Here is a 55,283-nt window from a genome sequence, read left to right as displayed (position 1 = left end):
ATCCGGACGTGACGCATGGCGCCCTGGTGGTCGCGACCGTCCGGGGCGGTGCGCCAGGCTCCGGCGTCACGTTCCGCGCCGGCGAGGGCGTCGGGACGGTCACCCGCGCCGGACTGCCCCTGCCGCCGGGCGAGCCCGCCATCAATCCGGTGCCGCGCCAGATGATCCGCGACAACCTCGATGAGGCGGCGCGCAGCGTCGGCGGGACCGTCGATATCGAGGTCGAGATTTCCATTCCGGGCGGAGAGGCGATCGCTCAGAAGACCCTCAATCCACGCCTGGGCATCCTGGGCGGGCTGTCGATCCTCGGCACGACCGGCGTGGTGGTGCCCTATTCGTGCTCCGCCTGGATCCACAGCATCTACCGGGGCATCGACGTGGCCCGCGCGGGCGGCGTCGATCACGTGGCGGGCGCGACCGGCTCGACTTCCGAGAAGGCCGTGCAGATCCTGCACGACCTGCCGGATCATGCCCTCATCGACATGGGCGACTTCGCCGGCGGGATGCTGAAATATCTGCGCCGCAATCCAGTCCCGCGCGTGACGATCGCGGGCGGCATCGCCAAGATGACGAAGCTGGGACAGGGATTGCTCGACCTGCACTCGCGCTCCGGCGCGGTCGATCTCGACTGGTTGGCCGAGCGCCTTGCCGAGGCCGGTGCCGAGCCGCACCTCGTGGAGACGGCGCGGAGCGCCAACACGGCGCTCGAAGTGCTGGACATGGCGAAGACCCACGGCCTTCCGCTCGGAGACATCGTGGCGCAGCATGCCTGGCGCACGGCCGCCAAGGCCCTGCGTGGGGCCGAGATCGCCCTTGAGATCGTGGTGTTCGACCGCAAAGGGCGGCTTGTGGGCCGCATGCCGTTCCACCCGGTTGCCTGACGCAGCGTAGCTCATCGGCTGCTCCCGCCCGGACGGAAGCGGCGGTCGTAACCGGTCGAGTAGAGGGCGCTCTCGCGGAAGGCCTTTGCGTCCAAAGTCCGCCCGACCAGGATCAGGGCGGTGCGTTCCAGCTTCTCGGCACGGACCATGGCGGCGATGGTGGACAGCGTCCCCTTGATCACCCGCTCATCGGGCCACGACGCGCGCCAGACTACCGCCGCAGGACAATCGCCCCCGTAGGACGGCAGCAGGTCCTCGACCACCTGCTCGATCACGTGGATCGACAGGTGAATGGCAAGCGTCGCCTTCGTCTGAGCGAAGGTGGCAAGTCGCTCCGTCTCCGGCATGGCGGAGGCGCGACCCGAGGTGCGGGTGAGGACGAGCGACTGGCCGACCTCCGGCACCGTCAGCTCACGCCCTAAAGCCGCGGCGGCGGCCGCGAAGGCGGGAACGCCGGGCGTGATCGTGTAGGGAATGCCCAGCGCATCGAGGCGCCGGAGCTGTTCCCCCATGGCACTCCAGATCGACAGGTCGCCCGAATGGAGCCGCGCCACGTCCTCGCCGTTTTCGTGAGCCCGCACGTATTCTGCCGTGATGGCATCGAGGTCGAGAGGAGCCGTATCGACCAGCCGCGCGCCGGGCGAGCACCAGGATAGGATCTCCGGCGGCACGATGGAGCCGGCATAGAGGCAGACGGGGCAGCGTTCGACAAGCGAGCGTCCACGCACGGTGATGAGATCGGCGGCACCGGGGCCTGCTCCGATGAAATGAACGGTCATGGAGCGGTCTCCAGGCGCGCGAGGGCGCAGGTGGCGGACGCGGAGGCGATGCGCGTCAGGACGAGTTCGGAGCGAGGTCCGGCGGCCGCGAGAGCTGCCGCTTCCGCAACGGAGCCGACGCCATGCGCGGCGATGGATCGGGCCGATTGCGTCCGCACCCGTTGTGCCGCTGCGGCAAGCGCGCTCTCCTCGACGGCAATCGCAAGAACCGCAAGCCTGCGGGCGGATTCCGCGAAGGCGGGCATGTCGGCGAGGGCCTTGATCGTCGCGAGTTTCGCAAGTGAATCCCGTGTAAGCGCGGCGCGCTCCAGTGCCTGTTCCACGAGCGCCACGATGTCCTCGGCGGCCGCGATGCGCCTGAATCCGATCCCTGCCACGATCATGGCTTCACCACCATCCATTGCATAACGGGCATCGCCGCCCGCCAGCCATGCATGCCGCCGACGGGTTCGAGGCGCGAGACCGCCAGGCGCCGCATCGTGCCGCCGTGCCGTGCGTAGAGATTGCCGAGCAGGGTCTCGGTTTCCAAGGTGACACCGTTGACCACGAGACGCCCGCCGGGTTTCAGCGCGGCCCAGGCGGCGTCGAACACGCCTGCCTCCGACGCGCCGCCGCCGATGAAGATCGCATCCGGCGCCGGCAGATCGACCAGTGCGTCCGGAGCTCGCCCGATGCGGATGTCGAGAGTCGCCGTACCGAGGTCGAGCGCATTGCGGCGCGCCCTCTCGGCTCGCTCCGGACGCTCCTCGATTCCGATGCAGCGATTGCGGGGATGGCGCAGGCACCATTCGATGCCGACGGACCCGGCGCCGAGACCAATATCCCACAAGAGCTCACCGGCTTTCGGCGCGAGCGCCGCAAGGGTCAGGGCGCGGATCTCCGCCTTGGTGAGCTGGCCGTCATTCTCGAAAAAGGCATCGGGTAGCCCGGGCGCGAGAGTGACGATGCGTGCATCCCTTTCTGCTAAGACCTCGATCGCGACCGTGTTGAGCGGACCGATCTCCAGGAGGCTGAAATCGGCAGCATTCGTGCGGCGGATGCGCTCGCGCGGGCCGCCCAGGGCCTCGCACACGGTGATCACCGAGGCGCCGAACCCGCGCGCCTTCAGCAATTCCGCGAGCTTGTCCGGCGTCGAGCCGTCCCAGGACAGGGCGAGAATGCGGCCGCCCGGCTGCAAATGGGGAATGATCCGCTCCAGCGCCCGTCCGTGCAGGCTCACGCAGTCGCATTCCGGCAGCGACCAGCCCAGGCGCGCGGCCGCGAGGCTGAAGGCGGAGGGTTGCGGAAAGCAGGCGATTTCCTCGGCCGGAATGAGCCGTGCAAGTTCCGCCCCGACGCCGTAGTGAAACGGGTCGCCGGTCGCAAGAACGCAGGTCGGCTCGCCGCGCCGGGCGAGGATCAGCGCATAGGCGTCCGCGAAGGGACTCGGCCACGGTTGCGCCTGGCCGGAGAGAGGCTCGGCGAGTTCGAGATGGCGCGTGCCGCCGATGACGAAGGCAGCCTGATCGAGGGCAGCCAGGGCCCTCGGGGAGAGGCCTGCGCGCCCATCCTCGCCGATGCCGATGATGGTGAGCCAGGGGCTGTTCGGCGCCATGCTCGACTCCTGCTCAGAATTCGGGGAAAAGGTGCGCATGCGCATCCTCATTCTGGGCGGCACCACGGAGGCCTCCGCGCTCGCCGCGCGGTTGGCCGGCCGATCCGATGTCAGCCCGCTCCTGTCCATGGCCGGCCGCACCAGCGATCCGCGCCCCATGCCGATCCCGACCCGCATCGGCGGCTTCGGCGGTGTGGCGGGGCTCGCCGCCTTCCTCCGCGAGGAGAGCATCGAAGCCGTGATCGATGCGACCCATCCATTCGCCGCCGTGATGTCCCGCAATGCGGCCGAGGCGTGCGCTCTGGCTAAGGTCCCTCTGCTCGCCCTTCGCCGTCCGGCCTGGACGCCGCAATCCGGCGACCACTGGATCGAAGTGCCCTCGATGGAGGCGGCCGTTCAGGCGCTCGGCAAGTCTCCGCGACGCGTCTTCCTCACAGTGGGGCGCCTCGAACTCGCCTCCTTCGCGGCTGCACCGCAGCACACTTATCTCGTAAGGACCATCGAGCCCATCGGCGATGCCCTCCCGGTGCCGAATGTCGTCGCCATTCAGGATCGCGCGCCGTTCCATGACGCTGCGGAACGTACGCTGATGCAGCGCGAGCGTGTCGACGTAGTCGTGACCAAGAATTCCGGCGGATCGGCGACTTATCCGAAGATCGCGGCGGCGCGGTCGCTCGGCCTTCCCGTCGTCGTCGTGGCGCGGCCCGACGAGCCGCAGGGCGTCGAGGAGGTCGCGAGTGTCGACGAAGCGCTCGAATGGCTGGAGAAACGTCACGGCCGCGCCCCGTAGAAGCGCGGCGTATAGACGTAAGGCGCCCCCTCTTCGGGCCGCTCGATCAGCCGGGTGTTGGACGCGCCGATGATCACGATGGTCGACATGTCGGCCATGGCGGCTTCCACCTCGGCGAGGGGCACGATCCGGATCCGCTCGTCGGGACGGCCGACCGCGCGGGCCAGGATGATCGGCGTGTCGGGTGCACGCGTCTCGGCGACGATCTCGAAGGCCGCGCCGAGCTGCCAGGGGCGGGCGGAGGAGATCGGGTTGTAGAGCGCCACGACGAAATCGGCCGCAACCGCCGCTCTCAGGCGCGACGCGACGACGTCCCACGGCTTCAGGTTGTCCGAGAGCGACAGGGCGCAGAAATCGCCGCCGAGCGGCGCGCCGACACGGGCCGCCGCCGCGAGCATCGCCGTGATGCCGGGCTCCACGCGGATGTCGAGGCCGCGCCAGGACGGATCGCCGTTCTCCACCGCCTCGAACACGGCCGCCGCCATGGCGAAGACGCCGGGATCGCCGCCGGAGACGACGGCGACGCGAGCGCCTTTTGCCGCGAGTTCGAGGGCGAAGCGGGCACGGTCGAGTTCGACGCGGTTGTCGGACGCATGCCGCCGCACGCCCGGCCGTTCCGGCACGCGGTCCACGTAAGGGCCGTAACCGACGATGTCGGTCGCCGAGGCGAGAACTGCGGAAGCGGCGGGTGTCAGGTAGCGCGGATCGCCCGGGCCCAGGCCCACGATGGTGAGGGCGCCCGTCATACGCGCCTCCCTTGCCCCGGAACGATGATGAGGGAGAAGTACGGCGCGTTCCAATCCTCGGGAAGATCGGGCAAGGGAACGATCCGTTCCTCCGCCATGGTGGCCCGTTCCACGTAGATGGCGCGCTCGAACAGTCCGGTGGATTTCAGCACCGTGCGGACTTTCGGCAGATGGCTTCCAAGCTTCATCACCACGGCGGCGTCGGTGCCGGAGAGGCGGCGGGCCAGCTCCGCCTCGGGCAGCGTGCCGGGCACGATCGTGAGCACGTCGTCGCCCCAGGTGATCGGCGCTCCGGCACGGGTCCAGGCTCCTGACATGGCCGTGACAGCTGGTACCACTTCAATCGGTATCCGATCTTTCAGACGCCACCAGAGATGCATGAAGGACCCGTAGAAGAAGGGGTCGCCTTCGCAGAGGACGCCGATTGTGCGGCCCGCCTCGACCTCGGCGAGGAGGCGGGCCGCCGCTTCCTCGTAGAAGGGGTTGAGGGCGGCGGCGTAGTCCGGATGATCGGCCGGGATCTCGATGGTCACCGGATAGGCCAGGGCGATCTCGCGCTCCGGATCCTGCCCCACGATGGCGTCAGCGATGGTCCGCGCATTGCCGCGCCGTCCGCGCTTGCAGAAATGAACGAGCCGGTCGGCCGTCTCCAGCAGCTTGCGGGCGCGGACGGTCATGTAGTCGGGATCGCCAGGGCCGAGGCCTAAACCGAAGAGGCGGATGGGTTCCTGTTGCGGCATCGGCTTACTCGACCGGGTTCGCGAGGGCATTGACCGCCGCGGCGGCCATGGCGCTGCCGCCGCGTCGGCCATGGACGACGACGTACGGCACGCGTCGGTCGCGGGCGAGGGCTTCCTTCGATTCCGCCGCGCCGATGAAACCGACCGGAATGCCGATGACGGCCGCAGGTTTCGGTGCGCCGGCATCCAGCATTTCGAGCAGGTGGAACAGGGCCGTCGGCGCGTTGCCGAACACCACGAGGGCACCCTCCATGCGCTCGCGCCACAGCTCCATGGCGGCCGCCGAACGGGTGTTGCCGAGCTCGGTCGCGAGGCCTGGGACGCGCGGATCGTCGAGGGTGCAGATCACCTCGTTGTTCGCCGGAAGCCGCGCCCGGGTGATGCCGTTCGCCACCATCTTGGCGTCGCACAGGATCGGCGCCCCGCGCTTCAGGGCCGCCTCCGCCGCATCGGCGAAGTCCGGCGAGAGTTCGACATCCTTCGGCAGGTCTGTCATGCCGCAGGCGTGGATCATCCGCACGACCACCCGCTCGGCCGTGCCGGAAAACCGCGACAAGTCGGCCTCGGAGCGGATGATCGCGAAGGAGCGGCGATAGATCTCCGCGCCCTCGCGGATATAGGCGCGGTCGCTCATCGGGAGCGCTCCAGGGCGGTGCGGCGCAGATCGGCGGGCTTCGTCGGCAATAAATTTTTCATAATATCGTCGAGGGATAGGGTCAGAGAGGGAATATCTCGGGTAGAGCCTTGGGGCACGACGTCATAGCGGCCATCGACGCGTCCCACCAGAGTCAGATCGGCCTTTCCCGGATAGGCGCAGCCCTTCGGACAGCCGGAGACATGAATGGATGCGCCTCGCGCCAGAAGGTCGCCGGAGGTTTCGGCGATCCTCAGGGCGTCTGACGGGGCAGGAGTCAGACCGCTCGCACAAGCGGGCCTGCCCGGGCAGGCGGTCAGCGACAGGCGGGGATCGTCGGCGGTGGTGATGAAGCCGGCACGGGCGGCTTCGGCAAGCAGGGGCGCGACATGCTCGTCCGCAACGCCTGGCAGCAGAAGGCCGCGGGTGAAGGACAGGCGGATCTCGCCGCCGCCGAAGCGCTCGCTCCATGCGGCGGCTTGGACTAGCTGCGCAGCATTGCAGCGGCCGAAGGGCAGGGCGAGCAGTACCGCCGCTCCGCGTCCCGTTTGAAACAGGCCCGCATGGGGCGCGGCGGGGCGCTTCCGGGGCGGTGCCGCCCGGGTGAGGGTTGCCGATGCGGCGAGTTCGTCGGCCAGGCCGGGCTCGAGATCGCGCAACCTGCGCGCGTCGGTTCTGCCCGAGCGGCGCATTTCGGCAAACCCCGCCAGGATGGAGCGAGCCGCCTCCGGCGCGCCGGTCAGGCCGGCGGTGCCGATCCAATCAAGGCCGTCAGGGGTAGAGCGCCCGAAAGCGACGGCAGCGCCGGTCGCCACGAGATGGAGATCGGCCCCGATAGCGTCGAGCGGCATCGAGCCGCCGCCATCGACGGCGATGAAGAATTTTGCCGGCAGCCCGTCCAGGTGCGCAGCCTGATCCTCGATGGCCCATGTCAGGGCAAGGGCGTCGCCATGGTCCAGGGGATCGAGGCCGGCGAGCGGCGACACGGCGGTGAGGCGGTTCGGGCCATCGCCCTCGGGCTCGGCCAAGCCTTCGCGTTCCAGGATCTCAAGCAGGGCGGGATAGGTCTCTTCGCTCACGCCGCGGATCTGGAGGTTGCCACGGGCGGTGATGTCGAGATGGCCGTTGCCGTGCTGGCGGGCGACTTCGGCGATGACGCGGGCCTGACCGGCGCTGATCCTGGCACTGAGCGGATGCAGGCGCACGAGGAGCCCGTCGCCGGTCGCCATGGGACGTCGAACGCCGGGACACCATCCGCGACGGCGTTCGCTGATCGGCTGCGCGTTCATTCGGCCGCCTCCTTGCGCCCATCGTCGAAAAAGGCTGCAACGGAATTGAGGCGGCTCGCCCACAGGCCGCGACGGCGCGCATCCGCGAGACGGTTGCGGATCGCCTGCGCGGCAGGCGGATTGGCGGCCTCGATCCGCGTCCAGGTCGACTCGTCGCCGATGAGGGCCGTGAAGACGAGATCGAGGGTTTCCGACGGAACTGCATCCGTGGTCGCCGCGAAGGCGAGGAGCGCATCGACGCCTTGCGCGACTTCGGCCGCGCCGCGCCAGCCGTGGCGCAACTGGCCGGCGATCCAGCGCGGGTTCGTCAGGCGTCCGCGCACGAGGCGATCCACGTCTTCCCTCAGCGTGCGGGCCTTCGGTTGCTGCGGACGGCTCGTGTCGAGGCTGTAGACGGCGGGCGAAGCGCCGAGCGTCCGGGCCGCCGCCGCGAAGCCACCGATGGCATCGGCGGCGGAATCTCCGTCCAGGATGTCGCGCTCGGCTACGTCGCTCACATGCACGAAGGCTTCGGCCTGCTCGACCCGCTGCGGGAAGCTTTGATCTGCCCGTGCTTCTCCACCGGATCCGAAGGCATGGGACGTGCCGTCCAGATAAGTGCGCCCGAGGTCATGCCGTGTCGCCCATTCGCCGTCGAGCGCCTGGGTGGATACGCCCGCCCCATAGGTGCCGGGCGCGGAGCCGAAGACGCGGGACATCGCCTCGCCGCGTCGTCGCGCGGCGGCGAGTTCGTTCCACTCGTCGTCCTCGTCGAGCGCTGCGACCGCGCGGGCGGCCTGATCAAGAAGCGCGATCTGGTCAGGAAAGGTGTCGCGGAAAGCGCCGGAGACACGCAGGGTCACGTCGGCGCGGGGCCGGTCCATGAGCGGCTGCGGCACGATCTCGAAGCCGGTCACGCGGGTCGAGGCATGGTCCCAGGTCGGGCGCACGCCCATAAGGGCCAGCGCATGGGCGATGTCCTCGCCGCCGGTGCGCAGGGTCGGGGACGCCCACAAATCCATCACGATCCGGCGCGGCCAGTCGCCTTCTTCCTGCAGGTGGCGGCGCACCACTTCGGCAGCCGCGCGGTGCCCGAGTTCCGTGGCCGCGCGCGTCGGGATCGCCCGTGGGTCGAGGGTCGCGAGGTTGCGGCCGGTGGGGAGAACGTTGGTCTGGCCGCGAGAGGGCGAGCCGGACGGGCCGGGCACGACGAAGCGGCCGTCGAGAGCTTTGAGCAAACCCTCGCGCTCGCCGGTGGAGCAGGTCTCGAAGCCATCGGGAGCATGGCCGAAGACGTGCAATCCGTCGCGGATCGTGACCTCGCCGAGATCGCAAAGATGCGCGTCGAGGCACGTCAGGGCCTCGTCCATCGCCATGCGGTCCTCGACGCCGCAGGCCGCCGCGAGGCCGCTCGTCCGGGCGCGGTCCAGAATCTCCCTCGCGACGAGTTCGGCCCGCCCCGGATGGAGCACCTGCGCGGAGGAGAATTCCTCGACAAGTTCGCGCAACGCGCCGGCCTCTCCGTGCAGGCCCGCCTCTGCCGTCTGCGGCGTGAGATGCCCGATCGTCACAGCGCCGATGCGGCGCTTGGCAGGCGCCGCCTCGCCCGGATCGTCGACGATGAACGGGTAGATCACCGGCACATCGCCGATGGCAAGGCGCGGCCAGCAGGCGTTAGAGAGCGCCACCGCCTTGCCGGGCAGCCATTCGGTGGTGCCGTGGGTGCCGAGATGAACGAGAGCGTGGATGCGCTCGATCGTTCTGAGGCCGCAATAGAAGGCCAGATAGCCGTGGCTCGGCGGGCATTCGGGGTCGTGATAGAAGCCTTTGCGGTCGAGACCGTGGCCCCGGTCCGGTTGCAGCGCGACGAGAGTATTTCCCGCACGAACCGCACGGAAGTGGAAGGCTCCATCGGCAAATATGGGATCGTTCTCAGGCTGTCCCCAGCGCTCATCGATGGCGATGCGTTGTTCCGCTGGCAGCGTATCGAGCCAAGCGCGGTAGCAGGACAACGGAATGTCGAACGAAGCTCCGGATTGCGTGAGAAGCGGCATCAGTTCGTCGGCCGTAAAACTCCGCCCGGCCGCGTAACCGGCTTGTTCGAGAAGATCGAGGATCGCGCAGGCGCTGGCTGGCGTATCGAGCCCGACGGCGAAACCAGCGCGCCCGCCCCGGGCGGGATAATCGGAGAGAACCAGCGCAAGCCGGCGCTCGCGGCGCGGTGTGCAGGCAAGGCGCACCCAGGCGGCCGCCGTGTCGGCAACGGCATCGATGCCGCCCATATCCGGCGCCTGGATCCGGCGTGAGAATGCGAGCGAGGGATCGACGGGTTCTTCCGATTTGAACGAGATGGGGCCGGCGGCAATGCGCCCGTCGAATTCGGGAAGCGCGATCTGCATGGCGAGATCGGCGGCGGAGAGCCCGCGCGGAGAGGCCTCCCAGGCCTCTTGGGGGCTGCCGACAGGGATCGCCTGCAGGATCGGGCAACCGGCCTGGTCGAGGACGAAACTTTCGTCGTCGCGGGACGAGAAGGCGGTCGTCGTGACGATGATGCCGGGACGTCGAGCCTGGATGGCGCGTCGAACGACGGCGACCGCTTCCGGGTCCTTCAGGCTCGATACGCCAAGGACGAGCGAGCCGATGCCGCGTTTCCTGAGAGCCGCCGCCAATGTTTCGATGGCCTGCGTGTCCCCCGAGAGAACGGCGGAGCGATAGACGAGGAGATACGCGAGGGGGCGGTCGCCGGGGAGGCGGGCGAGGAGGGATTCGGGAGTTGCAAAGTCAGAGTCGGATGCTTCATCCCGTGAACGCGACATTGCCACCGCTTCACCTCTCCCATGGGGAGAGGTCGGACCTTCAGGTCCGGGTGAGGGGGTACGCGCTTTCCGGAGGAACCTGTAACCCCTCACCCGCGCCTCCGGCGCGACCTCTTCCTCAGGGAGAGGTGAGTCCGCGCCCTTCTTGTCCTGAGGAGCAGACGTAATCTGCGTCCGCCTCACGTCATCACCGGCCTCGTACCGGTGATCCAGATGGATCGAAGCGCCGTGTTCTTCTGATCGGGATGGCCGGCACGACGCCGGCCATGACATGACAGGAAACGACTGATCGGGCGCATTCTCGGAGCGCGTGCATTGTTCGGAATCTCGCGTGAGCCACGCAAAGGCGCGGGGGACATTGCGCGGCGGCTCCGCGATGGTGCCCGTCTCGCCGATCTCGGCACCGATGCGGGCGAGAAGGCGGCGCATGTTGTCCATGCCGCCGGCCTGGAAATAGGCCTCCAGCTCGTCGCAGAGAGCCTGCGGCACGGTGGAATAGGCGGCGAGGCGCGGATCGGGGCGATCGTCGCCGGGCAGGACAGCGAGCTTCACTCCATGGGAACTGCAGATGCGCGAAAGGTGCTCGATGCCGTAGCGCCAATAATCGAGACCGCCGAGGCAGCGCACGAGGACGAAGCGCGCTTTCGATGCGGTCTTCTCGCTATAGAGATCGACGGAAAGAGGATGGCGCAGGCGACGCAGCGAGGCGAGGCGGAGCGATGCTCCGCCCGTCGTCAGACGTTGCGCGGCCGCCAGCGCTCCGAGGTCACTGTCCGCGAAGGAGAGGACGACGATGTCCCCCGGCGGCTGCTGGAGGTCCGTGGCCTCCGAGCCTTCGTCGAGGGAAATCGCTGTGACCGGGAGGAGGTGCATGTCACCCCTGGCGCAGGGCGGCTTCGACGGCCTTCAGGTCGAAGCCTTTCAGGCCGATCACGACCATGCGGCCATCGCGGGCTTCGCCGGCCTTCCACGGCCGGTCGAAATGATGCGCGACGCGCTGGCCGACACCCTGCACCACGAGGCGCATGGGCTTGCCGTCGACGGGGGCGAAGCCCTTGATCCGCAGCACGCCGGCCGCTTCCGCCGCGCGCTCGACGCGGGCGACGAGCGCCTCCGGAGTGGCGACGGGCGCAACCGGGATCGCGACGCTGTCGAAATCGTCGTGGTCGTGATCCTCGGCGGTCTCGTGGTGCGAAGGGCGGGATTCGAGATCCGCTTCCGCGGCGGCGCCGAGCCCGAGCAGAACCGTCGGATCCACCTTGCCCTGCGACGTCTCGATGACCTTCACGGCGCGCGGGAGATGCTCGTTGATCTCGGCGAGAACCTTGCCCTTGTCGCCGGCCGCCATCTGGTCGGTCTTGTTGAGGATGACGAGATCGGCGCAGAGGAGCTGGTCCTCGAAAACCTCTTCCAGAGGGTTCTCGTGATCGACCGAGGCGTCGGTCGTGCGCTGGGCTTCGAGCGCGTCGGGATCCTCGGCGAAGGCGCCGGAAGCGACGGCCGGACCATCGACCACGGCGATCACGCCGTCCACCGTCACGCGGGAGCGGATGTCCGGCCAGTTGAAGGCGCGCACGAGCGGCTTCGGCAGGGCGAGGCCGGAGGTCTCGATCAGGATGTGCTCGGGCGGATTCGGTCGGTTGAGCAGGGTGTTCAGGGCGGGCACGAAATCGTCCGCCACCGTGCAGCAAAGACAGCCGTTGGGGAGTTCGACGATGTCCTCCTGGGTGCAGCCCTCGATGCCGCAGCCTTCGATGAAGGAGCCGTCGAAGCCGAGATCGCCGAACTCGTTGACGAGAACCGCGAGGCGGCGTCCGCCCGCGTTCTCGAGGAGGTGACGCACCAGGGTGGTTTTGCCGGCACCGAGGAATCCGGTGACGATGGTGCAGGGGATCTTTGCAAGATCGCTCATGAATCGAGCCTTTCGGCGGCTCTCGTTAAGCCGCTGTGTTCGTCTTGAATGGGGGAATGCGGGCGACGACGCCCTTGCGGAAGGCTTCCGGACGCTCGCGCCAGGGCACGAGTCCATCGGACGTGGCCGCATAGCGGCGCAATCCGTCGAGGATCGTCTCGACCGATGTCTCGGCGCTCAGGTCGCCGTAGATATAGGTCCAGCGTCCCGGACCGGAGACAGCGATGGTGCAGGGCCGCTTGCACACGGACAGGCATTCGACCGCCTCCACGCGTACCTTTGGTGCATCGGGGTGGGCGAGCGCCTCCGTGAGAGCCCGGTGCAGGATCGCACCGGGCCGGAGCGCCTTGTCGTCCGGGCCACCCGCCTGACGGCAGGTGACGCAGACATGCAGGCAGATCTCCTCAGGATGTGAGGTCATGGGCTAAACTGCCTTGCGTTCGCCCGTGCCCGAAGCGGCCTGAGAGAGGAATCCCGATTTCGTCCGGTTTTCCTGGCGCGCCCAATACCAGCCGAGGGCAAGTCCAAGGGTTGCCCAGAAGGCGAACGCAACCGCGAGCGAGCGTGCTGCGAATTGCGCGGCCAGGGCGGCCGGAACGTCACTCGCAGCGGCCTCCGCGTGAGGCGCGCCGATCAGATGTGGAAGCACGATCGCGATGAGGCCGATGCCGATCGCCGCATGGTGACGCACATTCGTGATCAGATACAGGCCAAGGGCCGTTCCGGCGGCAGTGCAGATCCACCAAATCTGGCGCTCGGCGAGATGCGCGCCTCCCATGCCCGGAAGCTCAGGGGGCAACCCGACGGCAGGCGCGAGACTGGCGGCGAGAAAGCCGCCGATGGCCCATCGCAAGGTCGTCTGCAGGTCGAACCGGCGACCCGCCGCAAGGATCAGGGCCGCGAGGATCAAGGCATAGCCGACACCGCTGACCAATGTAGCCAGCGCCGTGAATGCGATTCGGGGAAAGCCTTCGCCTGGCTCCCAGGCGCTCTCTTCCCCTGCGTCGGACGGAGCATGTTGCACATGGGCCAGGTGCAACATCCCGCCGAACCGGGCGGCATGTGCTTCCGGCGCGGCGGCCTTCTCGTATGTCTCGGCCTGAAGAATCAGGGGGGACGTCAGGAAGGTTTGGAGGGTCGCAGCCACACAGGCAGCCAGAAACCCAGCGACCAAGGCCGCTTTCAGAACCCGCAGGATCATGGGATTCCCCTCTTAGTGGCAGGGGAAATTGTGCGAGTGACGCCAGTCATGCGCCGCATTGTGGATCGTCTCGGGCGAGGCGAAGCCCGAAATGAACACAAGTGCGAGGCCGAAGGTTGCTGCGGTGAGAATGGCCACGAGACGTTGAGACGGAGTGGCGGCGTAAGCTTGATTGGTGAGCGTCGACATGAATACCTCTTGGCCACCCCTCCGGCGGCATTTGGGTTGCACGATGACGGCAGGTCTCCTGGCTCGCGGGTCGATGCATTGCGCTACCGCCTTCCCGGGCATCACCGCCCAGTGGCATTTGGAGCGAAGGCTCGCCGCTTACAGTTGCGGGGGCAGCCGCGGTGTCTCACCGCATTCCCTTTTCACCCCGTCGCCGGGGCACCGTCCGTTACATGCTTACCGGGGCACGGGACATCTTTCAAGCCTCGGTCGTGGAAATCGGGTGTCTTGAAATCGGGTCCGAGCCTGTTCATGGTGCGGCCCACTCATGCGAAGGCAGGTTCGGGATGACCCAGGACGAAGAGGCGCGCCACCGCGCCAAGATGATCAAGCGCAAGGAAGTCCAGGACCGGGAGGTCGCCTCGAAGACGGTCGAGAAGGGGCTTCTGATCGTGCATACCGGCCCCGGCAAGGGCAAGTCCACGGCCGCCTTCGGCCTCATGCTGCGGGCGCTCGGGCGCGGCTTCCATGTGGGCGTGGTGCAGTTCATCAAGGGCGCCTGGGAAACCGGCGAGCGCCTCGCCCTCGACCGTTTCTCCGATCAGGTCGAGTGGCACACGATGGGCGAGGGCTTCACCTGGGAGACGCAGGACCGCTCCCGGGACGTGGCGGCGGCGGAGCGCGCCTGGGCCAAGGCCAAGGAGCTGATGGCGCGCGAAGACATCCGCCTCCTGGTGCTCGACGAGCTCAACATCGCGCTGCGCTACGAATACCTGCCCCTCGCCGAAGTGGTCGAAACGCTGAGACGGCGTCGCTCAGATCTCCACGTGGTCGTCACGGGCCGCAACGCCAAGCCGGAGCTGATCGAGGCCTCCGATCTCGTGACCGAGATGACACTGGTGAAGCACCATTTCGCCGCCGGCGTGAAGGCGCAGGAAGGCGTCGAGTTCTGATGCGCGCGCTCATGGTGCAGGGCACCGGCTCCAATGTGGGCAAGTCGCTCCTGGTGGCGGGCCTGTGCCGGGTCTTTGCGCGGAAGGGGCTGATGGTCCGCCCGTTCAAGCCGCAGAACATGTCGAACAACGCGGCGGTCACCGCCGATGGCGGCGAGATCGGCCGCGCCCAGGCCCTGCAGGCGCGCGCCGCCGGCGTGGCGCCGAGCGTCCACATGAACCCCGTGCTGCTGAAACCGCAGAGCGAGACCGGCTCGCAGGTGGTGGTGCAGGGCCGCGTGGTCGGCACCGCCAGGGCGCGCGAGTACCAGTCCTGGAAGCCGCGCCTCATGGAGGCGGTTCTCGACAGCTTCGGGCGGCTTTCGGAAGAGGCTGATCTCGTCCTCGTCGAAGGGGCGGGCTCCGCCTCCGAGGTGAATTTGAGGGCGGGCGACATCGCCAATATGGGCTTTGCCCGCGCGGCCGATGTGCCCGTGGTGCTCGTGGGCGATATCGACCGGGGTGGCGTGATCGCAAGCCTCGTCGGCACCAAGGCGGTGCTCGATGTGGCGGATGCGGCGATGATCCGCGGCTTCATCGTCAACCGTTTCCGGGGCGACCCCGCGTTGTTCGACAGCGGCATGCGATTTGTCTCCGAGCGCACCGGCTGGCCCGCGCTCGGTCTCGTGCCGCATTTTTCCGACGCCGCGCGTCTTCCGGCGGAGGACGGCCTCGGGTTGAGGCGGGAGGGCCGAAGGGGTTCGGTCGTGGTCGCGGTTCCGGTCACGCCCTGGATCTCAAACTTCGACGATCTCGATCCTCTTCGCGAGGAGCCCGGCGTCGAGGTGGTGCTGGTCGAGCCCGGCCATCCTCTGCCGGCGGAAGCCGCGCTCGTCGTGCTGCCCGGCTCCAAGACCACCATCGACGACCTGATGTTCATCCGCGTGCAGGGTTGGGATGTCGACCTGAAGGCGCATGTGCGCCGGGGAGGTCGGGTCCTCGGCCTCTGCGGCGGCTACCAGATGCTCGGGACGCGCATCGACGATCCGCTGGGCATCGAGGGCGAGGCGGGCCGCTCCATCGCGGGCTTGAGCCTGCTCGACGTTACGACCACGCTGACCGCGAACAAGCGGCTCGAGGCGGTCGCCGGGACTACGCTGGCAGACGGCACGCCTTTCTCCGGATATGAAATGCATATCGGCGAGACGTCAGGGCCGGATGCATTCTCGCGGGCTTTCGCCCGTCTGGCGAACGGGCAGCCCGACGGCGCCGTCTCGGCCGACGGTCGCGTGACGGGCACCTATGTCCACGGCCTCTTCGCGGACGACCGACAGCGGGCGCGGTGGCTCGCCTTGCTCGGCGCACAGACGAGCGATCTCGCTTACGAGGCCCTCGTCGACGACATTATCGACCGCTTCGCCGATCACCTGGAGACGCATCTCGATTGCGAGCGTCTCTTCGCCCTCAGCGCGCGATGATCCAGGTTAGAAGTGTCGCGCCGGCTGCGAGAGCGAAGAGCAGCAGGCAGGCGGTCCGGTAAAGCCCGAGCGCACGGTCGATGTCGTCCGCGTTCGCCTCCGCGCGCCCGTCGCCCATCCAGCGATCCTCGATGCGCACATCGCCGTAGACGCGCGGCCCGGCCAATCTCAGGCCCAGGGCACCGGCCATCGCAGCTTCCGACCAGCCCGCATTGGGCGAGCGATGGTGGGAGGCGTCGCGCAGCACCGCGCGCCACGCATTTCGGGCAGAGGCGCCCTGGTGAAGAGCCGCTGCCGCGACGATGAGGAGCGCCGTGAGCCGCGAGGCGGGCAGGTTCACGAGATCGTCGAACCGTGCCGCCGCCCAGCCGAAGGCTTCATGCCTGGGCGTGCGATGGCCGATCATGCTGTCGGCGGTGTTCGCGGCTTTGTAGAGAGCACCACCGGTAAGACCGCCGACCCCGATCCAGAAGGCGGGCGCGACGATTCCGTCGGAAAAATTCTCGGCAAGGCTCTCGATGGCCGCGCGGGAGACGCCGGCTTCGTCCAGGCTCTGTGGATTGCGCCCGACGATCATCGAGACGGCCCTGCGCCCACCGTCCAGCCCGCTGTCGCGCAGGCCTTCCGAGACCGCCGCCACATGTTCGTGCAGGCTGCGCTGGGCGATGAGGGTGCCGGAGAGAAGAGCGAGGAGCGCTAATCCGACGATGCCGAGCGGCAGAAATAGCCACTCCAGAATCCAGGCCGCGAGACCGGTCATGGTCAGGAGGATCAGCAGAGCCAGGATGCCGGCAGCCCTGCACTCCCCGAAGGAGCGTGTCTCCCGGTTCAAGCTCCGGTCGAGCCCCTTGATCAGCCTCCCGATCCAGGTGACGGGATGCCCGATCCACGTGTAAAGGCGATGGGGATAGCCGAAGGCGGCCTCGGCCGCGAGGGCGAGGCTTAAGGTGAGCAGGCTATCGGAGAGGGCCATGGGGAAATCGGATGAGTGAGGCGCGGATCTGGCACGGGGGCGACCTGGACGAGGCCCGACGGCTCTTTCCGGACGCGCCAGAGCCGTGGATCGACCTGTCGACGGGGATCAATCCCATAGCCTATCCCATGCCTCCCTTGCCAGCCCGTCTGTTCGAACGGCTGCCGTCGCCGGCCGACCACAGGGACCTGGAGGCGGCTGCCGCCGAGGCCTATGGCGCGGCGGATCCAGCGATGGTCGTGGGCGCACCGGGGACGCAGGTTCTCATCAGCCTGCTGCCGATCCTGTGGCCCCGGTCACGGGTCACCATCCTCGGGCCGACCTATGCCGAGCATGCCCATGCCTGGCGCGGGGCAGGCCACGCGGTTGCGGAGATCGGCTCACTCGACGAGGCCGGCGAGGCGGATATCCTCGTCGTGGTGAACCCCAACAATCCCGATGGTCGTTTGCTCCGGAGGGAGGTGCTGCTTGAACAGGCCGTGCGTTTCGGGCGTCGGGGCGGCAGGCTCCTAGTCGACGAGGCCTTCGCCGATTTCGACGGCAACGAGACGCTCGTTTCCGTCCTTCCGGAGAACACCGTCGTCCTGCGCTCCTTCGGCAAGACATACGGGCTTGCGGGAGTAAGGCTCGGTTTTGCGGTTGCGGCGACCACATTCGCCGAGACGCTGAGGAAGGCACTCGGACCCTGGTCCGTCTCAGGGCCCGCCATGGAGGTCGGACGGCGGGCGTTGCGCGACCGGTCCTGGCGAGAGGCGGCCCAAGCGGCGAGGGCCGAGGATGCCCGCCGCCTCGACGCGCTTCTGGAGCCGCTGTCGAGCCGGGCGCCGGGCGGCACGATCCTCTACCGTCTCATGGACAGCAGCCGGGCATCCGACGTGTTCTCCCATTTGGGGCATCACGGCATCTGGGTCCGCCGCTTCCAGCACGATCCCCGTCTCCTGCGTTTTGGACTTCCGGGTTCGGCGGAGGCCTGGCGGCGTCTCGAGACGGTCCTTGCGGACCTTCACAAGGGCTGAGTTCCACGCTTGAAAAAGAAAGAGCCGTGTCCGACCTCGCGATCGAACCACGGCTCAAAACCATGCTCTGGCCCCCTCAGGCACGGAAGATATGAAATATATCCTTGGTGAATGTTGTCTTTGAATTAACCACATCAATGGGGGTGTTCTATAGATGGGCGCTCCCGGATCGAAAATAGCGGGAAATACGTAGGTCTACAGTCAAGCTCGACTTGCGGAGTTCTTATCGCTTCAGGCGCTTCACATTGGCGCGCACCTTCCGGCGGTATCCCCTGACGACCTTATGGGCCGATCCGCCCGTCGCGAGTGTGGCAGCCGCTTCCGCAAAGGCGGTGACCTTCTCCGTCACCATCAGCAGGTTTTCCGCGTGGGAGCCTCGGCCCATGGCCGCTTGGGAGAGGCGGGTCCAGATCACGAGCTGGGATTCGACGGCCAACATCGTGGTGTCGGTCGCCAGTTTCATCCAGGGCAAAAGCATCGAAACTCCTGAAGGGCTTGATGGAACAGCAGGTCTATACAATCAGAGTGGCGACATAAAGTTTCGCCGAACGGCCTGTCCAGAATAGTGGTCGGGGATTCCGAGGCATTTTGGAATTCCGCTCTTGTGGATTAACATAGGTGAATACCAGGATGGGTGCGTCCATCCTGGTCAGCGTTCCCGAGGGTATGCGTCGTGCCCCGCTATTACATTGATGTGAAAAGCCATTTCTGCACGGAAGAGGATCTGAGTGGAATGGAGCTGCCGGATCTTCAGGCAGCCAAGATCGAGGCCGCGAAGGTCGCCGAGAAGCTCCTGGAAAGCTGGGCAGGGATGTTGCCGCATTACAGCAGCGAGATCATGATCGAGATCGTAGGCGAAGATCTTCGCCCCGTCCTGATCATTCCGTGCTCAGAGATCGGATGATCCTCCGCAGTCAGTGGCAAGGCGTTATCGGGGGCTGTCTGAACCGGCCTTAGATCGTTCCGACAATATGTATCATGGAAGCTGGCAGCACAGGAGAAACGCCGCCAGTGCGGCTGTTACGGCCGTGGCGATCAGGCCCTTGTCGATGACATGACCGGGCAGGGCGTTGCGATGTGGCATGCGCTTGATCAAGACATAGCTCGTTCAGGGCGACCCAGGATGACTTACCTGTGGCAGCCTCCCGGCAAGTCAACCTCTCACATTCCATGAAATCATGGATTCGTCGGCGGCAGGAGCTGTGAAAATTTTCGGCGGATGATCTCGTAACATTCGCAGGCCATCTCCTCGAGACCACTTCGATCGATGATCGTGATCACGCCTCTGCTCTGATTGATGAGACCGGCCTCGTGGAGGGCGCGGGTGACGGCGCTGACGCTCGAGCGCTGGACGCCGAGCATTTCCGAAAGGAATTCATGCGTCAAAGGGATGTCATCGGATGCCCAGCGGTCACGCGTGTTGAGGATCCAGCGGCAACAGCGCGCTTCGACGCTGTGTGTGGCGTTGCAGGCGACACTCTGCAGGGTCTGCGCCAGTAGTGCCTCGGTGAAGCGCAAGAGGAGCTGCTGGACCTTAGGCCTTGTCCTGAAGGCGTCGTGCATCCGGTCGAGATCGACACGGGAGGCCGTTCCGCCGATCTGCACGATATAGCGGCCGAAAGAGTCGCGGGAGATGAAGGCGCTGACGAGACCGACGATGGATTCGCATCCGAACGTCGCCATCTCGGCGGACTTCCCGTCGAGCATCACCGTCACGAGAGAGATGACGGCGGTGTGGGGGAAGTATGTATAGTCGAGCCTCTGGCCGGCCTCGTAGACCACCTGGCCTCGATGGAGATCGACCAGCGTCAGATGCGGTTCCAGATAGGCGAAATCCTCATCGTCGAGAGCGGCCAGGAGCCGATTTCCACAATGCGGATTGTCCATCTGAACCTGAGCCATTGCGAATGGTCCTGTCCCGAACCGAGACATCTTACCACATCCGGCATCCGGAGACGCGCCGCTTTTGATCCTCAGGTGGATGATTGCTCGTTAAGGCCTCTCATCAGCTCTTCTCGAGGCAAATGCAGAGACGCCGGCAACCGATCATCCCGCATCACCGGCGTCGCCATGATGGTCGGCGCTCCACCTCACGGCGACGCGCATTCATCTGCAGTTCGAGCAGATGCCTTTCTCGATCAGCTTGTCGATTCGCTGGTTCTGACGATCCATCTGCCTGGTCGCCTTCGCGTCGTTCGTCGAGAAGTCGTTGCGGGGCTGCGTCACCGCATCCCGCTCCAGAGTGTTCTCCGACGGCACCACGACCTCGCCGTTGCGCACCGGCGGCTGGCGGGGGTTCTGCCCCTGGGCGGAAACCGACGATGCGGCCAGGAGGCCGGCGAGCATAACGGGCAAAACGAGAGGTCGCATCATTCTCTCCTGCTCTCAGGCGATTTCAGGAAAGTTTGCCACCGCTCCGACGGCATTGCTTGACCGAACGGGACAGGCTTCGAAAGCGTTCAGAATCTCGCACTGATGCCGAGCACCGGCCCGTGCTGGAGCATGTCGTACTGGTAGCGCTGCCGCCCCTCGCCCTGGCTGTAGTCCACGTAGAGCGCGCGGTATCCGACGACGCCCGAGAACGTCACGCCCTGATAGGTGCCGAGCTCGAATCCATAGGCTCCGATGGCCTGCCAGGAGAAGTCGCTCCCGAGGCCGAACCCGCCGATGTCGCCGCGCAGCAGGAGCTCATGACCCGGAGAGACGGTGTAGCGGATGCGTCCGCCGATCATGGGATCGACCCAGTCGACCGAACCCGAATGAGCAAGCGCGCGGGAACCCACCACGTCGAGATCGGCCGTCGAGACGGCACCCGTGACGGCCAACGAGAGATCCGCCGACTGGTGCCAGTATCTTGCCCCCGCGAGCAGGTCGAAGGCCAGCGGCCCGGAGCGGTAGACCTCGTAGGCGGCGCCGGCTTCGATGATGGCCATGTCGATATCGAGGCTCAGGGACGTAGCGAGAGCGCCGGTCACGCCAGGTGCCAAGGAGCGGCTTCTTATTCTGTTGCCGTCCACGCCGATATTGGCCCAGACCGCATTGGTAAAAAGAGAGACCGGGCCGTTGCGGGCTTCGAAGTCTCCCATCAGCGCCACGAGCGTGTCCGAGGCCTTGACGATATCGGCGAAGCTGGCATCGACTTTCACGGACCTGCCGCGGATCGTCTCGGTGCCGTTCAACGCCAGCAGCCAGCCGTAAGGCGTGAAGCGATAGGTCCAGCTGGGCAGAGCAGGGGCCTCGACCACGGGAGCAGGGGGAGGACCCAAATCCGCGGCAAGCGTGCTGCTCGCGCCTCCGAAGACCAGGCCGGCCGCAACCATAGGGCCACAGGACAGACGTTGCGGAAGGTAACGCATCGTTCCCCCTTGGATTGCCGATCACTCGTCCCCAGCCATGTCATAGCAGCCGAGGCAACATCCGGCGTCAAGGCGATGGCCGTCGACTAGCCCTTTGTAGGTATTCGTGGGCACGAGAATCCTGGGCTTCCGCAAAAACCGGACATATCGCTTTCGACATGCATCCTTTCAGGATGTCATGCCTTCAAGGCCCGATGTCCGGGCTGAACCGGCATTGTCCCGATTTGGTAAGTGAATGGCTCAACCGATCAAGCAGCGCGGAGAGGTCCGATTAGGATTCGCGCTGCGTATCCACCTGACGCTTGATCGATGCCTGCGCCGATCGACTCTCGTGTTCTGTTCTCGACGACGGTCGGATCGGCATTGCCGGACGAGCGTCGGAGAGAGGCGAGTTGGTGGGCTGCCTCATCGTCAGGTTCAGCTGGAAGCCGCGACGCCGCGCGTGACCCCAGGCTTGATGGTTTCGCCCCGTGTGAAGCTCTGGCGCCTGCCGTCGTCCCGGCGGATGACACTCGTCGACCTCGTGCAACAGGGGCATCCGCAGCGCCTCTTGCATGCTGCATTTCCCGGTCTGCGGAGAGGAGGCCTCCATGAGAGCCATGAGAACGCTGACGATCCTGTCTGTCGCAGGCATTGCGTCCATCGTCGGGCTCGCAGCCGCACAGGCGCAATCGGAGCCCAATCCCATACAGGGTACGCCGAACTCGCTGTTCCCCTATGCGGCTGCGAACGAGGTTCAGATCATCAACGGCGTTCCCTGCCGGACCGTCCTGATCGGAGGCTCCAACGTCCGCGTTCCCGTGGAATGTGCCGGTCATGTTCCGACCGGGACGTTCGAGCCGGGCACGACCGGGAGCATTCGGATCGAGAACGGAGGCGGTCAGATGGTCGGCGGTCGCCCGCTGACGGGCACACCGGACGCGGTGTTCCCGTATGCAACGCCGAACGAGGTCCAGATCATCAACGGCATGCCCTGCCGGACCGTCCTGATCGGAGGCTCCAACGTCCGCGTCCCCATCGAGTGTATCCGCTAGCGCAGCGGCTGGGTTCAGAAGTGTGACTAATAGGATACAGAAAAAAGAAAAGGCAGCGATGCTGCCCGTTTATACTTGCCGCTTTTTGTGGCACACAGTACTTTATTGCAATGCAGCGCGGTGATTGGCGTCACCGTCCTGCTCGCCCTTCTTGGGCGTTTCCTCCCTAAACTTCGGGCCGCATTGTTGCGGCCCTTTTTCTTGTGAGGGGAGAGTATTCAGGCTTCGGCAGTCCAGCAACAGAAAAGCTGCGTCCTGATCTTGCACAAAAGTAGTAGAGGATGAAAGGTCCCCTCATCGTGCTCTGGCCGACGGGCCGGGTCCGGCTTCCGGTGCGGATCCCGATCCGGTCGGAGCAGCATGGGGAAAGAGCATTCCACTTTCAGGAGCGATGCTCTAAAGCATCGAACGCAAAAGTGGGAACCGGTTTTGCGTGGAAAGATGCGTCAAACCAGAAAGTTAGAGCATCGGACGTGACATCGAACTCACGTCCGATGCTCTATGAGATTCCGGCTGACTTTGGGGGTATTCGATGGGTGGGGGTGATCAACTCGGCGTTGCCGTGACGCTGGGGATCGTCGTGGCGGTGGGACTGGCGCTGTTTGTCCTGATCGCTTGGCTCTTTCGCGCCGTCTGGCGCTGGATTGCCGGGAGCGGCTCGAAGCCGAAGGGCCAGGGGGACGACCCGAAGCTGGATCTGAAGCCGACGATCGGCGCGTCCGGCATATCCGCCTCGGACCTCTTCGTGATCCGAACGAACCTCAATGCCGTCGCCAGGCAGGTCGAAGATCTGGAGCGGAGGCTCCGGCTCGCACCCGGCGATCAGGCAAAGTCCGTCGAAACATCCAGGTAGTCAGGCGTCGTCCTGGCGACGAGCCGGGACCCGCCTCGCAATCAAGGCTGCACGGCCACGTGGCTGTTTTGAATGGCCCGGAGGGTCGCGGCCTCGAGCTTTCCCGTGACGGGGAGCCCGCGGGCCTGCTGGAAGGCCTCGACCGCGCGGCGCGTGCCCGGGCCGAAGACCCCGTCGGCTTTCAAGGGGCCGAAGCCCAGTGCCGTCAGCGCCTGTTGCGCGTAGCCGATCTCGTCCTTCGAGGGACCCGCGCCGGCTGCGTCCGAAAGAATGGAACTCTCGGGTGGAGCGACGGCTTGGGAGGGGGCCTTCGACGGTTGTGGCCGCATCACGTCGATTTCGCCGCTGATCCTGGAACGGAGATATTCCAGGTGCTTCAACTCCTGCGTGGTGGCGGCAATCCGGTTCTGGACATGCTGCAGGTCCCGGTTCCCCTCCTTGAAACGCACCAGCTCGGCGGCGAGCGCATCACGGTCGGCACCGGCCGTTTCGGCGACTTGGCGCAGTCGCGCGATCTCGGCCTGGGGATCAGCGCCGGATGAACGGGGCATCAGGACCGAGAAGCCGTAGAGAGCCCACCCGGCCACGGCTATGGCGATCGTCAGACGGTTCATCATCACGCACCGGGTCCTGTCATGCTTCCTGCCTGCCGCGCCATGGGGGCGGAACCATGGCAGGAAGGATCGAATAGGAGTTATACGGTCCAGCAGGGTTAAGAAACCATAATAATGAGACGCAAGGGTCGGTCCTGAGCTGGCGCGGTCGGCAGGCTTCCCTTCTCACGGGGCAGGGTCATGGCGAACGCCGCGCCGACCCAGGCCTCCGGCGTTTTGACCGTGCCATCCGGCAGGCGACCATGCCGGCTCGGAACATGGCCCCGTTGCCCGTACGCCAGGGAAAATGGGAAAGGATGTCACGCGTGCCGATTGGATGACGCGCACGCCGGTCTGTCGGAGAAAAGAAGAGGGCCCCGGCCGATTGGGCTTGTCAGCGGCTTTCCGTCGTCCGCAAGGTCCGGGTCCGATCCATGGTCACGGCGCGATCACGGCCTTGGCCGGTTTCGCCCGTGGTCCGCCTATAGATCATGAACGCAGCGGCGAGGGCAAGAAGGCTCCCGGCGAAAGGCATGCTGAGCAGTGCAACGGTGGCGCCGTAAGGCCACAGCAGGACGCAACTGACGAGACCGCCAATCAAAGCCATTACGGGGTAGACGATCGCCATGGCGATACCTTCCTAGGGATTACCTCGTCGGCACTATAGCGTAGTTCTACCAAGCAATACTAGGCCTAATGCCGAGGTTTCGCGTGAGCTGGCTATGAGTAGAGTGTAGTGACAAAAGGGTGAAGAGATAGTTGCCGTTCTCGGTATCGGCTGATCGCGCTGAGCTCGGGAGCCAGGATCCCTCCGACCCCTGTGGTGAGAAGCGGGGCGCCGAGCACTTGCTCGAGGTCGCGATGTGCTCCTTCTCGGTCACCAGGAAAAGGCGCAGGCTGTGGGGATCGATGCGTCCGGCCCGGACTCGAATCCATCAAGAGAGACCGGGTCTTGGCAACGTGCGATCTGCACGTCTCATCGCAAGTGGATCAGAACTCTATTGTATTTGGTTGTTCCAGTTGCGACAGCCAACCGATCCTCGGTAACCCTGGGAGGGGCCGCCGTGGCTCGATTGTCGATGCGCAAACTGGTGTGTAGTGGATCCCGAACGGGGCCGAATGGACGGACTGTATGAGTAATGATTGGGACGTCATCATCGTCGGCGGTGGGGCCGCAGGCATTGCCGCTGCGCTGCGTCTGACAGCCAGCAGCCTGTCCACCTTGCTGCTCGAAGCCTCGCCGCGGATCGGAGGCCGGGCCGACACGGTCAACGTGGCCGGGCACGCGCTCGATCTCGGTTGCGGGTGGCTCCATTCGGCGGATCGCAATCCTTGGGTGGACATCGCAGAGGCGTCCGGCTTCGCCGTCGAGCGCCGCAGGCCGGCCTGGAATCAGCAATATCGCGACCTCGGCTTCCCGCCCGGAGACCAGGATGCCTCCGACGATGCCTACGCCGCATGGCATGGGCGCTTGCTGTCGGATCCACCCCGGAGCGACTGTGCCGCCGATGCGCTGGAGCCGGGCGGGAGGTGGAACGCCTATCTCCAGGCGATGAGCGGCTACATCAGCGGCGTCGGCCTCGAGCAGCTATCGATCGCGGATTATCTCGCCTACGACACGGCTTCGACGAGGAACAACTGGAGAGTGCCGGCCGGATACGGCGCCCTTGTCTCGTCCAGCCTGCCGCCCGGCGTCGCGCTGCGCCTTGCCACCCCGGTCGAGGCCATCGGCTTTGATGCCGCCAGGGTGAGTATCGCGACGAGAGCCGGCCGCATCACCGCTCGGACCGTGATCATCACCGTCTCGACGGCCGTGCTCACCGGAGGGTTCATCAGGCTTCCAGCCGAACTCGACGATTGGCGCCATGCCGCCGCCAGCCTTCCGCTCGGTCGCAACGAGAAGCTGTTCCTGGAGATCGTCGGTGACAATCCCTTCGAACCGGAGACCCATGTGATCGGTGATCCGCGCAAGCCAAGCACGGGCTCCTATTACATTCGACCCTTCGGCCGTCCCGTGATCGAGGGCTTCTTCGGCGGGGAGGGCGCCGAGGCGCTAGCTGCACACGGGCCCGCCGCTGGTTTCGCCTATGCCATCGACGAGCTTGCGGCCCTGTTTGGTTCGAACGTCCGACGCAGCCTTCGACCCTTGGTCGTCTCGACCTGGAGCCGGATGGATCACATCGGGGGCGGCTATAGCTATGCTCTTCCGGGAAAGGCGGAAGCGCGTGTCACCTTGGCCCGCCCCTTCGACGGCCGTCTGTTCTTCGCCGGCGAGGCAACCGAGACTCACGACTTCTCGACCGCCCACGGCGCCTATCAGAGCGGGATGCGGGCGGCCGACGAGGTGATGGCTGCGCTTCGTCCGTCTGCGCCCTAGGTCTAAAGCATCGAACGCAAAAGTGGGAACCGGTTTTGCGTGTAAAGATGCGTCGAACCACAAAGTGAGAGCATCGGACGCGCGTTCGATTCCACGTCCGGTGCTCTGGAGCTTTGGTGGATCAAGAGGACTGGCATGGCTTTGATCTTCATCACCGGCAGCACGGATGGGCTCGGCCGCGCGGCGGCGCAGGCCCTGATCGAGCAGGGGCACCGGGTCGTTCTCCACGCACGCTCGCAGCAACGTGCCTCCGCGCTGGCAGACCTCGCACCGCGCACGGCCGGTATCGTTGTCGGCGACCTCCAGAGTGCCGTCGAGACCCGTGCGATCGCGGACCAGGTCAATGCCATTGGCCGGATGGATGCGGTCATCCACAATGCCGGCATCTACACTGTGCCGAGCCGGTCACCGACCCCTGAAGGGCACGCAAGCATTCTGGCCGTCAACACGCTCGCGCCGTACATGCTGACGGCCTTGATCGAACGCCCCCGCCGTTTGATCTATTTGAGCAGCAGCATGCATAGCGGCGGCACCGGACCGTTGCATGACATCGATTGGACCGAGCGACGCTGGGATACAACGCGCGCCTACTCGGAAAGCAAGCTCTACGTCGCGACACTGGCTCTTGCCGCCGCGCGCCATTGGCCGGACGTCCTGAGCCATGCGGTCGATCCGGGCTGGGTGCCGACCCGCATGGGCGGTCCCGGCGCTCCGGACGATCTCGAGGAGGGGCACCGCACCCAGACCTGGCTCGCCACGAGCGATGACCCTGCGGCCATCGTCAGCGGTGGCTATTGGCATCACCACAAGCGGCAGCCGCCAGCCGCACAAGCGACCGACCCTGCGTTCCAGGACGAGCTCATGGCCAAACTCGCCGATCTGACCGGCGTATCGCTGTTCTGAAGGAGGCTGACGCAAGGTGCTGGAACCGATGCACCCTCGACCTTGTGATGCAGCCCCACCATGCCGCCTCGATGGTGAGCCCGGCATCCATCCTTGGGCTGCCCATCATCGGCAGGGACATCCCAGGCATCATTCCATCCAATAACTCTCTCTTTACCCCCATGAGCGACAGTCCCGGATGGCAGCAGCTCCCCTGCTTTTGCCTCAATGGATTTGCAAGCACTCATGCGTAACTCATTCAAGCCTAATGATTTTCTTCCGAGCGCGATTCAGCATGACGGTCGGGATTCGGCAGCGGCCTCGGAGGTTGCAAGGACGGAGGGCACACAGGTCGAGGCCAGCATTCAGTTCGCCTGGCAGGCGCCGTGGTCGTCGGTTGGAGAGGCCCAGCCCGGGTGGTGGCCGGCCTTTGAGCTGTCCAAGGACGTGAGGGCAACGCGCACACCTGACCGCTTCATCAAGAAGCAGATCGAGACGAACGTTGTCAACCTGATTGCCGATGCGGGAATTGAGGTTGCCCGTGCGGCGCGTGAAGAGGACCAGGCGGCCCAGGATACGATCCATAGCCGCATCGAGCGGCTTCGCGCCGCCATAGAGGCGAGGTCGACCGACGCCCATGTTTTCGAGGTGAAGCTCGATCCCCGACCTGTGGAAATCGTGCCTGCAAACGAACAGCCGGAAGACGAGGCGAGTCATTTCTCCCACTTCCCCGTCGTGGACGATATTGCGCTGGTCGAGGACGAGGATCCTGTCCTGGAGGACTTAAACGCGACCGTTGGCCAGGAGACGGTCATCGAAGCGGGCGCCGAAGAGAGCACTGAACAATTGATCGTTGAGACAGAGCCGTCCGATTCCGCCGAACTGCTCCTGCCCGTTCCGGTCTCCCTCATGCCTGCGGTCTTCTCAGGTTTCGCTTTCCAGTCGAGCCTTTATCAGGTGGCCGTCGCACCTGGATCATTCCTGATCCATGACGATCCGGCGGAAACCGGGAGTTTCGACGCGGGAGCGCTTGCCGAGGACGTGTACGACACGAACGAGTTCGAGTGGCCTGCCGCGCCTGAGGGGAGCGGTCTTCCGCCATTGGAACCGGAAGAGCTTCCTGCGCCGGACGTTGCTGCGTCCGGCGCAGGAAGCACAGTTACGCACGATGCGGCCGATGGGGTCGATCTGGGGTACTTGGCCCTGTTCGGCGACGAATTCGCACCTGCCGAAACGGCGAGCGAGCCGCCTGTTGCCGCAGAGTGCCAGGAAGACCCCACTGAGCCGGTCGTCGGCGTGATGATGGAGGACGTCCCATCGGAGATGTCGGGCCCGGTAGCGAAGGTGATCGAGTTCCCGCTGGCCGAGCGGACGGTTCAGGAACGGAGAAAGAGCGTCGGCTATGAGCTTCCGTCCATCGAATTGCTCGCGCCGCCGCCGCAGCGTGAGGGTGAGGTTCTCACCGAGGATATCCTCGAGGAGCGGGCCGGCCGGGTGGAAAAGGTCATCCGTGACTTCGGGGTGAAAGGCGAGGTCATCCACGTTCATCCCGGGCCCGTGGTCACGTTGTACGAGCTTGAGCCTGCGCCAGGGGTTAAGTCCTCGCGGGTCATCGCGCTCTCGGAGGATATCGCCCGTTCCATGAGCGCCGTCTCGGCGCGCGTCGCGGTCATCCCCGGGCGAAATGCCATCGGTATCGAACTTCCGAACGCGACCCGGGAGACGGTCTACCTCCGGGAGATGCTGGAAGCGGCAGATTTCCAGGGATCGGTTCAGAAGCTTCCGATCTGCCTGGGCAAGACCATCGGCGGCGAGCCGGTGATCGCCGACCTCGCCCGCATGCCGCACCTGCTGGTGGCCGGCACCACCGGCTCGGGCAAGTCGGTGGCGATCAACACCATGATCCTGTCCCTACTTTACCGCTTCACACCGGAGCAGTGCCGCCTGATCATGGTCGACCCGAAGATGCTCGAACTGTCCGTCTATGACGGCATTCCCCATCTGCTCACCCCGGTGGTCACCGACCCGAAGAAGGCGATCATCGCGTTGCGCTGGGCGGTGCGCGAGATGGAGGACCGCTACCGCAAGATGTCGAAGCTCGGCGTGCGCAACATCGACGGCTTCAACGCCCGCGTGGTCGAGGCCAAGGCCAGGGGCGAGGTGATTACCCGGACCATCGAGACAGGCTTTGATAAGGAAACGGGAAAGGCTGTCTACGAAGAGGTCACGATTGACCTGACGCCGATGCCCTACATCGTGGTGATCGTCGACGAGATGGCCGACCTGATGATGGTGGCGGGCAAGGAGATCGAGGGCGCGATCCAGCGCCTGGCCCAGATGGCGCGCGCCGCCGGCATCCACGTGATCCTGGCCACCCAGCGCCCGTCCGTGGACGTGATCACCGGCACGATCAAGGCGAACTTCCCGACCCGGATCTCGTTCCAGGTGACCTCGAAGATCGACAGCCGCACGATCCTGGGCGAGATGGGCGCCGAGCAGCTCTTGGGCCAGGGCGACATGCTGTACATGGCCGGCGGCGGGCGGATCACCCGCGTGCACGGGCCGTTCTGCTCGGATATCGAAGTCGAGAAAGTCGTCACGCACCTCAAGGGCCAGGGTGAGCCCGTCTATCTCGATGCCGTCACGGCCGATGACGAGGCACCTGAGGAACTGGAGGTTCCGGAGTTGCCCGTGGACGATGACGATGCCGGTTTCGCATCGGGGGATGCCTACGAGCAGGCGGTCGGCATCGTCCTCCGGCACAGAAAGGCGTCGACATCCTACATCCAGCGCCGGTTGCAGATCGGCTACAACCGAGCCGCTTCCATCATGGAACGGATGGAGAAGGAAGGGATCGTGGGCCCGGCCAACCATGCCGGCAAGCGGGAGATCCTGCGTGGGGAGTTCGAGGACTAAGGAAAGTGCACCTTGTTCTTATTACGCTCGCACGGATGTTTCGAAGGCACGCGCCGGTAGCTGCGAACGACGAGGAGAAGAGCGTTTCAAGGAAACCTGTCGTTGACAGGTTTCCAAGCCTCTCATTCTCTATGGTTGCTTTCGAACGTCCGTCCGGCGTGCCGGCGGGCCGCCCGCCATGATCCCATCCCTGAGAGGGTCGAAGCTGGTCAGGCGGCTATAGACGAGCGGTGTCCCATTCCCGCCCTGAACGGCTGTTCCGATGGGATCGAAGCCCGTGATCTCAATTCGCGTGTTGGCAGGTCCTTCCGTCTGAACGAGGTCGAACAGAATGCGGGCGTTGACCGGCGACAGCCGGACACAGCCGTGAGACGCCGGGGAGCCCAGCAGGCCCGTGGCGCGGCTGCCATGAATGGCGTGGCCGGCATCCGTGAAAAAGATCGAATGCGGCATGGGCGCGTCGTCCCATTCCCGGGAGTAATGCTCTCGCGCCAGACGCGAGGGCGTGAAAGCGCCTGTGGGAGTGGAATAGTCGGTCGTACCCGTCGAGACGGGCCAGGAATAGCGTTCGACGCCGTCGACCGACACGGTCATGCGCTGGGTCGTCTTGTTCACGGAAACGGAGACTTCCGCGCTCGCAGCGGCGCTGATCGTTCCGACGAGGAGGCACAGGGACGTGATCCATTCTCTCATACGGGCCATCTCCCTCGTTTGATCGCGCGCTATAGGAAAGCCGTCCCTAAGATGACGGCTGCAAACGGCTAAGGTTCCCGATCCTGCACCTTTTGTTGACCTTTAACAGGCCGGGGAGGGACGGCGAGAAAACACCTCCGTCGCTGTTGTGAATTGACAGGTCGACGGCAGCTCGGCTGAGTGGCGGATATGGGGGGTACAATGCGTCTTGTTCCGGTTGCCGGCGTCCATCTGGGCGAGGGCGTCGCGGCCTTCGGATTTCCTCTCACCAGCGTTCTGGCGAGTTCCGGCAACTTCACCCTCGGAAACGTGACGGCGCTTGCGGGGATTGGGGACGACACGCGCTTCCTTCAGATCTCGACGCCGGTCCAGCCCGGCAACAGCGGCGGACCGCTTTTGGACGAGAACGGCAACTTCGTCGGCGTGGTGACGTCGAAGCTCAACGCGCTCAAGACGGTCGTCGCCATCGGAGACCTGCCGCAGAACGTGAACTTTGCGATCAAGGCAGGAGTGCTTGCAACCTTCCTGGAGAGCGCCTGGGTCGAGTTCCAGACGACTTCGAGTTCCACGTGCCTCTCGCCGCCCGATCTCGCCGACGTCGCCAATCATCTGAGTGCATTCGTCCGGTGCGAGTAAGAGGATCCTAGGGCCTTCTCATAGACGCCGTCGAGGTCCAGCGCCATGCTTCGAAGGGAAACGGGCGCCACGCGGAGTTAGGGGACGGGGCGGAAGCGCTCGAAGGCCGTGATGCGTTGCGTGAAAGGCTCTACGTCCCTGCGGTAAATCTCCTGCCGCAGGAACTTCATTTCCGCCCCGTAGGCATCCTCGTCGATCTCGATGAACCAGGATTTCGGGCGGCCGTTCGTGCCGTCGTTCCATCGGTAGCCCCGCTTCTTGAGGGCATCCTTCATGTCGAAGGGGGCGCCTTCCGCCCAGATCCGCAGCAAGGCCTTCCGGGCCGAAGCCAGCAGATGGGACATCGCACAATGTGCATCGCCACGAAGCGGAGACGCCAGAACTTCCAGAAGGGCATAGCAGTCCTCGACCGCACGATGACCCTGATGGAACCACCCGCACTGAGACAGCAGGTAGCCGAGCTTCGAGCCTTCGAAGCCAAAATCCGACCAAGACACCTCCGCATGGGAGCAGGCCCAGGCCTTCAGCGAAAAGCTGTCAGCCAAGCGCTCACAGAAGGGCCTGTCGAAGCGGGCATTGTGCGCGATAACCAGGTGAGCGGGCTGGATGAACGCTTCGACGGCATCCAGGTCGATCGCATGCCCTTTCACCATCTCGGACGTGATCCCGGTCAGACGCGTGATTTCAGGGGTGATCGGCATGGTCGGCTCCCGCAAGGCGTTGTAGGTCCCGACAACATCGCCGATCCGACCGTCCTCGTGGTAGGAGAATGCCACCATGCCGATCTCGATGACTTCATCCCGCGTGTGATCCAGCCCTGTCGTCTCGGTGTCGACGATGACGGCGATCCTTTCGCCAGGGACAGCGACTCGCGCTGCGACTATGGGACGAGGCTGGAGGCGGCGCAGAACGCGGTACTGCCCACTTGCTTCCAAAGCATCGACTGCGGGCTCGAAATCGGCAGGATTCAGGCGGAAGGGCCGCTTCTGTCCCTGCTGCCGGACCGGGATGCGAGGGGCGGCGGACTTTCGGACGGGCGGGGCAGTCTCGACCACTCCGAGAAACAGATCGGCCTGTCCCTGCATTTGGCGCTACTCCTGTGGCGGTCGACGGTAGTTTTGGCTGAAGCTGCACACAATGGTGCAGAACCTGTCGCCGTCGGGTTAATGAGCGGAGTGAAAGTGCCGGCTTCGCCTTCAGCCCGACATCCTTAACCCCATCGGAACCCGACCTCCGAAAATTCGACTGGCCCCCGAGAGCAGACTGGCGGTCGCGAATCCAAGTCTGCGATGCTAAGCTGCTGATGCGGAAAGCTTTTCCACTTTCGGACGTTTGGGCTGGACGAGAAGCTCGCCGGGATCCGTGGGAAGCAGGAGCATGCCGGCGTCGTCGAGTGAGACACGCAATCGCGGAAAAACCTCCTTGATGTGTGCCAGGTCGCCCTTGAAGGCTTGCTTGAAGCTCCTGATGCTCGCGTTGTCTGAACCGAATTGCTGGTGAAGATTGTCCCAGGTCAGCTTCAGCGGCCGGTGCACCGTACGCAATCGGTATCCGAGCCAGAACAGCATATCGAGCTTTCGTGCCGAGCCTGAGAAGGCGCGCGCCGCCCGAATGTCCACCGGCAACGCATGCTGAATGAGGTTGTCGTAGAAGTCCGCGTGGAACTGAACGGTGTTCGACCAGAGCAGGCCCTGATCGGAGTTGCCGGTCAACCAGATATCAAGCTGCCGGAACGGCGGAACGTTCAGCGTGCTCGATCGCGAGGCTCCATCCCAGAGGCCGATCTGCATCGTACAGGCTGCAAGCCGGTTCAGTTGCTCCTTGAATTGCCTCAGGGTTCCGCGCTCGCCTCCCGTCACCGGGAAACCCATCTGCTTGATAAAACCGGAGAGACTGTCGGCGACCTCGATGCGGGCGCTGCGCTGACGGACCGCTTCCGTACAGAGGTGCAGCAGGACCAGACGAGCCTTCGGGCCATAGGGTAACCCCTGAACCTCCATCTGTCCGGTCTTCGGATTCTTCAAGCGCCCGGCCATGATGCTGAGCGTGTTCCGGCCATACTCGCGGAAGAACTCGCGCTCGCCCTTGGGCTCGCGATAGGGGAGACCGCATAATGCCAGAACGCTGTGGATGTGCTGGATATTCTCAGGGGTGCTCGGCGTTGTTTCGATCACTTCGCGCACGGCGTCGCGCCGTCTCTGGTCGCGGCTCATCGCGGCCCGCCGGGCCTCGGCCGCCGATTGCTTTGCCTGTTGCGCGTCGCGTTGTTCCTGTTTGTGGGCGATATGTTCGACGATGGTCTTGAACATGAAGTGGCCACGCGCCCGCTCGACCTCTGACAGAAGATCGGCATCATGGATCATGGCAAGATGTTCGTCAGCGCTCATACTGCCTCTTACTCGATGGGCATGGAGGTGGCTCGCGGACTCGCAACGCGTCGAAACCGGCGAAGGGTCCCGTCCGACCAGGAGTTATCCAGAGCTTTCGTCGTGCGGGAACAGGCGGCGTGCAAGCGGGGGCTTTCCAGGGGCCGATGTGTCGTCTCGCTTGCTCGCCTAGGAGCAGCCGAAGCGACGACACGCAGAGTTCAATACGCTCAGCCCGCTGGATGCAATCGAAACGATCCCACCCTCTCGATCAAAGGCGCGCAGAGTTCAATACGCGTCGATCCGGACGTCAGAGCAGCCGTGTTTCGGGCCGCTTTGGAACGAGGACTTCTGAACCATCGCAGAGTCCAATGCGGACTTCCTTGGAATTTCGTGTGGTTTTAGAGGGATCTAGCTCGGTCGCCCCGCTGAATCGGATACGTGCCTACGCAGATTCCTATGCAGGAGGCCGTTTTCAACGCGCTGAATCGAATGCACGGCTACGCAGAATTCGATACGCGTGCACGCAGACCTCTATGCGGCGAACCAAGCTAAGCTTTGGAAGTGCAAGGGTTTTTCCTCCCTGCATATACCCGACTCATATTCTTCCTGAATCTGAATCGATTCAAATACTTACTTATGGGACTGATGGACTTGAATTTTTGAAGGAGATTTTCCGCTTTCGATCGACGTTGGGCCGTCCACGGGCAACGAGGACATGACTCGTCGGCATGAAGAGGCGAATCGAACTCTTCGTAGATCCCTGAAGCGCCGGCTATCTCGGAAGCGACGGTGTCCGCCTGCGTCACCGAAGTTTCAGCCGAGGGACACATCCCATCCTGGCCAGGAATCGAGCCGCCTTTCGATCCCGGTGCTCACTCATGAATGCGCAACCCCGCGAGAGGCGAGTGGCGAATCCGGATCTCTTCGGCGGTTCCAGTACGGATGTTTGCAATCCGTTAACCATGGTTGCAGATCATCCCTGAACCATAAGACCGGTTCACGGCCGAATGTCTGGGGCGGAGTAACGATAGGGAGCTCAATGAGTATCGAGGGAAATCTGGATCAACAGGAGCCGCGCCCGCGGCTTGGCTCGGATGCATGGGAGCAGATCGGGGCGCACCTCCAAGCCGTCTTCGCGGAGATCGAGGGGCAGCCGATCCCAGATGAGCAGATCGACCTGCTGCTCGCGCTGCGGCGTGTCGAGCGCGAGCGCAGGCGTGAGGCCTGAGCGGAACGGTGGCTGCGGTTTGCCGTTGTCGAACGCAACGGTCACCAGGAGCGATCAGCCCCATGCCTCGCGAAGTCACGGACCCGGACGGCATCACATGGACCTGTATTCAGGCCTTCTCAGGCCTGGGTACCGATGCCGAGAAGACCGAGGCGGCTCGGGTCGATGGAACGGCTGACATCTACCAGGTGGTTTGCACGCCTTCGGGCAGCGCGCAATCGGTGCGCGTCGAACTGCCCGGCGATTGGGAGCGGACCATGTCCGAGGAGAAATTGCTCGATATGATCCGTGCCCAGTTGAAACAGGCTTCCCGACCGACCGGCAAAGCGGACCCCGCCTCCCCATGACGGCTCCGATCCTCGTGGCGTCCGGTCGAACAGGAGGGGCGGAGGCGGTATCGTCCTTCTGCCCTGCCATTCTCCTGTAAAGGAACTGCCAGACGGACCCCGCCATGGCCTCCGTCGGGAGTTCGGCTTCGACCCGAGGTCCTGATTTCGAGCCACCTGGACCATGCGCAGGCTGCTCCAGGCTCCTGACCGTGCTCCGTGCGATCCGCCAGAGTGATCATAAACCTGCATCTGTCGGACAGGCCGACCGAACCGAACGGGCATGCTGACATTGTCATGATTGGGGACAATTTCTCCTCGTTTCGGTCGGGTGACGACCCAGCAGATGAAGGAACGACCATGGCTACGAACAAGAAGGGCGGATCGTCTCAACCCAGCAGGAGCCGGAAGTCGCCGGCGAAATCGGCGTCAAAGTCCGCCTCCCGATCAGCGTCCGCAAAGAAGACCGGCGCTTCCAAGCGTGCACAACCCAAGGCGATGGCCCACTCACGGTCCATGTCCAAGTCTCAAGCCCTTTCCACGAAATCCCAATCCTCTGCCGGAGCCCAGAGGAAGCCCCGTTCGACCTCTGGTGCTGCGAGGTCGCGATCTACGGCGCCGGCCAGAGCGACGGCCCGCTCGCAAGGTGGCATGCTGAACCCGATGGCATGGCTCTCTTCGCTCGAGACGACGCTCACCTCTCCACAGGCTCGCGCCGTGATGGCAGAGGCGCTCAGGGCGATTGCGACGGTGCTGGAGACACCCCGTGCGGAAGGGCCGTCACAGCAGGCAGGCGCAACGCAGGAAGGCCGAAGAGCCGTATCGGCTGCCGGAAGCCTGGGTGCCGAGATCGTTGCTGCTCCGCTTGAGGTCGCCGCGGCTGCCATCGGGGCCGCAGGAGATGTCCTGACGGGCGCCCTCGGCGGCTCGTCGGGCGAGAAGAGCGGCAGAGACAGCCGTAAGATCACTGGACGGTCTGGCGCCAAAAGGAAAGACGCCAATCATCAGTGACGAGCGCATCGTGCGGGACGCGAGACCCGCACGGATCCATGCATTCGCGACGATGGCCATCGGCTCCGGAAGACGTTCCTCTTTCGGGTTCGATGGTCTAAAGCACCGAACGCAAAAGTGGGAACCGGTTTTGCGTGGAAAGATGCTTCAAATCAGAAAGTTGGAGCATCGGACGTGAGTTCGATTTTACGTCCGATGCTCCAGCGTTCCGGCTCTCGTTCGATGGCCCGGGCGACTTTGACTGTACGTTCAATCTTCGCCCCAGGAAGACTCAGATGACATTCGCGAAACTGCTCAGTGCTGCCCTCTTTTCCGGAATGATTGCCGCCGGCCCTGCGATGGCTCAGGATCGAACGGTGAAGATCGCGGTGGAAGGGGCCTATGCGCCGTGGAACTTCACGGGCGCGGGCGGCAAGCTCGAGGGCTTCGAGATCGACCTCGCCAACGACCTCTGCGCCCGGATGAAGGTCAAATGCGAGATCGTCGCCCAGGATTGGGATGGCATGATCCCGGCTCTGAATGCGAGGAAGTTCGATGCCATCATGGATGCCATGACCATCACCGATGAGCGACGGAAAGCCATCGATTTCAGCGACCGCTACGCCGACTCCCCGAACGGTTTCCTCGTGGCGACCGGCTCGCCCCTCGCCAAGATGCCGGGCACGGGGCAATCCTACAATCTCTCCAGCCAGCCCGCGGAGGCGGAGAAGGCGATCGACGCGATCAAGCCATTGCTGAAAGGCAAGACTCTCGGCGTGCAGGTCTCGACCATCCAGTCCGCCTTCGCCGACAAGTACCTGAAGGATAGCGTGGACATTCGCGAGTATAAGACGGTCGAGCAGCACGATCTCGACCTCGCGTCTGGCCGCCTGGACGCCGTCTTCGCGGGCGCGACGCAGATCATGGGGACGCTCGAGAAGCCTGACTTCAAAACCGGCTATGCGCTTGTCGGTCCCTCCTTGACGGGCGGCGTGCTCGGCGGAGGCATCGGCATTGGCTTGCGTAAAGATGACGCCGAACTGAAGGCCAAGTTCAACGAAGCCATTCACTCGGCCATTCAGGATGGCACTGCCAAGACCCTGTCGATGAAGTGGTTCAAGGTCGACGTCACGCCGCAGGGCTAGCGGGCCTTCAGGGAGAGCTCAGGGCCTTCTCGCTGGCAAGAGCGGCATTGGTCTCTCCCGAGCGGTGCCGCAGCCACGCGCTTCTGTCCTGGCTTCACCATGTGACGTAATCAACCCGCCTGGGTCAGCGATTCCTTGGACATCCTGCGGGAGGCCAATAGCGCCAGAGCAGAAGCCCATGACGGGCTGTGGTAACAATGATGCGCGGCCCGATGGTTCGCCCGGTGCTCACAAAAGAAGAGCGCTTTACCTTTCTCAAGGAAGCGCTCTGAGTTCCGGACCGTAGGGGCCAATGGTCCGTCAGATCTTGATATGGAGATCACGCTCATCTGTCTGTCGGATAGGTTACAATTCTAGGAAAAACTTGCCTCATTATGAGATATTGCCCGATCCAGGGCTGAGGATTTGCAATTCTCTTACCTGAGATCTGCTCAAGGGAACGGAGTCGCGGCACCGCAGAGGCAAATCACCGTTAAAGAGCCGAGAACTGTTTGAAGAACTAAGCTCGGCCCATTTTGCTGCGTTTATGTCTTCTTGGCCTCTCTGGCCGCTGCAGCGGCCGCATCGTCGCGATGATCTTCGCCGCCGCTTGTAGGTCTCGGATCCCGATCAAGCCCCAGGCGCTGGTCTCCGGTTCTCGTCCTTCTGGTCTTGAGGATCCTGCTCGGCAACGTCAGTCGCAAAGATGTGTCGATCTCCAGGGAAACCTTGCGGCCTCTGGAGCGTCCGACGCTCGAAGGAGAGGAGAGTTCAAATGAACTGGATGTATGGATCCGCAATCGCCGGAAGTCTGATGATCGGCCTCGGGCCAGCCTCGGCGGAACCCGGCCCTCGTGACAGACCCTGCATGGTGGGAGAACAGCGGGTCAACGGCGAGTGCCGGCCGCTGTCGCAAGGCTCGGGCAATCGAGGAGACCAAGGCAACACGGGAAATCGGGGCGATGCCGGCCGATAGCGATGCCATTTGCTCGTGCACGGGTTCGCCGGCGAGCTACCTGACGCCGCTGGTGTGGGGAGGTCGTTTGAGAAGAGCGCGGTCGATCATCTGACATCCTCGCTGGCTCCGATGAGCGCGGCGGTCGCGCCTGATGACGTGTTAAAGAGGCTCCGGCCGGTGCCTTTCAGCCTGCTAATACCGGCCGCTACAGGCTCCCAAGGCCAAATAGAGAGCGATCGTCGCGCCAAAGACGATGAGTACGGCAACGATCGTCAGAGTAGGCCAGCCGATCCTCGTCTCGCGCGCAAGACGGGCATTCACTTCCTGTCGTTTCTCATCCAGCCTCACGTCCGTCTCGCTGTGGCCATAGACCATTGCTGCCCCTCAGGTATGGCGCAGCTCCGGTGATGTCTCAGACGCGCTTTCCGAAATCTAAGGGCAATGCGAGACCACGGGCGATACGCCCTAAAGAGGTAGAGGGTGTGACCGTCCGTCCTGTCTCCCACTTATGGGCTCACCTGTGATCTCGGAGATGGCAGTGGTGTCGCGGGAATCAGTCATAGATGAGGCTCTATCGACCGGCAGGATAAACAATCGGTTCGCGAGGGAGGGCGCTTCTTTACGACCAGAGACAGGTATCCTGAGCTCTTGGCGTATGGAGTTGCTGCAGAATGGCTGCGAATAAGCCCTGTCCCAAGCCCGATCACTGGGGTGTCGGAGGATATGCCATTCTTGGCGTGACACTCCTGCCTTGTATCCTCGCCTCGATGCAGGTTGGCCGGGCATTGCTCTTCGGAGCCATCTATGCTCCCGGTGAACGATTTCGCTCCGGCCGAGACATTCTCCTCCCGTGGGATGAAGTGGGTTCGGTATTCTTGATCGGCCTGTATCTCTTCTGGGGCTTAGGTGTGCCTGTAGGAGTCTTGGTTGGCATGTGGGCTACGCGGCGGGACAGGTACTAATCTATACCTGAGCGAAAGAGCCTGCTTCACCCCGGCAGCGTCGATGAAGCTCGGCTTTGGATGAGCGAATAGAGATCAGCGGGGCTTTGGGGCCTATTTCCTTTTGGCTCGCCCTTTATCAGCCTCCGAAAGAGAAGAAGGAGGGATCGAACCAGCGATCCTGCGCGCATCGCCGGCCACGGTGGCTTGGGATGTTTCAATGCGAAAGGTGTAAACGGCCGTAAAATGCCCTGGCCGAAGGGGCGGTTCCAATCAGAATCTCTCAATGATTGGAAGTGGCTGGGGGACCTGGATTCGAACCAAGACTAACGGAGTCAGAGTCCGCTGTTCTACCATTAAACTATCCCCCACCGAAGCCATCGAACCCTTGGCCTTGCCTGAGGCTTTGTCTCAGCATCGGAGGCGGGGATTCGAAACCGGCGTCGCGGTTGGCGGTGAGATAGGGGGCTTTTGAGGGCGCGTCAAGCCTTGAATTCGGGCTTAGGCGGGTCTCGGGCTAGTCGTCGAGCGATCCGCCTTCCGGCGGGTTGTCCAGGTCGAGGCCGGACCGGAGGGCGGCTTCGTCGGCTGCGTCCTCCGCATCGGCCGCGATGCGCTCGTAGCGGTCGAGGGCGCCCTGGAGGATGTAGGCGGCGGCCATCTTGTCGACGGCGTCGGCCCGCTTGGCGCGGGAGGCGTCCGCGTCGAGGAGCGTGCGGGTCACCACCATGGTGGACATGCGCTCGTCCCAGAACAGGACCGGCAGCGGCAGGAGGGGCTTCATGTTGCGCACGAAGGCGCGGGTCGCCTGGGAGCGGGGGCCTTCCGTGCCGTCCATGTTGAGCGGCAGGCCGAAGACGAGGCCGCCGACCTCGTAGCGGGCGACGAGGTCCTTGATGCGCCCCACATCGGGGGTGAACTTCACCCGCTTGATGGTCTCCAGCGGGGTCGCGATGCGCCGCTCTACGTCCGACAGCGCGAGGCCGATGGTCTTGGTGCCGAGATCGAGGCCCATGAGGCGGGCACGGGGCTGCAGGCCGTCGATGAAGGCGACCAGTTCGTCGTCGCGTGAGATCATGGGCGGTCTCCTCGTCGTCCCTGCCTGTACCAGCCAGTATAGGGGAACCGGGCCGGCGTCGAGACGGGAGTGTGATCGTCATCACCGGCCTTGGGCTGGTGATGACGATGAGGAGAGGCGCCGTCAGTGTCATTCCCGGCCGAAGCGCAGCGGAGGGGAAGGGAATCCACGATCAGCCGCAACGCCATGGATCCCCTTCCCGTACTGCGTACGCCGGGGATGACAGCGGAGCGCTTCACCTTATAGGGATGGCCGGGACTGGTCCCGGATCAAGTCCGGGGACGGCCATGACGGGGTTGTGCCCAGAAAGCGGGGGCTCACGCCACCCTGGTGAGGTCCGGCGAGGATGGTGCTGGCCTAGGGCTGTCGGCGCATGACGGCAGCGCTTCCCCGGAAGACTTGAACAGGTGGCAGGATTCGCGGTCGATTTCGAGGGCGATGGTGCTCCCGGCCCCGTGGCGTGCGTCGCCCGGCTCGCGGACCGTGAGGCGGCGGCCCTGGCCCACATCGACATAGAGAAGATGGTTCTCGCCCAGTTCCTCGACCAGTTCGACCCGTCCCGAAAGCCCGCCCTGAGGGCTGACCCGCACATGGTCGGGCCTAACGCCGAGGGTGATGCGCTCGCCCGGCTGGACGGCCGCCGGAGACACCGGCACCGACAGGGTGCCGCCGCTGGGAAGGCTCACCAGCACCTCGTCCGGACCGACGCCCGCGACCTGGCATTCGATGAAGTTCATCTGCGGCGAGCCGATGAAGCCGGCAACAAAAAGATTGGCCGGGCGATGATAGAGGTCGAGCGGCGTGCCGACCTGCTCGATCCTGCCCCCGTTGAGCACCACGATCCGGTCGGCGAGGGTCATCGCCTCCACCTGATCGTGCGTCACATAGATCATGGTCGCGCGCGTGTCGTTGTGGAGCTTGGCGATCTCAATGCGGGTCTGCACGCGCAAGGCGGCATCGAGGTTGGACAGGGGCTCGTCGAAGAGGAACACCTTCGGATCGCGCACGATGGCACGGCCGATGGCGACGCGCTGGCGCTGGCCGCCGGAGAGCTGCCTGGGCTTGCGGTCGAGAAGAGTGTCGATCTGCAGCAGGCGCGCGGCCTCACGCACCTTGGCGTCGATCTGAGCCTTCGAGGCCTTCGCCAGCTCCAGGCCGAAGGCCATGTTGTCGTAGACGTTCATATGGGGGTAGAGCGCGTAGGACTGGAACACCATGGCGATGCCGCGTCTGGCCGGCACGAGGTCGTTCACGCGCTCGCCGTCGATGAAGAGTTCGCCCGCCGTGATGTCCTCGAGCCCGGCGATGAGGCGCAGCAGGGTGGATTTCCCGCAGCCCGACGGACCGACGAAGACCACGAACTCGCCGTCGCGGACGTCGAGATCGACGCCGTGGATGACCTTCACCCGACCGAAGGATTTCTGGACGTTCTTGAGGACCACATCAGCCATTGCTCAGACTTCCCTGAACTAAGTTCTCTCGCATCTTTGCACGCAAAACCGGTTCCCACTTTTGCGTTCGCTGCTTTAACCCTTCACCGCGCCCGCCGTGAGGCCCGCGACGATCTTGCGTTGGAACACGAGCACCAGGACGATGATCGGGATCGTCACGATGACGGATCCGGCCATGATCGTGCCCCAGGGCAGTTCATAGGCGGTCGAGCCGCTCATGAGGGCGATGGCGGGCGGCACGGTGCGCCGTTCGTTGGTGAGGGTGAAGGTGAGGGCGAAGAGAAACTCGTTCCATGACACGATGAAGGCGAGCAGGCCCGTGGTCACGGCGGCGGGCGCCATGAGCGGCAGGAACACGCGCCGCACCACGATCCACGGCGTCGCGCCGTCGACGAAGGCGGCTTCCTCGATCTCCTTCGGCAGCTCGCGCATGAAGGTGGTGAGCACCCAGATCGTGAAAGGCAGGGTCAGCATGAGGTTGGCGAGGATCAGGCCGGGCAGGGTGTTGTAGAGGCCGAAGCTGCGGATCAGCTCGAACATGCCCGCGAGCACCGCCACCTGCGGGAACATGGAGACGGAAAGGATCGTCATGAGCAGCAGCGAGCGGCCTCGGAAGGCGATGCGCCCGAAGGCGTAGGCGGCCGTGATGCCCAGGCCCAGGGACAGCACCACCACGGAGCCGGACACGATGACCGAGTTCAGGATGTTGCGACCGAAGGGCTGGCGCTCGAACACGGCGACATAGTTCGACGGGTCGAAGCTCTCCGGCAGGTAGGCCACGGAGAACAGGGCGCTGCCCGTGCGGAACGAGGAGATGATCGCGTAATAGAACGGAAAGAGCGCGAAGAACGCGATGACGATCACGAGCAGCCAGAAACCGGTCCGGGCCAGCAGCTTCATCGCGGATCCTCCCCAAGCCGCACGCGGCCCGCCGCGAGCGTGATCACGACCACGAGGGCGATGATGAGGAAGATCAGCGTCGATGCGGCGGAGCCGAGACCCACTTCCTGGAAGTCGACGAGCTGCTGGCGCGCATAGACCGACATGGAAGCCGTGTCCTTGGAGTTCGACGTCAGGACGTAGATGAGATCGAAGACTCTCAGCGCATCGAGCGAGCGGAAGATCACCGCGACCAGCAACGCCGGCTTGATGAGCGGCAGGGTCACGCGGAAGAACACGCGGACAGGCGAGACGCCGTCCACTTTTGCGGCCTCATAGATGTCTTGCGGCAGCATTTGCAGGGCGGCGAGGATGAGCAGCGCCATGAACGACGTGTGCTTCCAGACGTCTACCATGACGGCGGACCACAGGGCCGTGTCGGCATTGGCCGTCCATGTGATCGGCGCGGCGATCAGGCCGATGCGCAGGAGGAGGTCGTTGATCACGCCGAACTGGTCGTGCAGCATCCAGCTCCACATCTTGGCGGATACAATGGTCGGAATCGCCCAGGGGATGAGGATGACGGCCCGCATGAGGCCGCGTCCCGGGAAAGCCGCGTTCAGGATCAGCGCCACGACGGTGCCGAGCACCGTTTCGAGCGAGACGGACACGAGCGTGAACCACAAGGTGTTCCAGACCGAGCGCCACCAGTCGGGCTCGATCAGGATCCCGAACCACTCGCCGTCGTAATTGGCGAGGTAGTTCTCAAGGCCGATGAACTTGTAGTCGCTCAAGTCGTTCAGGCTGGCATCCGTGAAGCTGAACCAGATCGTCCGCGCCAGGGGCCAGCCCGCAATGAGCGCGACGACGATCAGGCTCGGCGCGATGAAGAGCCATGCCGCCCTGACGCGTGACCGCGTCAGGGACGAGCCGCGTTTCCGCTCCTGCTGCGCGATGGGGCCGCCTGCCTCGGCGACGGCGCTGCCCATGATCATTGCCAGCCGTTGCGCTTGATCCGCTTAAGGTCGCGGTCGAGGCGGTTGAGCGCCTGAGCAGGCTCGGAGCGCTTCGAGAGAACCTGATGCACCGCGTTGAAGAACTCCGTCGAGACCTTGTTGTAGTTCTGGCCCGTGACGGTGGCCGGGCGCGCGACCGCGTTGCTGAACACGTCGACGAGGTCGCCGATGAAAGGATTGGCCCTGGCGATGTCCGCGTCGCTGTAGAGCGACACGATGGTCGGGTTGAAGGCGCCTTCCACGGCGCGGCGCTTCTGCTCGGCCTCGCTCGTCAGGTACAGGACAAGATCGGTCGCGGCATCGGCGTTCTTCGAATATTTGGACACGGCGAGCAACTGGCCGCCGAGGGTTCCCGCGTGGCGGCCGTCCGCGCCGCCCTTCGGCAAGGGCGCGATGCCGACCTTGTCTTTGATGCTGCTGTCGGCACCCTGCGCCAGCGCCCAGGCATAGGGCCAGTTGCGCATGAACACGGCATTGCCGGCCTGGAAGATCCCGCGCGCCTCTTCTTCGGTGTAGTTGAGCACGCCTTCGGGCGTGATCGTGCCGACCCAGCCGGCGGCCGTCTTCAGGGCCTCGGCGGCTTTGGGGTTCTCGATGGTGACGTCGCCCTTCTCGTCGACGATGGTGCCGCCGCCGTTCGAGGCGATCCATTCGAGCGCGTTGGTGGTCAGGCCCTCATAGGCGCGGCCCTGCCAGGTATAGCCCCAGAACTCGTTGCGGCCTTCCTTGCGCTCGCCCTCCTGGACCAGGCGGGCGGTCTCGGTGAGGTCGGCCCAGGTCTGCGGCACAGGCCGCTTGTACTTGTCCAGAAGGTCCTTGCGGTAGTAGAGCAGGCCCGCATCGGCGAACCACGGCACGGCCATCAGTTTGCCCTCGACGCGGCTGGTCTCGACCATCGCCGGAAGATGGTCGCCGATCACGCCTTGGGCCTTGGAGGTCAGGTCGAGGAGGTGGTTGCCCAGGGTGCCAGTCCAGACCACGTCGATCTGGAATACGTCGATGTCCCCGGCTCCGGCCGCGAGAAGCTGCTGGAAGAGCGCGAGCCGCTCCGTGGCGGAGTTCGGGGTCGAGACGATCTTGACCGTGTTGCCGGTCTTTTTCGCCCAGGCGTCGGTGCCCTGCTTGCAGATCTCGTATTCCTTGCCGAGCGCGCTGCACGAGATCGAAATCTCGACGGCCCAGGCGCTCGTGGACGCAAGCAGCCCGGCGGCTGCAGCGACGCTGGCGATGAGGCGGGACATGGCAATCCTCCTGGAGGCTTGATGTTTATTGCTTAGCTTTCTAAAGCCGGACCGTCGGATTTGTTCCTTTAGGCCGTGGTCGGAACGGCGCGGCTGCCCCATCTCCTGTTGCCGAAAGCGAGGGTATTCCCATGAAAATTACGTGGTTCGGTCATTCCGCCTTCAGACTCGATTTCGCCGGCAAGGCCGTGCTCATCGATCCGTTCTTCACCGGCAATCCGGCCTTCGAGGGCGACAAGGGCAAGATCACCCAGGGGATCTCGCACATCCTCGTCACCCACGGCCACGGCGACCACGTGGGCGATACCGCCGACATCGCCAAGGCGACGGGTGCCAAGGTGGTGACCAATTTCGAGCTCTGCATGTATCTCGCCAAGCAAGGCGTCCAGAACTTCGATCCCATGAATACAGGCGGCACGACAGACCAAGACGGCTTCACCGTCACCCTGGTGCGGGCGGACCATTCGGCGGGCCTCGTGGAGATGGACGTGAACTTCCCGCTCGGCAACGCCAACGGCATCATCGTCAAGGCTCCGGGCGAACCGACGATCTATCACATGGGCGATACGGACATCTTCGGCGACATGGCCCTGATCGCCGAGATCCATAAGCCAGACGTGGTCATCGTTCCCATCGGCGACCGCTTCACCATGGGCCCGGAGGTCGCGGCCCTGTCCGTCGAGCGGTATTTCAGCGGCGCCAAGGCGGCCATCCCGTGCCATTACGCCTCCTTCCCACCGCTCGTCCCCAACGCCGACCGCTTCGTGGCGGCCCTGGACGGCAAGGGCGTTCAGGTCGTGGTGCCGCACAAGACCGTGGGCGTGACGGTCTAAGGGGAAACCTCGGCATCATCAGCGGGGATGACACCCTCGACGTCATGGCCGGGCCTGTCCCGGCCATCTCGATTTTCTGAAACGCCGCGCTTGTCCGATCGGGATCACCGGCACAAAGCCGGTGATGACGTGGAGGGCGTCAGACCAGTCCGCCTCACATCCAGCGTTGCCCCCCGAGGCGGGCGGGTGCTATAGGCCGCCAAGCAGATTTCCAAGAGGTTAGACCATTCATGTCGGTCGATGAGAAAACGGTCCGCCGCATCGCCCATCTGGCGCGCATTGCCGTGACGGATGCGGAGGTGCCTCATCTCCAGGGCGAGCTCAACGCGATTCTCTCCTTCGTCGAGCAACTCAACGAGGTGGACGTGGAGGGAATCGAGCCGATGACCTCCGTGACCCCCATGGTCATGAAGAAGCGCCAGGATGGCGTGACCGATGGCGGCTACGCGGACAAAATCGTCCGCAACGCCCCGGCCACGGAAGACAACTTCTTCCTCGTGCCCAAAGTGGTCGAGTAAGGCGGTAAGCTTTGCCGACCATCCCCGGGCCAGCGCCATGCGCCCCGGGGATGTCCCGCAGAATAAGGCGTGGATGGCCTGGACGAGCCCGGCCATGACGTTGAACCAGAGATCCAGTCCCGTGACCGAACTGACCCATCTCACGATTGCCGAAGCCCGCGACGGCCTGAAGGCCAAGACCTTCTCAGCCACCGAGCTGGCCCAGGCCCATCTTGCCGCCATGGAAAAGGCGAGGGCGCTCAACGCCTATGTGCTCGAGACGCCCGAGAAGGCGCTCACCATGGCCAAGGCCTCGGACGAGAAGCTGTCCAAAGGCGAGGGCGGGGCGCTCGAGGGCATTCCGCTCGGCATCAAGGACCTGTTCTGCACCGACGGCGTGACCACGACCGCAGGGTCCAAGATCCTGGGCAACTTCAACCCGGCATACGAATCCACCGTCACCCGGAACCTCTGGAACGACGGCGCCGTGATGCTCGGCAAGCTCAACCTGGACGAGTTCGCCATGGGCTCCTCCAACGAGACCAGCGCCTTCGGGCCGGTGGTGTCGCCCTGGCGGCGCGAGGGCTCGAATGTGAGCGCGGGCGCGGCGGGCGCCATCGAGGGCACGCATCTCGTGCCCGGCGGCTCCTCCGGCGGGTCGGCGGCAGCGGTTGCCGCCCATCTCTGCCTGGGCGCCACCGCGACCGATACGGGCGGCTCGATCCGCCAGCCGGCGGCTTTCACCGGCACGGTCGGCATCAAGCCGACCTATGGGCGCGTCTCCCGCTGGGGCACAGTCGCCTTCGCCTCGTCCCTGGACCAAGCCGGCCCCATCGCCCGCACCGTACGCGATACGGCCATCTTGTTGCGCTCCATGGCGGGCCCCGACGACCGGGACACCACCTGCGTCGACCTGCCCGTGCCGGATTTCGAGGCGGCCGTCTCCCGGGGCGTGAAGGGTCTCAGGATCGGCATCCCGAAGGAATACCGGATCGACGGCATGTCGCCTGAGATCGAGGCGCTCTGGCAGCAGGGAGCGGAATGGCTGCGTGCCGCCGGCGCCGAGATCGTCGAGGTCTCCCTGCCGCATACCAAATTTGCCCTGCCGGCCTATTACATCGTGGCCCCGGCCGAGGCGTCCTCGAACCTTGCCCGCTATGACGGCGTGCGCTACGGCCTGCGCGAGAACGGTCGCGATATCGTCGAGCTCTACGAGAAGACCCGTGCCGCCGGTTTCGGCCGCGAGGTCAAGCGCCGCATCATGATCGGCACCTATGTGCTGTCGGCCGGCTATTACGATGCCTATTACGTTCGGGCCCAGAAGCTGCGCACCCTGATCAAGCGCGACTTCGAGGAGGTTTATGCGCAGGGCGTCCACGCCATCCTGACCCCGGCCACGCCGTCCTCCGCCTTCGGCATCGGCGAGAAGGGCTCGGGCGATCCGGTCGAGATGTACCTGAACGACATCTTCACCGTGACGGTGAACATGGCCGGACTGCCGGGCATCGCCGTTCCGGCCGGGCTCGATGCGCAGGGCTTGCCTCTCGGCCTCCAGCTCATCGGCCGCGCCTTCGACGAGGAGACACTCTTCGCGGCCGGTCAGGTGATCGAGGATTCCGCCGGCCGCATCAAGCTGCCCCAGGCCTGGTGGGCTTGAACGGCGTGCATCCCACCGTTCCCGTCATCCATCTCTGGGACTGGCTGCCGGCGGCCTTCGATCCGGTGCTGGTCGTCCTGGCGGTTTGGCTCGGCTGGAAGGCCGACCAGTTCGGCAAGGTCCTGATCATCGGCATGATCGCCCTGGCCGTGTCAGTCCTCGTCTCCTGGGGGATCAGCAGCCTGGGCCTGCCCTGGATCGCCCCGGTGCGATCCGACGGGCTGACCCTGTTCCCGGTCCGCTTCGTCGCCGCGATGCTCTGGGCCAGCGGCGCCTATGCCGCGCGTAGGGTCGTCCGTCGCTGAGCCGGAACCTGCGCGAACAGAGGCGCAAGGCCAACAACCTGAAGCAGCGGACGTGAATTCGACGGCACGTCCGCCGATAGGTCTCAGGCCTTCGTGCCGCCCTTGAGGCGCGTGTTGCACTCGCTCCAGAACTTCGGCCATTTGGCATCCTTGGCGACCTTGCCGCCGGCCTTGGCTTCCTTCCATTCCGCGCTGCACTTGCTCATGCGCTCCCGGGCGGCGAGCTGGGCGGCCGTCGGCGCCTTTTGCGGCTTCGTCTCGGCGGCTGCCTGGGCGGCGCCTGCCATGGACAGGGCCAGCGCGGCTGCAAGGGCGGAACTCACGAAACGGTTCATCATAGGATCCTCGGCACGTAGATCGTCACAAGGTATCTCATGATGAAACATTGGAACATGCAAGAGCCGAAGAGCAGCCTCCGAGCCTTTCCACGGAATTTCATTGCGCATGAGGGTGCGCATCCCGATCTAATGTCTTAACGTCCCGCACGGACCGTGCGTTACGTAAGGTGAGGGAAATCCATGGCGGCTTCCGCGCAGCAACCGATCGATCTTTATTACTGGCCGACCCCGAACGGATGGAAGATCACCATCATGCTCGAAGAGTGCGGGCTGCCTTACGCGATCCATCCGGTCAATATCGGCAAGGGCGACCAATTCCAGCCGGAGTTCCTGGCGATCTCGCCCAACAACAAGATGCCCGCCATTGTCGACCACGACGGCCCTGACGGGCAGCCGATCTCAGTCTTCGAGTCCGGCGCGATCCTGCAATATCTCGGGCGCAAGACAGGAAAGTTCTATCCGCAGGACGAGCGAGGGCGGGTCGAGGTCGATCAGTGGCTGTTCTGGCAGATGGGCGGCTTCGGCCCCATGCTCGGCCAGACCCACCATTTCCGCATCTATGCGCCGGAACAGGTGCCCTATGCCATCGAGCGCTACACCAACGAGACCAACCGTCTCTATGGCGTGCTGAACAAACGTCTCGCCGACCGGGAATTCGTGGCGGGCGAGTATTCCATCGCCGACATGGCCATCGCCCCCTGGGCGAAGCTGTGGGAACGCCAGGGCCAGAACATCGACGATTTCCCGCACGCCAAGCGCTGGCTGGAAACGGTTCTCGCCCGCCCGGCGGTCCAGCGCGGCATCAAGGTGAGTTCGGAAGACCGGGAGAAAACGGACCTGACGGACCCGAAGGTTCAGGCGGTGCTGTTCGGCCAGAGGGCCAGGTAAGCTCCATCAGTCGTCATGGCCGGCCCTGTGCCGGCCATCTCGTTTGTGTGAAGCGCTCCGCTGTCATCCCCGTTGCACGCAGTGCGGGAAGTGGGTCACGGTGCGGAGCGTGCGGGTGGATTCCCTTTCCTCCGCTGCGCTCCGGCCGGGAATGACAATGGACCGCCTCAATTCGCTTTCGTCCAGGTCTGCGACCGGCAGATCAGGCCGCCGAGCACGCAGCCCGAGAGCTGCAGGGTTGTGGGGCTCATGACCTTGAGCTTGCCCGTATAGGTCTTGCCGTCCTGCGGGTTGTAGAGCTGGCCGCTATAGCCGTCTCCTTCCGGCTTCGCGTCCCAGATCATCCGAACGCCCACGATGTTGCGGTCCCTCAGCTTCGGGTCGGTGTTATTGGTATCCTTCTCATAGGTCGAGGACACGATGGTGCCGCAATAGACGGCCCCGCATCGGGCAATCCTCACCCGGGTATCGCCGCTCTGGGTGAGCCAGGTCCCGCTCGGATCGGCCGATTGGGCCTGGGCCGGGCCGGAGAGAAGGGCAAGGCCGAAGGCGGCCAGGATCGCTGGTCTCATGGGATGCTCCCTCGATGCCGGCCCTCGCCGGTCCGATCCGGCATGAGATTAGGGGAGGCGGTTAAGCTTTCCAAGCGGCCGGGAGCAAAAGGCGCTTGAGGGGGAGGGGGCTCACCGTTATAAGCGCCGCACTTCACCGTTTCCCATATCAGATCAAAGCGAGTTGTCATGGCCATCGAGCGCACCTTCTCCATCATCAAGCCCGACGCGACCGAGCGTAACCTCACCGGCGCCGTCAATGCCGTCATCGAGAATGCCGGCCTGCGCATCGTGGCGCAGAAGCGCATCCTCATGAGCCGTCGCGAGGCGGAGACCTTCTACGCGGTCCACAAGGAGCGTCCCTTCTTCGGCGAGCTCGTCGACTTCATGATCTCCGCTCCGGTCGTCGTCCAGGTTCTCGAGGGCGAGGGCGCCGTTCTCCGCTACCGCGAGATCATGGGCGCCACCAACCCGGAGAGCGCCGCCGAGGGCACGATCCGCAAGCTCTACGCCAAGTCCATCGGCGAGAACTCGGTCCACGGCTCCGACAGCCTCGACAACGCCAAGATCGAAATCGCCCAGTTCTTCTCGGGCAACGAGATCGTCGGCTAAGCTCCGAAAGCATAGCCTTCATGTTCAGGCCGCCCTCCGGGCGGCCTTTTCTTTGCTCTCCCGCTCCGCCATGATGCCCCCGCCATGAACCAAGCTCCCCGCATCGAACGTCGCTCGTCCGTCTGCCCGCATGACTGTCCTTCCGTGTGCTCCCTCGAAGTCGAGGTGATCGACGGGCGCACCATCGGGCGCGTGCACGGGGCGAAGAGCAACAGCTACACGGCGGGCGTCATCTGCGCCAAGGTGGCCCGTTACGCGGAACGCATCCACAATCCCGACCGGCTGCTCCACCCGATGCGGCGCACGGGGCCGAAGGGTTCGGGGCAGTTCGAGCGCATCTCCTGGGACGAGGCCCTCGACATCGTGGCCCGGAAGTTTCTGGAAGCGGAGCGGGACTTCGGGTCGGAATCCGTCTGGCCCTATTATTACGCCGGCACCATGGGCTTCGTGATGCGCGACGGCATCAACCGCCTGCGCCACGTGAAGAAGTATTCGGGACAGTATTCCACCATCTGCACGGCCATGAGCTGGACCGGCTACGTGGCCGGCACCGGACACCTGCGGGGCTCCGATCCGCGCGAGATGGCGGTATCGGACTGCATCGTGATCTGGGGCACGAATCCGGTCCACACCCAGGTCAACGTGATGACCCACGCGATGAAGGCCCGCAAGGAGCGCGGCGCCAAGCTCGTGGTGATCGACATCTACCAGAACGCCACCATGAAGCAGGCCGACATGGCGCTCCTGGTGAAGCCCGGGACCGACGGAGCGCTCGCCTGCGCGGTCATGCACGTGCTGTTTCGTGACGGCCTGGCGGACCGGGAGTACCTGGAGCGCTACACCGATCATCCGCATGAGCTCGAAGAGCACCTCAAGGCCCGCGACCCGGCCTGGGCCTCGGCCATCACAGGCCTGTCGGTGGAGGAGATCGAGGCGTTCGCCAGGCTCGTCGGCACGACGAAGCGCACCTTCTTCCGTCTCGGCTACGGCTTCGCCCGCCAGCGCAACGGCGTGGTCAACATGCACGCGGCCGTGTCCATCCCGGCCGTGACCGGCGCCTGGCAATACGAGGGCGGCGGCGCGTTCCACTCGAACAGCGGCATCTTCCACTGGAACAAGGCTCTGATCGAGGGCCACGACGCCATCGATCCGTCGATCCGCATCCTCGACCAGTCGCAGATCGGCCGTGTCCTCACCGGCGACGCTGAGGCGCTCTACAATGGCCCGCCCGTGAAGGCGATGCTGATCCAGAACACCAACCCGGTCTCGGTCGCGCCCGAGCAGGAGCTGGTCAAGCAGGGCTTTTCCCGCGAGGACCTTTTTGTCTGCGTCCATGAGCAGTTCATGACCGAGACGGCGCTGATGGCCGATATTGTCCTGCCCGCGACCATGTTCATGGAGCATGACGATCTCTATTCCGGCGGCGGCCACCAGCATTTCCAGGTCGGCCCAAAACTCGTCGATCCTCCGGGCGAGTGCCGGTCCAACCACGAGGTCTTCCGTGGGCTCGCAGAGCGGCTCGGCGCGGAGCATCGCGGCTTCGCCATGGAGCCGCGCGAGATCATCGACTGGACGCTCCGGAACTCCGGCTGGGGCTCCCTGGAGAACCTGGAGACCCACGTCCATTTCGACGCGCAGCCCCCCTTCGAGGAGGCCCACTTCCTGAAAGGTTTCGGCTATCCGGACGGCAAGTTCCGCTTCAAGCCCGATTGGGCCGCGATTCCGTCCTACAACAACGGCGCCATGGGACCCTGGGCCCAGATGCCGGCCCTCCCGGACCATTGGGGCGTGATCGAGGCGGCGACCGAGGAACATCCGTTCCGGCTCGCCACGAGCCCGGCCCGCAACTTCCTCAATTCCAGCTTCACCGAGACCCCGACCTCCCTCGACAAGGAGCGGCGGCCGGAGGTGATGATCCACCCGCTCGACGCCGGGCGGCAGGGGATCGCCGACGGCGACTGGGTGAAGCTGAAGAACCATCGCGGCGAGGTCTATCTCCGCGCCCGGCTCTTCGACGGCGTGCGGCGCGGCGTGCTTATTGCCGAAGGCATCTGGCCCAACGCCGCTCACCCCTTCGGACGGGGTATCAACACGCTCACCGGCGGCGATCAGGTGGCGCCCTATGGCGGCGCGGCTTTCCACGACAACCGGGTGGCGCTGGAAAAGGCCGATCTCGACCCGACCCTGGAACTGCCCATCGCGCGGAAGCATCATCGCGCCGAGGCGGTTGTCGGTTGATCTCCGACGGAAAAGGGAAAATCCGCTTCGGGACGGATTTTCCTCCACGTCATGGCCGGCCCTGTGCCGGCCATCCCGATACGGCAAGGCTCGGCGCTCATCCCACTGAGATCACCGGGACAAGCCCGGTGACGACGTCGGGAGCCGATGGGGTCGCTTTCGCTCAGCGAGCACGCGGTCACACCTTCTTAAGCCTGTTCGCAGCTCCCCCCTTGATCCCGAACGGCCAAGCCTATTCTTAAACACCGAACGTGATTTCATCTCTGGGGAGCCATCCATGAATTCGATCATCCGCACGCTGCTCGTGTCGGCGGCCATGTCCGTCGGCGCGACCTCCGTTTTTGCCGCCGCGTCCAACATGCCGACCCAATACCAGCCCGATCCGGCGCTGAAGACGGAAAGCGTGTCCCAGCTTCGCGCTCGCGTGAGCCAGGCCTGCGCGATTACGCAAGCCAGGCTCCAGAGCGGCGTCAGCGAGGCGTCTCTCAACCGGTCCTGCGATTGCTATGCCGGCCGCACGATGCGCTCGCTCAGCGCCGACGAACTCCAGGGCTATCGCGACACGGGCGTGTTCAACGAGACCGCCCGCGCGAAGGCGCTGTCTGCCCTCGATGCCTGCAAGCTGCAAAGGCCGAAATTGTAGGCCTTTCGGCCGGACTTCTTCATCCGGAATGGGGTTCTCCGGAATGCACAAAGCAAACAGCAGGCTGCTTTTCCGAGAGGATCAACAACCTGCTGCGAAAGTGACAGCCGATCATTCGGCGTCTCTTGGAGAGCCGAATGATCGCTTCCATTACACGAAATAGAAGTCACTGGTGCTCAGGGTCGAGAGCTGAACGCCCTTGAGCATAACGTCCATGCCATTCTTGCTGATCATCACATCGTTGCCGGACTGGTATGCGGCGGCACGGAGATCGGCATAGGACGCGAACCATGTTTTCTGGATCTGGACATGGTCGGCCCCGCGCGCGAAGTCGTTGATAACCGCGTGCTGGATCGTGGTCCAAATCGCAAACAGGTCGTTGCCCGCGCCGCCGATCAGAATGTCCGTCCCCCAGTCGGCGATGAGAGTATCATTGCCGCCCCCACCGATGAGCATGTCGTTTCCGCCCAAGCCGATGAGGAGGTCGTCTCCGCCGACGCCATCGAGGATGTTGTCGCCACCCGAACCATAGAGTGCGTCGGATCCGAAGCCTCCGCTGACATCCTCGAAGCCGGAGATGGTATCGCCCTGGGCGATATCCCCTGAGACGGTATTCTCATAAAGCCGCACCGTGACGCCGGACGTGGCATAGAAATAGCTCAAGGTATCCCGACCCTCGCCACCATCGAGACGGTCGATGCCGATGCCGCCGTAAATAAGGTCATTGCCACTTTCGCCGAAGACGGTGTTGCTACCGCCTTCGCCCAAAAGCACGTCGTTTCCTGCTCCGCCCCAAAGGCTGTCATTTTCACTGCCGCCGTAAATGGTGTCGTTGCCAGCGTCGCCGTAAAGGCTGTCGTTATACGAACCGCCATAGAGCAGGTTGTCACCGAGGCTGCCGTAGATCGTATCGTTGCCTGCATCTCCGAACAGAATGTCTGCCGAATAATCGCTGCCGGCGTGGAGGTAATCGTTGCCGCCGCCACCCCGAAGCGTATCGGTGCCGGAACCGCCAATCAGTGTGTCCTTGCCAAAGCCGCCAGTCAGCGTGTCATTGCCGGAACCGCCATCGAGAAAGTCAGCTCCGGAGCTTCCGACAGCCGAATCGTTGCCTGCTCCTAAAAAGATCATTCCAGACCCCTGAACGGAATCATCCGTCTGGGAGCCGAAATTCATGCGAATCGCGAAGCCTGACACCTCACCTGTCGAGTTTCCCCCGACCACATACAGAGGGGTCCCATCCATAGGATCCAGGTGGACGTGCCCATCCGAGAAATGCTCGCCATAGGTCTCATAAAGCCAATTCTTCATATAATCGTTCGAATTGTATGGCCTATCATATACCGCGCCGTAGAAGTCATATCTCACGAGCCATTGGTCGAGTTCATATTCCAGGCGATCGAAAGTGGCGCACATCGAATCGAAGAAATTGGGTGCGTCGCCTTGTATCAATTTCGGCGCGCGAATCATGATATCGACATAGACGAGGTCGCCGTTCTCGTCCCAAAAGCTCCCGTCAGGTATGGAGCCGGCGCAATAGTCCTGAGTGCCAGGGTTTCCCACCGTATCTATCGATTGGTCGTAAGGATAGATTTCGACCCTATACGATGTACCCGTCCCTGAGCCGCCGGTGACGTTTCCGGTGATCCGGCCACCGGTACCGGTGCCCCCGTATTCAACGCCGCCGCCGGAATTATTCCAGAACTCCAGGAAAGCCTGCAACAGACTGCTGCTCATGAAACGTCGGTCTCCTCAAATGCATGAGGTCTGCCACGGCACCAGCGAGAACGGGTTTGGGGAGCGGGACAACCTCTTTTGAGAAATGTTATGTGATAACAATTCGACGACTACG

General features: G+C 64.5%; 55 protein-coding genes, 1 tRNA gene and 1 riboswitch (1 of these 57 cut by a window edge). Of the genes, 23 read left to right on the top strand and 33 right to left on the bottom strand.

Annotation, left to right across the window (positions count from 1 at the left end; genetic code table 11):
* Positions 1-881: the 3' portion of a cobalt-precorrin-5B (C(1))-methyltransferase gene (locus U0023_RS23145; RefSeq protein ID WP_009764473.1), read on the top strand. The gene continues 223 nt to the left of window position 1, outside the view; the window shows 881 of its 1,104 coding nt (coding positions 224-1,104); its start codon lies beyond the left edge, outside the window; it ends in the stop codon at positions 879-881.
* A gap of 11 nt (positions 882-892) precedes the next feature.
* Here U0023_RS23145 and cobM read toward each other — a convergent pair whose 3' ends face one another.
* The 3 genes from cobM to U0023_RS23130 are packed head-to-tail and all read right to left on the bottom strand — an operon-like array spanning position 893 to position 3,254.
* Complete coding sequence (cobM, locus tag U0023_RS23140; RefSeq protein ID WP_009764474.1) at positions 893-1,660, bottom strand: precorrin-4 C(11)-methyltransferase; 768 nt, start codon at positions 1,658-1,660, stop codon at positions 893-895.
* Entirely contained in the window at positions 1,657-2,043 is a 387-nt protein-coding gene (locus U0023_RS23135) for a cobalamin biosynthesis protein (RefSeq protein WP_009764475.1), read from the bottom strand. Before U0023_RS23135 ends, cobM begins: the two co-directional genes overlap by 4 nt.
* A complete protein-coding gene (locus tag U0023_RS23130; RefSeq protein ID WP_009764476.1) occupies positions 2,040-3,254 on the bottom strand; it encodes a bifunctional cobalt-precorrin-7 (C(5))-methyltransferase/cobalt-precorrin-6B (C(15))-methyltransferase in 1,215 nt (404 codons plus the stop codon). The genes U0023_RS23135 and U0023_RS23130 overlap by 4 nt, the downstream gene beginning before the upstream one ends.
* 37 nt (positions 3,255-3,291) lie before the next feature.
* Between U0023_RS23130 and U0023_RS23125 the strand changes: the two genes are divergently transcribed.
* A complete protein-coding gene (locus U0023_RS23125) occupies positions 3,292-4,044 on the top strand; it encodes a cobalt-precorrin-6A reductase (RefSeq protein ID WP_009764477.1) in 753 nt (250 codons plus the stop codon).
* Here the strand turns inward: U0023_RS23125 and cobJ are convergent.
* Genes cobJ through U0023_RS23080 form a run of 9 tightly spaced genes read right to left on the bottom strand, consistent with a single transcriptional unit; the run spans position 4,026 to position 13,550 of the window.
* A complete protein-coding gene (cobJ, locus tag U0023_RS23120; protein WP_009764478.1) occupies positions 4,026-4,790 on the bottom strand; it encodes a precorrin-3B C(17)-methyltransferase in 765 nt (254 codons plus the stop codon). The two genes, U0023_RS23125 and cobJ, sit on opposite strands and share 19 nt — an antisense overlap.
* Positions 4,787-5,530 carry a precorrin-2 C(20)-methyltransferase gene (locus U0023_RS23115; protein ID WP_009764479.1) on the bottom strand — a complete coding sequence of 248 codons (744 nt, stop codon included), beginning with the start codon at positions 5,528-5,530 and terminating at the stop codon, positions 4,787-4,789. The genes cobJ and U0023_RS23115 overlap by 4 nt, the downstream gene beginning before the upstream one ends.
* A gap of 4 nt (positions 5,531-5,534) precedes the next feature.
* Positions 5,535-6,164, bottom strand: a complete 630-nt coding sequence (locus tag U0023_RS23110; protein ID WP_009764480.1) for a precorrin-8X methylmutase — start codon at positions 6,162-6,164, stop codon at positions 5,535-5,537.
* A complete protein-coding gene (gene cobG, locus U0023_RS23105; protein ID WP_009764481.1) occupies positions 6,161-7,453 on the bottom strand; it encodes a precorrin-3B synthase in 1,293 nt (430 codons plus the stop codon). The genes U0023_RS23110 and cobG overlap by 4 nt, the downstream gene beginning before the upstream one ends.
* Entirely contained in the window at positions 7,450-11,121 is a 3,672-nt protein-coding gene (gene cobN / locus U0023_RS23100; protein ID WP_009764482.1) for a cobaltochelatase subunit CobN, read from the bottom strand. Before cobN ends, cobG begins: the two co-directional genes overlap by 4 nt.
* Position 11,122: 1 nt before the next feature.
* Positions 11,123-12,160, bottom strand: coding sequence for a cobalamin biosynthesis protein CobW (gene cobW, locus U0023_RS23095; protein WP_009764483.1), 1,038 nt, complete (start codon positions 12,158-12,160; stop codon positions 11,123-11,125).
* 25 nt (positions 12,161-12,185) lie between these two features.
* Positions 12,186-12,581, bottom strand: coding sequence for a DUF1636 family protein (locus U0023_RS23090; protein ID WP_009764484.1), 396 nt, complete (start codon positions 12,579-12,581; stop codon positions 12,186-12,188).
* Positions 12,582-12,584: 3 nt separating this feature from the next.
* Positions 12,585-13,361, bottom strand: coding sequence for a CbtA family protein (locus U0023_RS23085; protein WP_009764485.1), 777 nt, complete (start codon positions 13,359-13,361; stop codon positions 12,585-12,587).
* 12 nt (positions 13,362-13,373) lie between these two features.
* Positions 13,374-13,550, bottom strand: coding sequence for a CbtB domain-containing protein (locus tag U0023_RS23080; RefSeq protein ID WP_009764486.1), 177 nt, complete (start codon positions 13,548-13,550; stop codon positions 13,374-13,376).
* 31 nt (positions 13,551-13,581) lie between these two features.
* Positions 13,582-13,769: riboswitch (cobalamin riboswitch) on the bottom strand.
* A gap of 107 nt (positions 13,770-13,876) precedes the next feature.
* Between U0023_RS23080 and cobO the strand changes: the two genes are divergently transcribed.
* The gene (gene cobO / locus U0023_RS23075; RefSeq protein WP_009764487.1) at positions 13,877-14,482 is read left to right on the top strand and encodes a cob(I)yrinic acid a,c-diamide adenosyltransferase; all 606 of its coding nucleotides are present in this window, start codon (positions 13,877-13,879) and stop codon (positions 14,480-14,482) included.
* Between the two features lie 11 nt (positions 14,483-14,493).
* Positions 14,494-15,939, top strand: a complete 1,446-nt coding sequence (locus U0023_RS23070) for a cobyric acid synthase (RefSeq protein WP_040639192.1) — start codon at positions 14,494-14,496, stop codon at positions 15,937-15,939.
* Here the strand turns inward: U0023_RS23070 and cbiB are convergent.
* The gene (gene cbiB / locus U0023_RS23065) at positions 15,926-16,912 is read right to left on the bottom strand and encodes an adenosylcobinamide-phosphate synthase CbiB (protein ID WP_009764489.1); all 987 of its coding nucleotides are present in this window, start codon (positions 16,910-16,912) and stop codon (positions 15,926-15,928) included. The two genes, U0023_RS23070 and cbiB, sit on opposite strands and share 14 nt — an antisense overlap.
* An 11-nt stretch (positions 16,913-16,923) precedes the next feature.
* Here cbiB and cobD point away from each other — a divergent pair, with 11 nt between their 5' ends.
* Positions 16,924-17,928: a threonine-phosphate decarboxylase CobD gene (cobD, locus tag U0023_RS23060; RefSeq protein ID WP_009764490.1), complete on the top strand. Its 1,005-nt coding sequence runs from the start codon at positions 16,924-16,926 to the stop codon at positions 17,926-17,928.
* A 223-nt stretch (positions 17,929-18,151) separates the two neighbouring features.
* On the opposite strand, the gene U0023_RS23055 is transcribed toward cobD, so the two are convergent.
* Complete coding sequence (locus U0023_RS23055) at positions 18,152-18,406, bottom strand: hypothetical protein (protein WP_009764491.1); 255 nt, start codon at positions 18,404-18,406, stop codon at positions 18,152-18,154.
* Between the two features lie 195 nt (positions 18,407-18,601).
* Between U0023_RS23055 and U0023_RS23050 the strand changes: the two genes are divergently transcribed.
* The gene (locus U0023_RS23050) at positions 18,602-18,832 is read left to right on the top strand and encodes a DUF6894 family protein (RefSeq protein WP_009764492.1); all 231 of its coding nucleotides are present in this window, start codon (positions 18,602-18,604) and stop codon (positions 18,830-18,832) included.
* A 272-nt stretch (positions 18,833-19,104) separates the two neighbouring features.
* On the opposite strand, the gene U0023_RS23045 is transcribed toward U0023_RS23050, so the two are convergent.
* The 3 genes from U0023_RS23045 to U0023_RS23035 all read right to left on the bottom strand — a co-directional run bounded on the left by U0023_RS23045 (position 19,105) and on the right by U0023_RS23035 (position 21,284).
* Positions 19,105-19,830, bottom strand: a complete 726-nt coding sequence (locus tag U0023_RS23045) for a Crp/Fnr family transcriptional regulator (protein WP_009764493.1) — start codon at positions 19,828-19,830, stop codon at positions 19,105-19,107.
* 204 nt (positions 19,831-20,034) lie between these two features.
* Entirely contained in the window at positions 20,035-20,301 is a 267-nt protein-coding gene (locus U0023_RS23040; protein ID WP_154661162.1) for a hypothetical protein, read from the bottom strand.
* Between the two features lie 86 nt (positions 20,302-20,387).
* Positions 20,388-21,284 carry a hypothetical protein gene (locus tag U0023_RS23035; RefSeq protein WP_009764495.1) on the bottom strand — a complete coding sequence of 299 codons (897 nt, stop codon included), beginning with the start codon at positions 21,282-21,284 and terminating at the stop codon, positions 20,388-20,390.
* A 590-nt stretch (positions 21,285-21,874) separates the two neighbouring features.
* On the opposite strand from U0023_RS23035, the gene U0023_RS23030 reads away from it, so the two are divergent.
* Together U0023_RS23030 and U0023_RS23025 are read left to right on the top strand one after the other, a co-directional pair.
* Positions 21,875-22,318 (top strand): hypothetical protein, encoded by a 444-nt coding sequence (locus U0023_RS23030; RefSeq protein WP_009764496.1) that lies wholly within the window; start codon positions 21,875-21,877, stop codon positions 22,316-22,318.
* A 532-nt stretch (positions 22,319-22,850) separates the two neighbouring features.
* A complete protein-coding gene (locus U0023_RS23025; RefSeq protein ID WP_009764497.1) occupies positions 22,851-23,171 on the top strand; it encodes a hypothetical protein in 321 nt (106 codons plus the stop codon).
* Between the two features lie 41 nt (positions 23,172-23,212).
* Here the strand turns inward: U0023_RS23025 and U0023_RS23020 are convergent, their stop codons facing one another.
* Both U0023_RS23020 and U0023_RS23015 read right to left on the bottom strand, forming a co-directional pair.
* Positions 23,213-23,788 (bottom strand): peptidoglycan-binding domain-containing protein, encoded by a 576-nt coding sequence (locus U0023_RS23020; RefSeq protein WP_009764498.1) that lies wholly within the window; start codon positions 23,786-23,788, stop codon positions 23,213-23,215.
* A gap of 370 nt (positions 23,789-24,158) precedes the next feature.
* Positions 24,159-24,392 carry a hypothetical protein gene (locus tag U0023_RS23015; RefSeq protein ID WP_009764499.1) on the bottom strand — a complete coding sequence of 78 codons (234 nt, stop codon included), beginning with the start codon at positions 24,390-24,392 and terminating at the stop codon, positions 24,159-24,161.
* Between the two features lie 504 nt (positions 24,393-24,896).
* Here U0023_RS23015 and U0023_RS23010 point away from each other — a divergent pair.
* The 3 genes from U0023_RS23010 (at position 24,897) to U0023_RS23000 (ending at position 29,939) form a co-directional block, all read left to right on the top strand.
* Positions 24,897-26,141 (top strand): flavin monoamine oxidase family protein, encoded by a 1,245-nt coding sequence (locus U0023_RS23010; RefSeq protein WP_009764500.1) that lies wholly within the window; start codon positions 24,897-24,899, stop codon positions 26,139-26,141.
* A gap of 135 nt (positions 26,142-26,276) precedes the next feature.
* Positions 26,277-27,044: an SDR family NAD(P)-dependent oxidoreductase gene (locus tag U0023_RS23005; protein WP_009764501.1), complete on the top strand. Its 768-nt coding sequence runs from the start codon at positions 26,277-26,279 to the stop codon at positions 27,042-27,044.
* Between the two features lie 225 nt (positions 27,045-27,269).
* Positions 27,270-29,939: a DNA translocase FtsK gene (locus tag U0023_RS23000; protein WP_009764502.1), complete on the top strand. Its 2,670-nt coding sequence runs from the start codon at positions 27,270-27,272 to the stop codon at positions 29,937-29,939.
* A 129-nt stretch (positions 29,940-30,068) separates the two neighbouring features.
* Here the strand turns inward: U0023_RS23000 and U0023_RS22995 are convergent, their stop codons facing one another.
* The gene (locus tag U0023_RS22995; RefSeq protein ID WP_009764503.1) at positions 30,069-30,632 is read right to left on the bottom strand and encodes a L,D-transpeptidase; all 564 of its coding nucleotides are present in this window, start codon (positions 30,630-30,632) and stop codon (positions 30,069-30,071) included.
* Between the two features lie 201 nt (positions 30,633-30,833).
* Between U0023_RS22995 and U0023_RS22990 the strand changes: the two genes are divergently transcribed.
* Positions 30,834-31,268, top strand: coding sequence for a S1 family peptidase (locus U0023_RS22990; protein WP_040638780.1), 435 nt, complete (start codon positions 30,834-30,836; stop codon positions 31,266-31,268).
* A gap of 77 nt (positions 31,269-31,345) precedes the next feature.
* On the opposite strand, the gene U0023_RS22985 is transcribed toward U0023_RS22990, so the two are convergent.
* The 3 genes from U0023_RS22985 to U0023_RS22975 all read right to left on the bottom strand — a co-directional run bounded on the left by U0023_RS22985 (position 31,346) and on the right by U0023_RS22975 (position 34,910).
* On the bottom strand, positions 31,346-32,353 hold the full coding sequence (locus U0023_RS22985) for a 3'-5' exonuclease (protein WP_009764505.1): 1,008 nt from the start codon (positions 32,351-32,353) through the stop codon (positions 31,346-31,348).
* Between the two features lie 207 nt (positions 32,354-32,560).
* A complete protein-coding gene (locus tag U0023_RS22980; RefSeq protein WP_009764506.1) occupies positions 32,561-33,655 on the bottom strand; it encodes a replication protein RepA in 1,095 nt (364 codons plus the stop codon).
* Between the two features lie 1,018 nt (positions 33,656-34,673).
* The gene (locus U0023_RS22975; protein ID WP_040638781.1) at positions 34,674-34,910 is read right to left on the bottom strand and encodes a hypothetical protein; all 237 of its coding nucleotides are present in this window, start codon (positions 34,908-34,910) and stop codon (positions 34,674-34,676) included.
* 17 nt (positions 34,911-34,927) lie between these two features.
* Between U0023_RS22975 and U0023_RS22970 the strand changes: the two genes are divergently transcribed.
* A complete protein-coding gene (locus U0023_RS22970; RefSeq protein WP_009764509.1) occupies positions 34,928-35,212 on the top strand; it encodes a hypothetical protein in 285 nt (94 codons plus the stop codon).
* 368 nt (positions 35,213-35,580) lie between these two features.
* Here the strand turns inward: U0023_RS22970 and U0023_RS22965 are convergent, their stop codons facing one another.
* A complete protein-coding gene (locus U0023_RS22965; RefSeq protein WP_009764510.1) occupies positions 35,581-35,709 on the bottom strand; it encodes a hypothetical protein in 129 nt (42 codons plus the stop codon).
* A 133-nt stretch (positions 35,710-35,842) separates the two neighbouring features.
* Between U0023_RS22965 and U0023_RS22960 the strand changes: the two genes are divergently transcribed.
* Positions 35,843-36,202, top strand: coding sequence for a hypothetical protein (locus U0023_RS22960; protein WP_154661163.1), 360 nt, complete (start codon positions 35,843-35,845; stop codon positions 36,200-36,202).
* A 275-nt stretch (positions 36,203-36,477) separates the two neighbouring features.
* Entirely contained in the window at positions 36,478-37,326 is an 849-nt protein-coding gene (locus U0023_RS22955; protein ID WP_009764512.1) for a lysine/arginine/ornithine ABC transporter substrate-binding protein, read from the top strand.
* A 2,175-nt stretch (positions 37,327-39,501) separates the two neighbouring features.
* On the opposite strand, the gene U0023_RS22950 is transcribed toward U0023_RS22955, so the two are convergent.
* From U0023_RS22950 to U0023_RS22925, 6 genes are all read right to left on the bottom strand, one after another.
* Positions 39,502-39,575: transfer RNA gene (locus tag U0023_RS22950), tRNA-Gln, on the bottom strand.
* Between the two features lie 146 nt (positions 39,576-39,721).
* Positions 39,722-40,282, bottom strand: coding sequence for a Holliday junction resolvase RuvX (ruvX, locus tag U0023_RS22945; RefSeq protein WP_009764515.1), 561 nt, complete (start codon positions 40,280-40,282; stop codon positions 39,722-39,724).
* A gap of 317 nt (positions 40,283-40,599) precedes the next feature.
* A complete protein-coding gene (locus U0023_RS22940) occupies positions 40,600-41,733 on the bottom strand; it encodes an ABC transporter ATP-binding protein (RefSeq protein ID WP_009764516.1) in 1,134 nt (377 codons plus the stop codon).
* Between the two features lie 75 nt (positions 41,734-41,808).
* On the bottom strand, positions 41,809-42,633 hold the full coding sequence (locus tag U0023_RS22935; protein ID WP_009764517.1) for a carbohydrate ABC transporter permease: 825 nt from the start codon (positions 42,631-42,633) through the stop codon (positions 41,809-41,811).
* The gene (locus tag U0023_RS22930; protein WP_009764518.1) at positions 42,630-43,607 is read right to left on the bottom strand and encodes a carbohydrate ABC transporter permease; all 978 of its coding nucleotides are present in this window, start codon (positions 43,605-43,607) and stop codon (positions 42,630-42,632) included. The genes U0023_RS22935 and U0023_RS22930 overlap by 4 nt, the downstream gene beginning before the upstream one ends.
* Positions 43,604-44,869 (bottom strand): ABC transporter substrate-binding protein, encoded by a 1,266-nt coding sequence (locus tag U0023_RS22925; protein ID WP_009764519.1) that lies wholly within the window; start codon positions 44,867-44,869, stop codon positions 43,604-43,606. Before U0023_RS22925 ends, U0023_RS22930 begins: the two co-directional genes overlap by 4 nt.
* Positions 44,870-45,000: 131 nt before the next feature.
* Between U0023_RS22925 and U0023_RS22920 the strand changes: the two genes are divergently transcribed.
* From U0023_RS22920 to U0023_RS22905, 4 genes are all read left to right on the top strand, one after another.
* Positions 45,001-45,702 carry a metal-dependent hydrolase gene (locus tag U0023_RS22920; protein ID WP_009764520.1) on the top strand — a complete coding sequence of 234 codons (702 nt, stop codon included), beginning with the start codon at positions 45,001-45,003 and terminating at the stop codon, positions 45,700-45,702.
* Positions 45,703-45,932: 230 nt separating this feature from the next.
* A complete protein-coding gene (gene gatC, locus U0023_RS22915; protein WP_009764521.1) occupies positions 45,933-46,220 on the top strand; it encodes an Asp-tRNA(Asn)/Glu-tRNA(Gln) amidotransferase subunit GatC in 288 nt (95 codons plus the stop codon).
* 121 nt (positions 46,221-46,341) lie between these two features.
* Positions 46,342-47,856 carry an Asp-tRNA(Asn)/Glu-tRNA(Gln) amidotransferase subunit GatA gene (gene gatA / locus U0023_RS22910; protein ID WP_040639200.1) on the top strand — a complete coding sequence of 505 codons (1,515 nt, stop codon included), beginning with the start codon at positions 46,342-46,344 and terminating at the stop codon, positions 47,854-47,856.
* Positions 47,847-48,161 (top strand): hypothetical protein, encoded by a 315-nt coding sequence (locus U0023_RS22905; RefSeq protein WP_407667363.1) that lies wholly within the window; start codon positions 47,847-47,849, stop codon positions 48,159-48,161. Before gatA ends, U0023_RS22905 begins: the two co-directional genes overlap by 10 nt.
* Before the next feature lie 83 nt (positions 48,162-48,244).
* Here the strand turns inward: U0023_RS22905 and U0023_RS22900 are convergent, their stop codons facing one another.
* Positions 48,245-48,499, bottom strand: coding sequence for a hypothetical protein (locus U0023_RS22900; RefSeq protein WP_009764524.1), 255 nt, complete (start codon positions 48,497-48,499; stop codon positions 48,245-48,247).
* Between the two features lie 180 nt (positions 48,500-48,679).
* Here U0023_RS22900 and U0023_RS22895 point away from each other — a divergent pair, with 180 nt between their 5' ends.
* Positions 48,680-49,387, top strand: a complete 708-nt coding sequence (locus tag U0023_RS22895) for a glutathione S-transferase N-terminal domain-containing protein (protein WP_009764525.1) — start codon at positions 48,680-48,682, stop codon at positions 49,385-49,387.
* 167 nt (positions 49,388-49,554) lie between these two features.
* On the opposite strand, the gene U0023_RS22890 is transcribed toward U0023_RS22895, so the two are convergent.
* The gene (locus U0023_RS22890) at positions 49,555-49,959 is read right to left on the bottom strand and encodes a DUF2147 domain-containing protein (RefSeq protein ID WP_009764526.1); all 405 of its coding nucleotides are present in this window, start codon (positions 49,957-49,959) and stop codon (positions 49,555-49,557) included.
* Between the two features lie 168 nt (positions 49,960-50,127).
* On the opposite strand from U0023_RS22890, the gene ndk reads away from it, so the two are divergent.
* The 3 genes from ndk (at position 50,128) to U0023_RS22875 (ending at position 53,431) form a co-directional block, all read left to right on the top strand.
* Complete coding sequence (gene ndk / locus U0023_RS22885; protein ID WP_009764527.1) at positions 50,128-50,550, top strand: nucleoside-diphosphate kinase; 423 nt, start codon at positions 50,128-50,130, stop codon at positions 50,548-50,550.
* A gap of 84 nt (positions 50,551-50,634) precedes the next feature.
* On the top strand, positions 50,635-52,788 hold the full coding sequence (locus U0023_RS22880) for a molybdopterin-containing oxidoreductase family protein (protein ID WP_009764528.1): 2,154 nt from the start codon (positions 50,635-50,637) through the stop codon (positions 52,786-52,788).
* A gap of 277 nt (positions 52,789-53,065) precedes the next feature.
* Positions 53,066-53,431: a hypothetical protein gene (locus U0023_RS22875; RefSeq protein WP_009764529.1), complete on the top strand. Its 366-nt coding sequence runs from the start codon at positions 53,066-53,068 to the stop codon at positions 53,429-53,431.
* A gap of 150 nt (positions 53,432-53,581) precedes the next feature.
* On the opposite strand, the gene U0023_RS22870 is transcribed toward U0023_RS22875, so the two are convergent.
* Entirely contained in the window at positions 53,582-55,168 is a 1,587-nt protein-coding gene (locus tag U0023_RS22870) for a calcium-binding protein (RefSeq protein ID WP_009764530.1), read from the bottom strand.
* Between the last annotated feature and the right edge of the window lie 115 nt (positions 55,169-55,283).

The organism is Microvirga lotononidis (genome assembly GCF_034627025.1).
GTDB lineage: Bacteria > Pseudomonadota > Alphaproteobacteria > Rhizobiales > Beijerinckiaceae > Microvirga > Microvirga lotononidis.
Note: the sequence above shows the minus strand (reverse complement) of the source record. Positions and strands in the feature narration are given on the sequence as shown.

Bases quoted from the DNA above. Each gene is read 5' to 3' on its own strand.
- cobM (WP_009764474.1), bottom strand. From the start codon at position 1,660: ATGACCGTTCATTTCATCGGAGCAGGCCCCGGTGCCGCCGATCTCATC.
- U0023_RS22880 (WP_009764528.1), top strand. From the start codon at position 50,635: ATGAACCAAGCTCCCCGCATCGAACGTCGCTCGTCCGTCTGCCCGCAT.
- U0023_RS22965 (WP_009764510.1), bottom strand. From the start codon at position 35,709: ATGGACCGTGAGTGGGCCATCGCCTTGGGTTGTGCACGCTTGGAAGCG.
- U0023_RS23020 (WP_009764498.1), bottom strand. From the start codon at position 23,788: ATGATGAACCGTCTGACGATCGCCATAGCCGTGGCCGGGTGGGCTCTC.
- U0023_RS22990 (WP_040638780.1), top strand. From the start codon at position 30,834: ATGCGTCTTGTTCCGGTTGCCGGCGTCCATCTGGGCGAGGGCGTCGCG.
- U0023_RS23130 (WP_009764476.1), bottom strand. From the start codon at position 3,254: ATGGCGCCGAACAGCCCCTGGCTCACCATCATCGGCATCGGCGAGGAT.
- cobJ (WP_009764478.1), bottom strand. From the start codon at position 4,790: ATGACGGGCGCCCTCACCATCGTGGGCCTGGGCCCGGGCGATCCGCGC.
- U0023_RS23090 (WP_009764484.1), bottom strand. From the start codon at position 12,581: ATGACCTCACATCCTGAGGAGATCTGCCTGCATGTCTGCGTCACCTGC.
- U0023_RS22870 (WP_009764530.1), bottom strand. From the start codon at position 55,168: ATGAGCAGCAGTCTGTTGCAGGCTTTCCTGGAGTTCTGGAATAATTCC.
- U0023_RS23045 (WP_009764493.1), bottom strand. From the start codon at position 19,830: ATGGCTCAGGTTCAGATGGACAATCCGCATTGTGGAAATCGGCTCCTG.
- U0023_RS22955 (WP_009764512.1), top strand. From the start codon at position 36,478: ATGACATTCGCGAAACTGCTCAGTGCTGCCCTCTTTTCCGGAATGATT.
- U0023_RS22900 (WP_009764524.1), bottom strand. From the start codon at position 48,499: ATGATGAACCGTTTCGTGAGTTCCGCCCTTGCAGCCGCGCTGGCCCTG.
- U0023_RS22920 (WP_009764520.1), top strand. From the start codon at position 45,001: ATGAAAATTACGTGGTTCGGTCATTCCGCCTTCAGACTCGATTTCGCC.
- U0023_RS23110 (WP_009764480.1), bottom strand. From the start codon at position 6,164: ATGAGCGACCGCGCCTATATCCGCGAGGGCGCGGAGATCTATCGCCGC.
- U0023_RS23080 (WP_009764486.1), bottom strand. From the start codon at position 13,550: ATGTCGACGCTCACCAATCAAGCTTACGCCGCCACTCCGTCTCAACGT.
- U0023_RS23115 (WP_009764479.1), bottom strand. From the start codon at position 5,530: ATGCCGCAACAGGAACCCATCCGCCTCTTCGGTTTAGGCCTCGGCCCT.
- U0023_RS23125 (WP_009764477.1), top strand. From the start codon at position 3,292: ATGCGCATCCTCATTCTGGGCGGCACCACGGAGGCCTCCGCGCTCGCC.
- U0023_RS22980 (WP_009764506.1), bottom strand. From the start codon at position 33,655: ATGAGCGCTGACGAACATCTTGCCATGATCCATGATGCCGATCTTCTG.
- U0023_RS23035 (WP_009764495.1), bottom strand. From the start codon at position 21,284: ATGCGTTACCTTCCGCAACGTCTGTCCTGTGGCCCTATGGTTGCGGCC.
- U0023_RS23025 (WP_009764497.1), top strand. From the start codon at position 22,851: ATGGGTGGGGGTGATCAACTCGGCGTTGCCGTGACGCTGGGGATCGTC.
- ndk (WP_009764527.1), top strand. From the start codon at position 50,128: ATGGCCATCGAGCGCACCTTCTCCATCATCAAGCCCGACGCGACCGAG.
- U0023_RS22895 (WP_009764525.1), top strand. From the start codon at position 48,680: ATGGCGGCTTCCGCGCAGCAACCGATCGATCTTTATTACTGGCCGACC.
- U0023_RS23000 (WP_009764502.1), top strand. From the start codon at position 27,270: ATGCGTAACTCATTCAAGCCTAATGATTTTCTTCCGAGCGCGATTCAG.
- U0023_RS23010 (WP_009764500.1), top strand. From the start codon at position 24,897: ATGAGTAATGATTGGGACGTCATCATCGTCGGCGGTGGGGCCGCAGGC.
- U0023_RS22875 (WP_009764529.1), top strand. From the start codon at position 53,066: ATGAATTCGATCATCCGCACGCTGCTCGTGTCGGCGGCCATGTCCGTC.
- U0023_RS22960 (WP_154661163.1), top strand. From the start codon at position 35,843: ATGCTGAACCCGATGGCATGGCTCTCTTCGCTCGAGACGACGCTCACC.
- U0023_RS23085 (WP_009764485.1), bottom strand. From the start codon at position 13,361: ATGATCCTGCGGGTTCTGAAAGCGGCCTTGGTCGCTGGGTTTCTGGCT.
- U0023_RS22890 (WP_009764526.1), bottom strand. From the start codon at position 49,959: ATGAGACCAGCGATCCTGGCCGCCTTCGGCCTTGCCCTTCTCTCCGGC.
- cobN (WP_009764482.1), bottom strand. From the start codon at position 11,121: ATGCACCTCCTCCCGGTCACAGCGATTTCCCTCGACGAAGGCTCGGAG.
- U0023_RS23005 (WP_009764501.1), top strand. From the start codon at position 26,277: ATGGCTTTGATCTTCATCACCGGCAGCACGGATGGGCTCGGCCGCGCG.
- cbiB (WP_009764489.1), bottom strand. From the start codon at position 16,912: ATGGCCCTCTCCGATAGCCTGCTCACCTTAAGCCTCGCCCTCGCGGCC.
- U0023_RS22940 (WP_009764516.1), bottom strand. From the start codon at position 41,733: ATGGCTGATGTGGTCCTCAAGAACGTCCAGAAATCCTTCGGTCGGGTG.
- U0023_RS23015 (WP_009764499.1), bottom strand. From the start codon at position 24,392: ATGGCGATCGTCTACCCCGTAATGGCTTTGATTGGCGGTCTCGTCAGT.
- U0023_RS23070 (WP_040639192.1), top strand. From the start codon at position 14,494: ATGGTGCAGGGCACCGGCTCCAATGTGGGCAAGTCGCTCCTGGTGGCG.
- cobW (WP_009764483.1), bottom strand. From the start codon at position 12,160: ATGAGCGATCTTGCAAAGATCCCCTGCACCATCGTCACCGGATTCCTC.
- ruvX (WP_009764515.1), bottom strand. From the start codon at position 40,282: ATGATCTCACGCGACGACGAACTGGTCGCCTTCATCGACGGCCTGCAG.
- U0023_RS23055 (WP_009764491.1), bottom strand. From the start codon at position 18,406: ATGCTTTTGCCCTGGATGAAACTGGCGACCGACACCACGATGTTGGCC.
- U0023_RS22995 (WP_009764503.1), bottom strand. From the start codon at position 30,632: ATGAGAGAATGGATCACGTCCCTGTGCCTCCTCGTCGGAACGATCAGC.
- U0023_RS22935 (WP_009764517.1), bottom strand. From the start codon at position 42,633: ATGAAGCTGCTGGCCCGGACCGGTTTCTGGCTGCTCGTGATCGTCATC.
- U0023_RS22930 (WP_009764518.1), bottom strand. From the start codon at position 43,607: ATGATCATGGGCAGCGCCGTCGCCGAGGCAGGCGGCCCCATCGCGCAG.
- U0023_RS23040 (WP_154661162.1), bottom strand. From the start codon at position 20,301: ATGATGCGACCTCTCGTTTTGCCCGTTATGCTCGCCGGCCTCCTGGCC.
- cobO (WP_009764487.1), top strand. From the start codon at position 13,877: ATGACCCAGGACGAAGAGGCGCGCCACCGCGCCAAGATGATCAAGCGC.
- U0023_RS23030 (WP_009764496.1), top strand. From the start codon at position 21,875: ATGAGAGCCATGAGAACGCTGACGATCCTGTCTGTCGCAGGCATTGCG.
- gatC (WP_009764521.1), top strand. From the start codon at position 45,933: ATGTCGGTCGATGAGAAAACGGTCCGCCGCATCGCCCATCTGGCGCGC.
- U0023_RS22985 (WP_009764505.1), bottom strand. From the start codon at position 32,353: ATGCAGGGACAGGCCGATCTGTTTCTCGGAGTGGTCGAGACTGCCCCG.
- U0023_RS22970 (WP_009764509.1), top strand. From the start codon at position 34,928: ATGCCTCGCGAAGTCACGGACCCGGACGGCATCACATGGACCTGTATT.
- cobD (WP_009764490.1), top strand. From the start codon at position 16,924: ATGAGTGAGGCGCGGATCTGGCACGGGGGCGACCTGGACGAGGCCCGA.
- U0023_RS23135 (WP_009764475.1), bottom strand. From the start codon at position 2,043: ATGATCGTGGCAGGGATCGGATTCAGGCGCATCGCGGCCGCCGAGGAC.
- U0023_RS22925 (WP_009764519.1), bottom strand. From the start codon at position 44,869: ATGTCCCGCCTCATCGCCAGCGTCGCTGCAGCCGCCGGGCTGCTTGCG.
- cobG (WP_009764481.1), bottom strand. From the start codon at position 7,453: ATGAACGCGCAGCCGATCAGCGAACGCCGTCGCGGATGGTGTCCCGGC.